This window comes from Oceanobacillus sp. FSL K6-0251 (assembly GCF_038004725.1).
GTDB classification, from domain to species: Bacteria; Bacillota; Bacilli; order Bacillales; family Amphibacillaceae; genus Oceanobacillus; species Oceanobacillus oncorhynchi.
This window is the reverse complement of sequence record NZ_JBBORS010000001.1, coordinates 1,064,730-1,122,400: the sequence shown is the minus strand read 5'-3', so window position 1 is coordinate 1,122,400 and position 57,671 is coordinate 1,064,730. Positions and strand designations below refer to the sequence as shown.

The following is a 57,671-nucleotide window of genomic DNA, read 5'->3' as shown; positions in this document are numbered from 1 at the left end:
TGATAAGTTAAAACAATCTTTTCCTGTAATTCTTCATTTGTTGGATCTTCCTGAAGTGTACTTATCCATTGGTAAACCTCATCTCCCCCTCTATTGAATGGTTGAGATTTGGTCGTCATCCATGTCCACCTCTTCTTCTCTATTGTATTTAGTCATAATAACCATTACGCCATATTTATTGTTGATTTTTACTTCGTCCATGAGTGCTTCAATCAGGAATAGGCCAAACCCTCCTTCCCGGATTTTTTCAACAGGTTCATCGGATTGATATGGCCCTGTACCGTTCTTTACTTCTTCTAAATCAAAGCTTCCTCCGCGATCAGCTACCATAATTTCCATCCGGTCTTCATACAGGCCGAAGCCAACTGTAATTTCACCAGATTCTTTTTCTTCATAAGCATGCTCTACAGCATTTGTAACTGCTTCAGAGATAGCTACTTTTAAATCTTCAATCGCATCATAGGAAAAGCCCATCCGGTTGGCAACCCCCGATAGAGTCAGACGCATTACTCCAATATACTCCGCTTTCGCCGGTACTTTCATCTCTATATAATCAAATGCTTCCATCACTCATTGCCACCTCGAATCGCTGCTTTGATCTCTATAATCTCACTAAGTCCGGTAATCTCAAAAATACGAAAAACCCGATCCTGCACATTTTTCAACGTATAATGGCTTCCGCTTTCCTTAGAGGCTTTCAAAGCGCTGACAAACACTCCTAAACCGGTACTGTCCATATACTGCACATTTTCTAAATCTACTTCGATTTCATTGCCGCTCTCTCTCATCAGCGGCATTAATGTTTCTTTCAGCTCCGGAGCTGTGTATGCATCAATCTCTCCGCTCACTTCTAAAACTTTTACATTGCTGTCTTCTTGTACGTTTACTGATAAATTCATAATAACCCCCTCTGCCATCCAGATATAAGATTAGATGACTATACATTATAAATTCATTTTCTCTATAACATTTGAAACGAAATTTATTTAACTAGAATAAACTATTATATTGTATTCCCTGCATTTATTTCTTTAAACCTCTTTACGAAGAACAATTAATGTAAAATCATCCCTCAATTGAAAATCCTGCAGTTTTTCAAAATACTGATACACATTTTCTACCAGCTCCTGTGCCGGTAAATCAATATATTTTCGGATGACTTCCAACAATTCTTCTGTTTCAATAAACCGGTCGCCGTCTCTGCACTCGGAAACACCATCTGTCAGAAAGATAATCAGGTCATCCTTCTGAATTGCTAATTCATATTCCCGATAAGTAGCATCCGGCATCACGCCGAGTACAATCCCTTTCGCACGAACCTCTTCAAATTCTTCCGTTTCTGCACGGAAAATATATCCCGGCTCATGCCCTGCGGAAGATAATCTTAATTTACTTTCCGCCGGCAAATAATGTGCATAACACATCGTAATAAACATACTGGGATCAATATTTCTTTCTACTACACGATTCAGGTTTTCTAATACTTTATTTGGTGACATTGTCGCTTCTGGATAACTGTCCATTGCATATTTGATCATCGACATACACAGTGCTGCCGGTATTCCTTTTCCAACGACATCCGCAATGGCAATCCCGATTGTCCCATTGCTTCCTTTGGTGAAATGATGATAATCTCCGTTCATCTGATGAGCAGGAACACTAATCACGCCGATATCTAATCCGCTTACTTCCGGCCTTTGCGTTCCAAGCAAGGTCTTTTGCATATTCGCCGCAACAGAAATTTCAGAAGTCAGCACATCTTTTTCCTGTCTTAAATAATCAACTTCCTGCAATGCCAATCCATAGAAAACCGTAGCTTCTAATAAAAATTCCATCGACAGCTTATATTCCTCCAATAATTGAGGATAAATCCGCTCCATTGCCTGAATATGCAAATTGATTAATTCTTCCGGCAAGATATTCTTTTTAATAAAAGCTTTGCTGATTAATTCAAGGTCATACAATGATTTCTCATCTTGTGTTTCAATATATTTTTGTAATAATTTCTGGTATTTTACAGTATTTTTTCTGATCGTTTCTTCCACTGTGGTTACTCCCCCCTTATTTCAAAGAACCTTTTATTCTTTTTTAAGGCTTTCCCCGAGCTGGTAAACCGGTGTTTCGTGATTTTTAAACACAACTGTTTTCTCTTTCTTTTTTTCTCACCTGGATTACCAATGGCATGTACTGGATAAAATAAGGAAGGGTGCTAAAATAAAAGGATTATATTATCTGATCCATTTAATCGCTTTGATTTTAGTTCCTTCCCCCGCTGCGGATTCTATATCAAATTCATCCATCAAGCGTTTTACCCCGGGCAGTCCAGCACCAAGCCCTCCAGAGGTCGTATAGCCATCTTGCATGACACGGCTTATATCTTTTATTCCTGGACCAGTGTCCACAGCTGTCATTAAGATTCCTTTTTGACTGTTCGTATAAATGTACTCAAAACAAACCTGTCCATTTTTAGCATATAAATAAATATTGCGAGCTAATTCAGATACTGCGGTAGCAATCCTTGCCTGATCAACGGTTCCAAAGCCAATTTCTTTTGCCATTTCCCGTCCGAGCTGTCTTGCTCCAACAATATCCCACTCTTTATGAATGTTGACACAGGATCTTGGGTTCATATATTAACCTCCCAATTCCTGATGTAACTTCACTAAACCTTGTTCTAAATCTAATGCTGTCGGGACATTTTGCAAGTGTATTCCCAAGTCAATTAATGTCATTGCAACAGCTGGCTGAATTCCAGTTAATACAACACGCGCCCCCATTAAATCCGACATGGACACAACATCACCAAGTACTTTTGCAATAAAAGAATCAATGATATCAACAGATGTCAAATCAATCACAACACCTGTTGCACCTGTTTTATGAATTTTTGCTAATAAATCTTCCTGAAATTTAATAGCCGTTTGATCATCAATCTCCGTCTGAATAGAAATCAGCAAATAATTGTGCAACTTTAAAATAGGTATCCGCATTTTCTCTATTCCCCCTTAAGAGCATTCATTATTTCATCAATGCCTTGGTTTTTAGAAGGCAAATCCACAACAGTTCTTCCAGTTATTTCAAGCGCTCTGGTAAAACCTTTTTTCAAAGAGCTTCTGGTAGGGAATTTACTTAAATCAATCCCTATATTTATAATCGTTTGAGCAATTTCCGGACGGATGCCTACAAGAATACATGTAGATCCAATCAGTCTGACCGCTTCCGCTGCCTGAATAATATGATGTGCTACCATGGTGTCCACAACAGGAACACCCGTAATATCTATTAAGACAACTTCGGAGTTATGCTTGATTGCCCCCTCCAGTAAATTCTCCATAATCAATTTCGCTCTGTCCGTATCAATGGTTCCAATCAACGGCATGACGGTTATCCCTTCCATAACAGGGATCAACGGTGCGGATAGTTCCTGTAAAGCTACCCGCTGTAAAGATAAAATATTTTCCCAGCTTCCTGAATACTCATTGACGAGCTGTCGAATCAATGGTTCTATCCATTCATCTACGCTTGTTAAGACATTTGAAAAATGACTGGAATCTACTTGGTCTGCTTGCTTCAGTAAAAATTCAATGGTAACACGACGAAAAACCTGCAGCCCATCGGTTATATAACTGAGCGGCCAGCCAAGGTTGATCATTTTCTCCGAAAACTCTTCTACTACTTTCGAAGACCCCTGATTTTGGATACTTGTAAAAATAACATTCACAAATTCGCGGTTGGTATTCTCATAGAGTTCATCAGATATACTCGCTGTATAATTCCCTGATTTTATTCTCCCTACTTCATCCATCCAACTATCAACAATAGAATCACTATTACTGATCATTAATTCTTTCAGATTTGCATCCATCCCCTGATACCTCCAAATTCTAAACATTTTTCCATATTAATACAAACTTCTACAAAACTCCAGTCAAAATACTTTTGTATCAGCCTCTTCTAAGTATGCAGAAACTACTATTCCCATTTTACCTCAATTGTACCATATATCAAATAAACACAGCATTTTTTCAAGTTACACTATCCACTCCCCCGCATACACGCTTCTATTAATTTCTCATTTTATTGACAAAAGCTCCCTCATTAAAAAAAGGCCTGCTTAGCTGCAGACCCTTTTATGTATTGAAAAAAGAACCAGTTAAACAAATTCTTTTCGTTTTAAATTCCCCAGGAAATAATCCAATTGTTTATGTGTCCGAGTAATCATGGCTTCATCCAGGATTGGATTATCCTTGGTTTTATCAACTTCACTATCCTGAAAATATTACCCTTTTAAGGGTTGGCTTTTTAACGTAGCAAGCAGCGGCTTTAAGGCATAATCCAATGCTAATAAATGCGAGAGGCTTCCCCCTGTCATAACAGGCAGTGAAACCGTCCCCCGTAAAACATCCTGGGGCATTAAATCAAATAATGACTTTAGGATGCCTGAATAGGAGGCTTTATAGACAGGACTCCCGACGATGACCCCGTCTGCCGCTTCCAAATCCCCGGCAATCTCTTTGATTTTCGGACTTTGGAAGTTCGCATACAGCAAAGCTTCTGCTTCTACATCTCTGACGGATATATGCTTTACACGAAACCCTTGCTGCTCCGCCAATTCACCTAAATAATAAAGAACGCGTTCTGATCTGGATAATGTTGAAGGACTTCCTGATATAACAACAATTGTACTCACAAATATTCTCCTTCCTTTATACAGCATAACCCTACAAAACCAATATACTTCTAATCAGCCTTCCCGATTTGCCGTTTCTTTTTTATTACGATTGGAAGAAATATTAACGCCAAATTTCTACTGAGCACATCATATGCATATTCACGACGAAAAAATCCTTCCCTCGTAATTTTTAAGCTTTCTTAGATCTCTCTTTCCTTCTATCCATCACCTAACAGATATTTTGAGATTTTTAAATTTTCATTTTAGAAAAACCTATTTTTTTGCTGAATAGTGTACTATTTTCCATAGTTGCAGCGTTCTTTTCTCACTTATATTTGAGTATCCCGAGTATTTTACAAAGATTTATAAATTGAATATTAGTATATCATCCTATTCCTCTCACTACAATAGGTATTATTATAAATAATTTATGTAAGGACTTATTCTTCGTGTCCAAAAAGACCGATAATCAAAATCAAGAAGTTTGGCATATCATTATATAGAAAATTTCAATATTCACTTTGAAGCAGTATCCTTTACCGGAATACTTCCCTTGAGTTTACACAAAAAGAGCCTTGAGGAATCCCTCAAGGCTCTATATGATGAAATTACTTTCATTAACCTAATCCATTATGTGCTTAGCGTCTCTTCCCGAAAAAATGTATATAGCTCTGCTGCACTGGTTACTGTTTTATCTGCTTTTATTCTTCCTTCCGGTTCTTCCCTCTGTCGATGGTTCATCCAGACGGCATGCCAGCCTGCCTGTTTGGCACCGACAATATCATTAGCAAAGGAGTCGCCGACATACACTGTATTTTCTTTCTTTAAACCCAGCTTGTCCTCCATGAATTGAAACGCTGCTGTGGATGGTTTCGCATGCCCTATTGTTTCAGAAATAAATAAACGCTCTTCCGGAATCCACTTGTTCAGCTTTAACTGTTTGATTTTCATTGCCTGATGTCCTTCCGCACCATTTGTCATTACAGCTAATTGCTTCTGACTCGCTGAAAGATAATCCAGGAGCTCCACCACTTCATCAAATAACTCTATTTTTCCTTGTTCTTGGACGTAACTGTCCTGAAATTCTAAAGCCTGCTCTGCTGTTATCTGTATTCCTATTTCTGCGCAAGCATCTTTGATTCGCCGGATATGCATTTCTTCCATTGTAATTTTACCTGCTACCTGATCATCAAATAGCGCATCGCTATGTTTGCGACTTAATAGATAAAGATGATTTAACTCCGCTTCCGACAAAGCCACGTTCAACATTTTTTTACATGTTTTTCGAAATGTCGCAGCCTGGTCATATAATGTATCATCCATATCAAAAATGATTGTATCCATCGTTATCAACCTCCACCTTCATTCCTTTTCATTTTACTATATCTTTTAACGAAGGAGAATAATTTCTTAAAACATCGGTATTCTTGCCAAGGAGAGGTCTGTTACAACGGTCTTATTACTATCTGCTTTTATCAAATAAATCCCTGCAGAAAAAACGAACTTCTATTTTATCCTCTGGGCATAAGTGCGACTTTAGCTCTGTCTGCGCCTGTCGGCTTGCCAATCGCTAAGTCTTCTTTTCACCCTCTGGGCATAAGTGCGACTTTAGCTCTGTCTGCGCCTGTCGGCTTGCCAATCGCTAAGTCTTCTTTAAAGGAGAGGAGCTCGGGATCTATGGAAAACGGAGTATTTTTTTGAGACTTGAGATTATTCACCCTATGGAACCCGTTAGAGCTTCCTCCTCCACTTTTTATATGCTTTCCTTTCTTTCTCCAATGAAACTTCATTAAAAAAGACCGCCCTAATATAAGGACAGTCTTTTTACGCATCAGAAAAGTATTAATTATTACTGTAGACATCTCGTAAGCCAAGGCTTATTTCTAATGATTGATTGATTTTTTCCATCATTTCTTTATCTAATTTTGTAATTTTATCCGTTAACCGCTGCTTATCTAACGTGCGAATTTGTTCCAGCAGAATAACTGAATTCCGGTCAAACCCATAACGTTTTGCATCAATCTCTACATGCGTTGGCAACTTAGCCTTCTGAATTTGCGCGGTAATGGCCGCCACAATCACAGTCGGACTAAATCGGTTACCTATATCATTCTGGAGAATAAGAACCGGTCTCACACCGCCCTGCTCTGAGCCAACCACAGGGGATAAGTCAGCAAAATAAACCTCGCCTCTTTGAACGATCACAAGTGTTACACCCCGATCACAGAGCGCTCTAGAGTAATTTCAGCCTCTTCTTCAGCTTGAAAAGCCTCTGAAGCAATCGTTAGATTAATTCTTGCCATTTCCTCATATCCGCGCTGCATCGTTTCATGAAAACGCTGGAGGTGTTCTTCTTTTTTATGGTTTAAATAAATTTGAGTTGCTTCACAAATGAAATCACTTAAGTCAGAGCTATTCTCATATTTCATTAATCCATCCACCTCACTCAGCAAATTTTTCGGTATTTTCACTAAAATTTCTTCTTTATTTTCAGCCAAAACCAAGCACCCCCGCCAACAATTAACGTTCGTTATTCAATTTAATATTATGATAGCATTGTGAACATACTTTTGCAAAGGGGTTATGGCGAATTTGTAAAAAAATCATGTAAATTTGTCGTTTTAAACCTTAAATTTTGTGGTATCTATATTATTTGAAGTGTTAAAAATGAGCGTTTTTCCCTTACGCTGCTTTTCTCCCGGCTTCCTGACTGCCGCTGAGGAAAATACTCCGTTAAACAATATTTTTCTTCATTAAATTTTCATTTTATGTTCAAAAATGAAAGAACGTTCACCAAGCCTTGAATTTTTCATTCGATTTTTATCCTTTAGCTGATTTATGCAACGAAATAAATACCTGTCTATTAATTATATGCCAATATGTTAAAATCATACCTCTAAACTGGAAATGGGACATACAAAAGCAGACTCCGTTTTCAGAGAGCCTGCTTTTGTATTAACCGTATCATTTTGTTAACTGTCCTTGGACAGATTGTGCTACTTCAATCATTTCTTCCTTCGTCAGCTCTGTACTTGCCAATTGATAATCAACACCCTGATAACTCCATTTTAAAACATTATCTTCCAACCCAGCAACAGTAGCTCCCAGATTCACAATATCTCCATTGACTACTTCTGGAGCTGAGCTCACTGGAGCTGTTTCTCTGATTTCCTGAACAAGTGTAAAGTTTTTCTCTCCCTCAAAGGTTGTAATAATTCGCTCTCCATCCTCCAGGGGAACCTCTTGCTTATCCGCCATTTCTGCTCCAGCTGTAAACGTAGGATACAACTCCCGTACTTCCTGCGCAGCTGTTTCTACAGCTGCTCCCTCTTCTGCACCAGCACTTTCCTCATCTGTTTCCTGCTCCATGTTCTTCTCCATCGTAAAATCATCTTCTGCAAATGTTGCATCTAAATCAAAACCATGAAAAGTGACATTAACCAGCGGTTCCCCATCTTGATTTAACACATTGACCATTGCTGGTGTATAACTGGATTTGTCAAAGTAAATTTCTTGAGCCGGTAAATTATTGTTGCTTTGATAATTTGTTTTCGTCCGGAAAATATAATGGTCTTCCGTTGTTTCAAATTGCGCTTCTGGATCGTTTAATACATCATTGACCAGTGATTGAAGCAAATATGGCTGACTGCTATTCTCTGGCCAATCCGATTGGAATTTGAAACTTTTTTCCAAAGCTGGCGTTAATACAAAAACACCATCCATATTTTTCAAAATGACTTGACTTTCATTCTGCTCAGCTTCATTTTCCAGCTTCACACGATATTGATCATCAGCCTGATACCATATATCAATCAAAAATGTTTGTTCCTGCTCTCCTGTATTCATCGTCATATCCGCAGTGGCTTTATACCCCTCTAGATCGGCAACTGTCTCCTGCAATTCCTCCACAACATCTTCCTGCGTTTTTTCTCCACATGCTGCCAGCACCAGACTCAATGCACCTAATAGTAAAACGACACTGAAAAAACGTCTATTTATCATCAGCATATCTCCCTTGTCTCATTTAACAAAGGGAACGATTTGTTAACAGTACGTCACACCGTTTTATGAAGAAAATGTACGGATTGCCTTTGGAATGCCTTGAATCACATCCCCCGCCAGCAAATCCTGTTCCGAGTGTTCTTCTTGGACTAATAAGTCTGCAGATTTTCCGTGCAAGAAGCAAGCGTTATTTATTCCTGCAAAAATCGATTTGCTCTGCATCACCGTTGCTAAAATCATACCGGTCAGCACATCCCCGCTGCCTCCTTTAGCAAGTCCAGGGTTCCCGCTTGATTCTACGGTCTGGTTACCATCCGGATCGGTAATGATGGTATGCTTTCCTTTTAACACAAGGTAGCAGTTCAACCGCTTGGCAAAATCAGAACTATGCCGGAAAGGCTCCATAAGTAAGTCCGAGACAGATATATCCATTAAAGCAGCAAGTTCACCTGGGTGAGGTGTTAAAATCAGCGGAGCCTGTCTTAACTTAAAATCTGCTGCATAGGCTCTCAGATGAAAAAGACCATCTGCATCGATAACGATTGGTCCTTTATACCTGAGCAATGCCGGAAAAATGCCTTTGGCCGTTTCTTCTTTTCTGCCCAGACCAACGCCAACAGCAATCGCATCAAAACCAGACAAGTCAATGTTATCGATTCCCGTGATACAGCCATCTGTTTCGGATGCGCCAATATACATAGCCTCCGGATTATTTCCAGCAATCATGGAAATTACATTTTTCACAGAAGCCGTTGTTAATAACCCTGCTCCAGTCCGCAAGGCTGCTTTTGTTGTCATCAGAACGGATCCCGGCATCGGCTCACTTCCACCAATAATCAGCCCTTTTCCATGATCTCCTTTATGAGAATTGACGCCCCGCTTTGGAAAAGCTTCCTGAAAATCTGCTGTTGTCCACAAGCGTTTTTTTGTGTGCGCTTGGAATAATTTTTCAGGAAAACCAATATCCGCTACAATCCATTCACCATAATAGGAAGACGTTTGCTGACAGACAGCCGATTGTTTTACTGCTCCTATCATAATCGTTGCATCTGCTTCAATAGCCTGAAAATCCGCGAAGCCTTCCTCTGCCGGCAGCCCAGTTGGTATATCGATGGAAATCACATACGCATCTTGTTTATTCACCTGTCTCGTTACAGTTAAGATATCGCCTCTTAATCCGCCGCGCACACCGATTCCAAGCATCGCATCAATAATCACATCAGCCTCTGAAAGAACTGTATCTGCCGTCCCTTCATTATAATCCGCCACCTGGCCGCCAAATTGACGATAAATCTTCTTATGGCGAGCTGCATCACCTGTAATTTTCTCGTCCGGCGCAACCTGGATCACCTTGATAGCGTAACCTGCTTCTTCAAGCACACGGGCAATGACAAAACCGTCTCCGCCATTATTTCCGCCGCCAATTAAAATAACTGTCTTATCTTCTTTAGTTATCCGCTTTTTTATTTCTCTGCTCGCTTCTCTCCCTGCATTCTCCATGAGTATCTTTCCATCAAGGCCCATCGTTTGAATAGTTTCTCGGTCAATCTTGTACATTTCTTCCGCGGTAACAATATACAAATTCGTTCCCTCCTACCGCAATAAAATATATGAGACAAACTATGCGATTATGCATTTTTAGAATGCTGTCATTTTACTTTATCCTATCTCTCTTCTAATAAAACCTGTGCTACTGCATACTCTCTGCTGTGAGATATAGACACGTGGATAGATATATCCTCCATCCCCTCTGCCTGCATTTCCGGCGCTCCATTGGCATGATTTCTAATTTCGATTTGTTGAAAGCTCAGTTTTCCAATCCCAGTTCCATTTGCTTTAGCCAGAGCTTCCTTTGCAGCAAAACGCCCTGCTGCATACTCCACGCGCCGATGAAGAGCTAACTGCCCTGCTTGTTCCATCTCTGTGCTGGTTAATACACGTTCTAAAAAACGATTATTTTTTTCAAGTAATCGTTTGATTCTTGCTAATTCAACGATATCCACACCGATTCCAAGTATCATGGTCACTGCTCCTAAAATTTTTCTATTTATAGTAACACCTTTATAATGGTCATAATCTGTATTATTTCTTATTATTATAGTATATAGGACAACTTATTTCATTTAAAAGCATTGGCTATGGGAGGCACAATATGTTTATTAGGACAGAACGGAGCATCAGAGAATTCTTTGAATTATATCCCGTGGTAACCATCATTGTCGGGATCAATATATTTCTGTGGTTTATTATTGATTTTTTAAATTTACAAATTGGCACTTACATAAGAGATTATGGGGTGGGAATCAACTATTGGATTGGAGAAGGAGAATGGTGGAGATTATTCACCCCTATTTTTCTTCATGCCGGGGCCATGCACATGCTGTTTAATTCCTTTTCCCTCGTGCTGTTCGGTCCTGCACTTGAACAAATGCTCGGTAAATTCAAGTTTATTTTAGCCTATATCGGCACTGCTGTGACAGCAAATATTGTTATTTACTTTATTGAATCTCCTGCCTATGCTCATTTAGGCGCATCCGGAGCAATCTTCGGTTTGTTCGGAATCTATGTTTATATGGTCTTTTTCCGAAAAGATTTAATCGATCAATCCAGCAGTCAAATCATTGGTGTCATTGTAGCCATTGCGTTGGCCATGACATTTTTACGAAGCGGCATTAGCATATTGGGACATTTATTTGGTTTTTTCAGCGGTTTTACCTACGCTCCGCTTCTCTTAGCCGGCGTAAAGAGTTATTCCCCCTGGTCGCGCAACCGACCGCGAAAAAGAAAGTATGCAGATGATGACGACGGCCCGCAATTTGATCCGGATCGATGGAATAAAAAACGGAAAATGCCAGAGGCTATCCGGAAAAATATGCTATGGATTATTGTCGGTATCATTGCTGTTCTATGGCTATTAGGACAGGCAAATATTTTATAAGAATAATGAGCTGGTTGTGAATTTTTCATAACCAGCTTTTTATTTCGTGAAAAATGAATACAATATAAAACGGGCCCGGCTTTATGCTATAATAAGAACACTTCGCAATTATCCTCAAAATTAAATAAGGAGGTTTCTTATGGAAATCTATACTTCATTCATCTTTTTCCTGTTTGGCACCATTTTTGGTTCATTTTTTATGGTTGTCGGCATTCGTCTCCCGCAAAAAATTTCTTTTTCCAATGAACGTTCCAAATGTCCCGCCTGCCATTATCAGCTCGCATGGTACGATAATATCCCCATCCTGTCTTATCTTCTTCTGAAAGGCCACTGCAGAAAATGCCGCTATTCCATTTCTTATTTATACCCGCTGACAGAAGCTACCACAGGCTTTCTCTTTACCCTTTGTTACTGGCATGCAGCCACTCCTACAGAAGTGCTTCTCTCTCTTTTATTTATATCCCTATTAATTCTTATCATCATCACTGACCTCTATTATATGGTCATTCCAAATAAGCTATTAGCTCTTTTCCTTTTTGCTTTTATTCTCGTACGGCTGATAGAACCGCTAAACCCTTGGTGGGACTCTGTAGCAGGAGCTCTTACTGGTTTTTTGATTATTTTTATCGTCATCTTATGGAATAAAGAAGCAATGGGAGCAGGAGATATGAAATTAATGGCCGTACTCGGTGTTGTATTGGGTTTCTCTCATATTATTACAACCTTTCTGCTGGCTTGTATTTCTGGAGCAGTAATTGGAATTGTTTTACTTCGTTTCAGTATCATTCAGCGGAATAAGCCATTTCCTTTTGGCCCTTTTATCGCTTTGGGCGCGCTGCTCTCTTATTTTTCAGGCGATATTCTGATTCACTGGTATTTGAATTTATTTACCTGATGTAAAAAAACTGCTGGTTTTGAATAAATATAAAACGAATCATTATTTCATACAAATACACAATCGTATTCCCGCTCAACCTGGACAAATCTAAATACTTTCATAACAAATAAAACAAATTCAATCATTGATATTCAAATTCAGTTATTAATTTTATATCGCCCTTTAAATAACTGATAATACACACAATTCTTCATAATATTTGTAATTACAAATATTAAAAATTATACTTTCAAGGTGTTTTATTATAAGTATTTCATTTTTCTATCTCAAAAATGTATGTACAATTTGTATTCTTTTCGTCTATAATTGTATTAAATATTATTATAGGAGGATACAAATTATGATGAAATATTTACAGAACCTTGGTAAATCACTGATGTTACCAGTTGCTGTATTACCTGCAGCGGCGGTTCTTATGGGAATTGGTCATTGGATAGACAGTTTCTTTGAAGCTGACAGCCGTTTTGCTGCTTTTCTAATCAGCGGCGGGGATGCTATCCTTTCCTCCCTGGCTATTCTTTTCGCAGTCGGGGTCGCAATAGGAATGACAAAAGCAAAGGACGGAGCCGCAGCGCTCAGCGGGTTGGTTGGCTATCTCGTTATTACGAAGGTATTGGAATCAGAAAGCGTCGCTAGTTTACTGCAGATTGATTTAAGTCAGGTAGACATGGCTTTTGATAATATCGAAAATGTTTTTATTGGAATTTTAGCCGGGCTTATTTCTGCAGCGCTTTACAATCGCTTCAGTCATGTTTCATTGCCAGACGCATTTGCTTTCTTCAGCGGGAAACGTCTTGTACCTATTTTAACAGCGGCAACTATGCTGCTCGTTTCCATCGCTGTTCTTTTTGTTTGGCCGGTTGTTTATGGCTGGCTGGTGAGCTTCGGAACAATGATTAGTAATTTAGGCGCTGCCGGCGCAGGTCTATACGGATTCTTTAACCGTTTATTAATACCGACGGGATTGCACCACGCATTGAACAATGTATTTTGGTTTGATGTAGCAGGTATTAATGATATCGGTAATTTTTGGGATGGCAATGGCGAACCTGGTGTTACAGGCAGATACATGGCTGGATTTTTCCCGATTATGATGTTTGGTCTTCCAGCAGCTGCGCTTGCAATGTATCATACAGCAAGAACAAAACAGCGTAAGCAAGCAGCATCACTATTGATGGCAGTTGGCTTTGCCTCATTCTTTACAGGAGTAACAGAGCCGCTAGAATTTTCCTTTATGTTCTTAGCCCCTGTATTGTACTTTGTTCACGCTGTACTTACCGGACTGTCCTTATTCATTGCAGCAGCCTTCCAATGGACTGCAGGGTTTACGTTTAGCGCAGGATTTGTAGACTACTTCCTGAGCTTCCGGCTGCCATTGGCAAATCAGCCTTATATGCTCATCCTGCAAGGACTTGCATTTGCTGTTGTTTACTATTTCTTGTTCCGTTTTTTAATCGTAAAATTAGACTTGAAAACGCCTGGTCGTCAGGATGATAATGAATTAGCTGAAGAACCCACTACAAATCCTGAATCAGCCAATGAAGCTAAAGACAAACATACATTAATGGCTGAAACAATCTATACACATCTCGGTAAAAAAGAAAATATTGATTCTATCGATAATTGCGCAACCAGACTGCGCCTGGAAATCCAGGACATGGATAAAGTAAACCAGGATGGCATTAAGAAAACAGGAGTTCCCGGTGTTCAGCAAGTAAGTAAAAATAATTTGCAAATTATTGTCGGAACTCAGGTACAAGCAGTGGCAGATGCATTGCAAAAACTATATAATGAGGATAAATCATAATTTATATTTATCTTATAGGGGGAGCATAATGAATATTATCAGAGCAGAAAATTATAGTGAGATGAGCCAGCTGGCAGCAAAAAAACTGATAGAGCAAGTAAACGAGAAATCAAACAGTGTGCTGGGTTTAGCAACTGGATCTACACCAGAAGGATTGTACGAAGAAATTATCAAAGAACACAAAGCAGGCAATGTTTCTTTCAAAGATGTGACGTCCTTCAATTTAGATGAGTATGTCGGACTTAACAAAGAAAATGATCAAAGTTATTACTATTATATGCATCATCTTCTGTTCAATCATATTGATATTGATAGCGGACAGGTTAACCTGCCAAATGGAGATGCAAATGATTTACAGGAAGAATGCAACAGCTATGAAAAGGCCATTAAACAAGCTGACGGCATTGATATTCAAATTTTAGGGATTGGTTTAAACGGACATATCGGTTTTAATGAACCAGGAACACCATTTTCTATGCAAACCCATGTAATTGACTTGGATGAATCCACCCGTCAAGCAAATGCTCGCTTCTTTGATTCCATCGATGATGTACCAACACAAGCTATTACCATGGGTATCGATACGATTATGCAGTCCAAACAAATTATTCTCTTAGTTTCTGGTTCACAAAAAGCAGAAGCGTTAGATAAATTAGTGAATGGACCTGTTACAGAAGATTTCCCTGCTTCTATTTTACAAAAGCATGCAAATGTAACGATTATCGCTGATCAGGATGCATTATCCGAGCTATCTGAATAAAAAACATCTTATTTAAAAAGAAGCATTCACTAAAAGACAAGTGAATGCTTCTTTTTACGCTTGTTTACTGACGTTGCGATACTCTTTCAAGACTGGAATCACGCGTTCCTTTATAACACATTAAGGCTGCGGTTATTCCGTCTTAAGAGCTAAAGTTTATCACCAAAGTTAAAAACATGAGGCATTGTTCTTGTAAGAACGTTGCCTCATGTTTTTTTATACAGATATTAAATTAACGGTCGTCTCTTCTTTTACGCTGGAAATTCCCTTTATTATTTTTGCGGTTTCTGCCGCCCTGGTTTCTTCCGCCTTGATTGCGTCCACCTTGGCCACGTCCGCCATAATAACGTTTTTTATTATTTCCACGACGGTTATCCTCTTTCGCTTTTTTCACACTGATTGGTGCAGCAGAGGAAATGCGTACAGGTGTATCTCTTCTTTCTTTTGTCATCATGCTGATTGCAGCAGCAATAACCGTAACGGAATCATGATCATCAAGTAATTCTTTCGCCGCTTCATAATAAGGGTTCAAATCTTTTTGATCGATCGCCTTTTTCATTTTATCAATGGTTACTTGCTGTTGTCCGCGTCGCGCATCCTGGTTAGTAGGAGGCGTCAGACGCTTCATTTTACTTTTTGTTGTTTTTTCAATCAGGCTGAGATGAGCCATTTCTCTTGGTGTGATGAAGGAGATAGCTTCCCCTGTTTTACCAGCTCGCCCAGTTCTTCCAATACGGTGAACATAGCTTTCCGGATCTTGTGGGATATCAAAATTGTACACATGTGTTACACCGGAAATATCCAGTCCGCGGGCTGCTACGTCTGTTGCCACAAGAACGTCTACCCGTCCCTGTTTAAATTTATTCAATACAGACATACGCTTACCCTGTGTTAAGTCTCCATGGATTCCTTCCGCGCGATAACCTCTTGCTTGAAGCCCTTCAGTGATTTCATCTACACGTTTTTTCGTTCTTGCAAAAACGATAGCCAATTCAGGAGAATTGATATCCAAATGGTTATTTAGTGTTTCAAACTTAAACTTCTCTGGAATCTCAATAAAATATTGATCAATGTTCTCTACTGTCATTTCTTTCGCTTTTACTTTAACTTCCTTTGGCTCTTTCATAAGCGTTGTCGCAATATCACGAATTTCCTTCGGCATAGTTGCAGAGAAAAGCAATGTTTGTCTATCTTCTGGAATACCTTTTAAAATTTCGCGAATATCATCAATAAAGCCCATGTTCAGCATTTCATCTGCTTCATCGAGAACTGCTGTATGCACTTCATCAATACGAATCGTTTTGCGGCGCATATGATCCATTAATCGTCCTGGTGTTGCTACAACGATTTGAGGGCCGTCTTTTAATGCTCGAATTTGGCGGTCCATTGGAGAACCACCGAAAATAGCAAGTGCCCGTATCCGCTTGAATTTAGATAGACGGTTAATTTCTTCCGCTACCTGAATTGCCAGCTCACGTGTCGGTGCAACGATCAAACCCTGAACCTTTTTCAGTTTTGGATCGATTTTATTAATCAATGGGATACCGAATGCTGCGGTTTTCCCTGTACCTGTTTGCGCTTGTCCAATCACATCGTGTCCTTCCAGCGCGTATGGAATCGTTTCTGCTTGAATCGGGGTAGCTTCTTCAAACCCCATTTCTTCTAAAGCTTTCATTATTGGCGCAGAAACGCCTAGTTCGTTAAATTTAGTCACGTAATCGTCGACTCCTTTTTGTTTTTTATTGCAAAAGAGGCCTTATAAAGAGTTTCTCATACTTTTCATTTTATTATACAAATCAGTAAAAATCATCAATACTCCGGTGAAAGAAGCAAAGTCTTTTGAAATCAAGTCCGCTTCAAATATTTTATACAATTACTGATTTACTACCTAAAAATTGCTGATTGAATGAACATTTCACTCCACATCAGCAATTAAACGAATAACGTATTTTAGCGCTTATTCATTATCAACGTTTAAAGTACAAAAAAGGCATAACCAATTCAATAAGGTAAGAGGCCCCTAAAAAATGCTTTCTTAATCATACCATACTTATATACCATATATCCAGTACACAGATTAAAATGATTTTTTTTTCGTATCATGATAAAATGTAATTAGTTATGTATGCGTATGCACTAAGAATTCCCAGTTTCTTTTCATTAAAGATTCCTCACTTCTCCAATGAAGGTTCTAAAAAATTATCATGCGCTTGCATTCAGTTTTCACATTGCACTTATATAACACCAAAGAAGAAAAAATACATCGTATTGAACATGTAAAAAGGGAGTTATCACCATGCGTCAGTCCGCCTTCAACCCTAAAGCAGCAGTTGTCATTGGGGTTTTTTCTATATCTACATCAGCAATTCTTGTCCGGCTTGCAACAGAAGCGCCTGCTTCTATTATCGCCAACTATCGTCTTTTATTTGCCGTTTTACTCTTATTGCCTTTTATTTTATTTCATTACAAGCATGAGTTTAAACGAATTTCTACAAAAAATTGGTGGCTTTCCATTCTTGCCGGCATTTTTCTAGCGCTATATTTTATTTTGTGGTTTGAATCACTCAATTACACTTCTGTCGCCAGCAGCGTTGTACTTATATCACTTCAGCCGATTTTTGCTTTTATCGGGACCTACTTTATCTTCGGCGAGCGTTTCTCATCTGGTGCAATCATCAGCATCTTCATTGTTTTACTCGGCGGATTGATTATCGGTTCAGGGGATTTTCAATTATCTGGAGAAGTCATTTACGGGGACATGCTTGCATTACTCGGAGCAATCGCTGTCACCATTTATTTTCTATCCGGTCAGCATGTACGAAAAAATGTTTCTTTAATTACCTATACATTTATTGTCTATGGTATCAGTACGGTTATACTAACACTGTTTAATCTCATCCGGCAGGAGAGTTTCTTCTCTTATCCTGCCAATCATTGGTGGATTTTTATTGCCCTGGCAATCATACCGACCTTTTTGGGACATTCTCTTTTTAATTGGTCACTGAAATGGTTGAGTACATCTACCATTTCCATGGCAATCGTGTTTGAACCCATTGGCGCCAGCATCCTTGCTTTTTTTATCTTGAATGAGACGCCGACTTGGGCCCAATTTCTCGGAGGAACCATTATTGTATTTGGATTATTTTTATTTATCCTTAGTACATCACGAAAAAATAAAGTTACTATTTCAACAAAGAATCACAAATAATACGCATTAAAGCAGGTGAATCAATGACAATTCAATTCATGACAGACAGCTCTGCTGATCTGCCTCTATTCTTACAAAACAAACTTCATGTAGAAATCGTTCCGTTATATCTTCATTTTAGTGACGGACAGTACAAAAGCGGACAAACAATGGATATTGAATTATTTCATCAGAAAGTAAAGGGATTAGGAGAGGTTCCGCGTTCAGCAGCTCCGAGTCCTTCCGATTTTTATGAAGCATATAAAAAAATCCCGTCGGAAAAGCAGATTCTGATGTTAAGTATATCTAATGAAATAAGCAGCACCTACGCAAATGCTGTGACAGGAAAAAATATGCTCTTAGAAGAAGAGCCTGAGCGTGTTATTGAGGTGCTTAATACAAAGACGGCTTCCTGCGGTATCTGCCTGCTGATGCATGAAGCAAATAAGAAAATCGAGGAAGGATACGCATTTGAAGAGCTCGTCCATCATTTAACAGAACGCATTGAACAAACTGCGACTTTATTTGTATTAAAAAGTTTAGATAATCTTGTTCTTGGCGGCCGTTTAGAAAAAATAAAGGGAAAAATCGCAAAGACATTAAATATAAAAGTATTGATGAAAGCAACAGAGGAAGGCGCTATTGATGTTGCAGAAAAAGTACGCGGTGAGAAGAAATCTTTAAAACGATTCGTTGATCAAATCGGTGAATACACACAAAATACCGAGAATAAAATCATTACGATGACCTATTGCCGGGATAAAGAAAGAGCGATAAATGTACTTGAGAAAATCCGCAGCAAATACGCTTTTTACGATGCTATTATAGAAGAATCAGGACCGCTTATTTCCACATACGGCGGTGAAGGTGCGCTAGTTATTTCTTTCTTCAAAAATTAATTATTAAAAACACTAAAAAAATGCTGGGAGTTTGTCCCAGCATTTTTTATGCAGATGATTCCATCAGAAAATCATAGACCATATTGTTTAATGTGTCTTTATCAGTCCCCAGGCAAATTAAATGTTTGGATCTTTCAAAAAAGACTACTTCCTTTTTTTCAGAGTGAATTTCTTTATCAAGATAATATGCTGTTTTATAAGGAACCATGCCATCAAGCTGTCCTTGGGCAATTAGCACTGGAGAATTCACCTTATCCAGATATTTTCTGGTAAACCGGATCAGCTTCATAAATTCAAAGTGCGCTTTTAGCGGCACAACGCCCATTTTCCTTTTATAGTGATTGAATAATTGATTTTCTTTTAATGTTCCGCGTATTCCATCGCCAACTACTGCAGCAACATCTAAGCTTATTTGTTTTAAGGATAGATATTTACCGGATGTAGCGAGCAGGACAAGCTTAGCAATATCATATTTAGCTGCTAAATAGGAAGCAATCATCCCGCCCATAGAAAATCCGATAACATAAATGGTATCAAACTGGTCAATCAGTTTCTGAAGTTCTTCTTCCGCTGCTTGAATCCATCTTTTATACGAAGCATCTTTCAAATTTAATTCTGTACCGTGACCAGGCAAAGTCGGCACTTCAATATGCCAATCTGTGCTGTCTCTTAAATAATTTGCCAATGGTTCCACTTCATAGGGCCCTCCAGTATACCCATGAATAATTAAACATCCTATCATGATTTTCTACTCCCTTTATAAAATTAAACTTAATGGAATCTCCTCCTGTGATACACAGAGCAGGAGGTTAACCTTATCATTTCTAAATCGGGCTGATATATACCTACATGAACCCTTTTACAAACGTACCAAATTGCTTCACAATCGGGGAAACTTGATGATAAGTACTTGCTAACTGACTTACTTTGCTAATCATTGTATCAAAATTAAACGGGTTATTTTCATTTGTTCCGCCGGCGCCTGCACCTGGCTGTGACTGGATTTGCTGCTGCGACATTAAATACTGTGTCGGTAATTCTGGTTTTGAAAATAATTCATATGGAGTAAGCTCTTGTCTTTCATTGTGCTGGTTAATAGTTGAAGAAACTGGTGCATAAGGATTATTTCTACTAAATCCATTAGGGGGGAAATTTCGATATTGCACATTTCTCACCTTCTTTTGCCTTTTTATAATGACGTTTCGGGAAAAGGAATTTCTATTATAAAATATACTGTATGGTAGTTGTTTTTTTCGAGGCATTCCCTGAACGTCTAAGACCATGGTAGATTCGGCTCTTTTCATCACCATTGAACCTTTACATTTACGTTTTAGATTACTACCATTTTATGCAAATGAAAGCTGATACGTGCATAGCCCTTAACCATCTTTGGACACATTTTCAAAAAAATAAGCATCCTCACTCAAATTATTAGCTAATCCTAATTCATAAAGAATTTTATTCTCTTGATTTCCCTCTATTTTCTTACCATCAATAAACAGAGTCGGTGTCCCAAAAATCTTCATTTCCTGTAATTCCTTTAAATACATTTTATTTTCTGTCACGTTTTTTAGTTCATAAGTAACATCATTCTTATCTAGAAATGCTTTTACCTTTTCCGATGCTTGACTACCTTCGCTGATAAATAATGTAACCTTCTTCATACAAATCCTCCTAATCAATCCCTTCTTAATTATTTATCAATTTTTTATTACCCTTTTTCCTCATATATGAAACTCTTTTACGTTAGAAAACTTGGTTGTTACCAAGCCCTTAGGCGACGACCTTAGTTACACTTATGTAGTAAGAAAGTTTATACTTTTTTAACTGCCAAAAAAGAGGACTAAAATCGCCCTCCTTTTTATCACCTGTATTTTAAATTTATTTTTTATCAATCATCTTCATAATCGATTTCTAAAGATAGAATATCTCCTGTTTCAGCATGAATGTCAAAATCTGCTTCTTGCTGTCCATTAACAAGTTCCAGTTCATAAACATATCTGCCATCATCATAATCTAATTCCATTTCTGTAACGTCTCCATCAAATTCCTGCTTTGCAATCTGAATTGCTTCTTCTTGTGCTATGATATTCTCTTTATTATCATTGTTTTCATTTGCTGCCGCTGTGTCCTGCTGGTTCTCTTCCAGATTTACATCATCATCATTTCTGTCATCATCATGTCTATCCTTATCGTCTATTTCTTCATAAACCACTTCACCTGACTCAGCATCCATCTTCACATCGTATTCTTGGTTTTCGACAATAATTTCTGCTTCATAAAAGGACTTATCTCCTTCTCGATCCAGTTCCATTTCTTTAACCTTACCTTGATATTCCTCTTCCAATTTCTTCGTTGCGTCCTCCATGTTTAAGCTGCCTGCTTCAACAATTTGGGGTTCTCCTTCGTTTGAACTTGCTGCTTCTGCATGGTAAATTCCTGTTCCGACAACTCCTGCTAATACAACCGCTCCTGCAAACATTCCAATTTTTTTATTCATTTATTTTTTCCTCCTTATTTCTTATTAACTACATCTTACCCGTTAATAATGACAACACCCTTTGAGTAAGATTAGAATTTCATGAGAAATAAGTTATTTGGAAAATACCCTCAAATAGAAATTGCAGTTATTTGGATATGAGCTTTGTTGTTATCAAATCAACTGCTTATTTACTGATTACTTCATCAAACTGCTCCGCATAGCTTGCTGCTGATTCTCCTGCTAGTTTCCCAAAAACAGCCCCAGACATTAAACCTGAACCACCAGGGTAATTCCCATAAAATAGACCGCCTATCATTTCCCCTGCAGCAAATAATCCCGGAATTGGATTTTGATTTTCGTCTAATACCTTGCTATGCTTATTGGCTTGAATGCCTCCAAAAGTAAAGGTAATTCCACAAGTAACTGGATAAGCATAGAATGGTGCTTGTTGAAAAGACAAAGCCCAGTTGCTTTTCGGAGGTGTAATTCCTTTTGTCCCCTTACCATCTTTGATTGCCGGGTTATAATCTCCATCCTGTACAGCGTCATTATAATCTCTTATAGTCTCTAAAAATTTATTTTTGTCTACACCTATTTTTTCAGCCAATTCTTCTATCGAGTCAGCTTTTAAACAGGTTGCTTCTTCTAGATTATATTCCGTTCTTAACAATGGACGTACCTGATTATCAAATACTTGAAACGCCTTTTGTTTTGGTTGACGAAGTGTTTCTTTTCCATATTTTGCATAAGTATAATTTCTAAAATCTGCTCCTTCGTCAACAAAACGTTCTCCATTTGCGTTTACAATTAAGCCAAGAGGATACGAGGATTTCTTATAAATATCACCAGGTTTTTTATAATCACCAACTTTTGGAGCTTGAAAATCTGTGGTATGTGCATGACAGCTTGACCAATCACCATAAGGTTGTGCGCCCGCTTCTATTGCCATGTCCAGCCCATCACCTGTATTGAATTCACTTCCACGGACAATCGCTGCCCCCCATTCTTCGCCCAGATACTTCATGCGTTTTTCCTTGTTTGCTTCAAAGCCGCCGCATGCCAAGACCACAGCCTTTGCAGGAATTTTCTTTCTTAACCCATTTTCTTCAACAATGATACCGCTTACTTTATTATTTTCAATTTCTAGTTGAAGAGCTCTTGAATCATATTGAATCTCTACTTCAAGCATTTCCAGCTTTTGAAATAAAGCCTCAACTAATCCGATACCTTTACGATATGTTTTTACTGGCAATCCTCCCCAAAAATGACGGACGCCATTGTTATCAAATGACTGGTTTTCATTCAGTTCGAATCCTACACCTTGCTGCTTCATCCATTCAATTGTCTCATAAGATTTTTCAACTAACTGTTTAGATAGCTCGGGATCACTTTTTCCTTCTGTTACTGCTATAATGTCTTGAAGAAAATCAGTTTCTTGATATTCTGGTATACTTATTTTTTCGAATTCTTCTGGTGTTAGTTGTGTTAAAATTGATTTCAACGCATGTTTGTCTTGATAAGCAAAACGTATTGCTCCATCTGTAAAAAAAGAATTCCCACCACGTTTCTCCTTGGGTCCGCGCTCCAAAACAAGAACATTAACTCCATTTTCCTTCGCAGCAATAGCTGAGCAAAGTGCCGCATTTCCAGTGCCTACAACAACTACATCGAATTTCTGGTTATCTTTTCTATTCATATTGTCCTCCCATAAATTATTTATAATTTACACTGAGTATAATACTTCTTAAAAGATAAATAAAATACTGTTTTTTTAGTATAGTTGATAAATTTTTTTTATGACTTGAGTCTTGTCAATAGTTCATTTGTGAAAGCTCCGGTTCCTTTATTTCCTCCTAGATCTTTTGTTTTTACACCATCAGCTAATGTTTGATATAAACTTTTTTCTATTATTACTCCTGCCTTTTTTAATCTGGAATCAGCAAATCTTTTGCTCATCCATTCTAATAAAAGAGCAGTAGAAAGCATCATCCCGATTGGATTAGCAAGATCTTTCCCTGCTATATCCGGCGCAGATCCATGAGCTGCTTGCGCCATGGCAACATCCTTATTAGCATTAATAGAAGGTGCAAGCCCTAAACTTCCAATTAATTCACCAGTTAAGTCAGATAGAATATCTCCAAACATATTTTCCGCCACAATGATATCAAAGTCTGACATTCGCCGAACAATATGGGCACACATTGCATCTATATGATAATCATCTACTTGCACCTCTGGATAATTCTTCGCAACCTCTTTACATACTTCCAAAAACATGCCTGACCCCATACGAATTACATTTGCTTTGTGAACAATGCTCACCTTTTTTTTTCGTTGCATCGCTTTTTGAAAAGCAGCATGAGCAATTCTTTCAATAGCTTGCCTGGTGAAGACCCCTGTAGTAAGTACAACATCCCGGGTAACCTGAAACTCTCCTACCCCTTGAAACATATTCCGATCCACGTAAAAACCTTCTGTATTTTCTCTGTAAATAATCAGGTCCGCTTCCTTCACTACTCCATGAATGCCAGGGAACGTTTTTGTCGGACGAATATTCGCAAATAAATCAAATCGATGCCGTAATTCACCGCTAGGATTACGCATTGCTTTAAACCTCTCAGGATAAGATGCAGAATCGTGTGGTCCTAAAATCCATCCATGACATTGCTTTAAAGCTGCAATCGTCTCATCGGGGAGCGGGTGTCCTGCTTCCCGGATTCCTTTCCAACCAACTAGAAGCTGGACCCATTTGATCTCAACTTTCTGCTTTTTAATAGCTGCATTTACTACACGAGCAGTTGCATGGACAATTTCTGGACCAATTCCATCTCCTTCTAATAAACCAAGTTTATATAATGTCATTCTTTTCCTCCTTTTCACGCTTTGGCTTTTAACATAATTTATCTTTTAATAAACGTCTAATACTTTTTTCTTTAATAAGACGATAAATAAATTTAATCTTCTTCATTCCATTGTTTTAAATAGTTTACAAAATGCTTAACTACTGACAAATTTTCAAATAATTGGTTATAAACAAGCCAAGTTTCTCTTGTAACCAATGTTCCATCTTTAAAATAAATTGCCTGCTGGTATAAATCATCATCTTGTTTCAAACATATCCCGGGAACAATAGCAAAACCCAAATTATTTTTCACCATTTCTTTACATGTTTCAAGCCGATCTACTTCCATTTCAATATTCGCAGGTTCTGAAAACTGATCTGCCCACCAGGTTGTAATGCTCTCTTTCAATGAGCTGTCAGTATTATAATTAATCAAGCGATATTCTGGTAAAAAATCCATATTTATTTTTTCTTTAGAAATAAGATATAGCGCTTCTCTCTTTAAAAGTATTTTTTCTCCATGCCATCCTCGTATATTTCTTAAGATGCCTACATGAACACTGGAATTATTAAGAAATTCAATAACCTGTGTACTCCAGCCAGTTTTAACATTAAACCGAACATTCGGAAAATTATTAGAAAAATCCTTCAATACTCTTGGCAGCAAGTACTGGGCAAAATTACTGGATACGCCTATTCGCAGGGTTCCAGACACCTCATCTTTCATATTACTCATTGTATCTTTCACAAACTGAAACTGTTTAAGCATTTCTCGAGAATAATTCACTAAATACTCTCCTTCAGAAGTAAATTCTATTCCATTTTTTGTTTTAAAAAAAATTCTTACCCCTAAATTCCCTTCTAAATTTTTGAGTCTATAACTTAAAGATGGTTGAGATACAAATAATTTTTCTGCTGTACGAGTCATATTTTTTTCCTCATGAAGCGTTTTCAATAAAATCCAATCTTTTTGTTCCATCTTATTCCTCCTCTGGATTTATTTAAATCCCATTATGTAGAAAACATCATAGGTTATCAAGTTTTTTTATGAAGATAAATAAAATATCATTATTTTACTTATTCTCTGAAAGCGTTTACTATAAAAACAATTATTATTTGGAAAGGGATGAATCTTTTGAAAATAAATCTTTTTTATATCTTATTACTCTTGATGAGTGCCATGCTAATAGGCTGTAACACCATGGAAGCAACAGGAACAGAGAATGATAAAAATGCAAGTACTTCTTATGATGGAGAAACAATTTCGTTTGTTGTTCCTTTTCAGGCTGGAGGAGGAACAGATGTTTTTGCTAGATTTATGACACCTTACTTTGCCAAACATATTGAAGGGGAGCCCCGAGTCCAGGTAGAAAATATTCCTGGAGGTGCAAGTATTACCGGAACGAATGAATATGCTAATTCTCGTTCGCCAAATGGATTCAATATTCTTACCTCCAGTGCCTCGTCACACGTTCCGTTTATATTGGAGCAGTCTTCTGTAGATTATGATTTAGATGATTTCACCCCATTAATAGGTGCTCCATCAGGGGGGATCGTTTATACAAAACCGGAACTTGCAAAGGACGGAATGGAAAACTTGCTTTCTTTAGAGAATGAACTATATTATGCAGGCATTTCGCCAACTGGACTGGACTTGGTAACCCTGCTGTCTTTTGAAGTTTTAGAGATGGATGTCAAAGCTGTATTAGGTTATGAAGGCCGTGGTCCATCACGCGTTGCTTTTGAACAAGGAGAAAGCAATATTGATTACCAAACCACTTCTGCCTATAAAAGTAATGTAGAAAATTTAGTAGAAGAAGGAAATGCTGTTCCTTTATATAGTTTAGGTCAAGTGGATCAAGATGGGAATCTTATTAGAGATCCGCAATTTCCCGAGCTTCCTACTATTGAAGAAATTTATATCGATATCTATGGAACAGAACCCAGCGGAGAAGCATGGGAAGCTTATAAGCAAACCGTGGCTGCTTCCTATAGCTTAAACAAAGTTATTTGGGTACACAAAGACGCACCAAACCATTCCCAAAAAATACTGCAGCAAGGAATGGAAAATTTAATTGAAGATACGAGCTTTGAAGAAGAATCACAGGATATTCTTGAAGGGTATGATGCCTTTGTGGGAGAGGAATTAAATAATCAAATTGAACAGTCCTTCTCCATTTCACCAGATACCAAAAAATGGATCATTGAATATTTACAACTCCATTATGATATTGACATTAATAAGCTATAGAAAGGAGTAATTTCATGATTGAAAGTGCAATCGAAGCTTTAATGATCGTATTAGATCCTTCAAGACTAATCTATATGTTTTTAGGTATTGGAATTGGAGTCATTGTTGGATTACTGCCAGGTTTAAGCGGAACAGTTGGTATGTCTTTACTGCTTCCATTCGTTTTCGGACTGGAACCATATGTTGGAATGGCTCTTTTAATTGGAATGATTGCTGTAATTCATACAGGAGATACCTTCCCTTCCATACTATTTGGTATACCAGGGACTTCCGGTTCTCAAGCAACCATTATGGATGGATACCCATTAACAAAAAAAGGTGAAGCTTCTAGAGCAATGGGCGCATCCTTTTTCTCCTCCATGATTGGAGGTGTTATTGGCGGAATTGCGCTTTATTTAACAATTCCTTTTGCCAGACCATTAATTACCTCATTCAGCTCACCCGAATTATTCATGCTGACAATGTTAGGCCTTAGTATGGCAGGATTATTAGCAGGAAAATCACCAATAAAAGGAATCATCTCCGGGATTCTTGGTTTGCTTATTGGCGCTGTAGGAAGCGCACCGGCAGTTCCTGAGTACAGATATACATTGGATACACTTTATTTAACACAAGGGATTTCTTTACCCGTTGTTGCAATGGCTATCTTTGCATTCCCGATTCTTATTACAATGCTAACAGACAAAGGAAGTGTATCAAGTCACGCTAAATTGCAAAGCGGCATTCTAAAGGGAGTTATGGATGCGCTGAAAAATAAATTTTTAGTATTTCGCAGTGCAGTTATTGGTGCTCTAATCGGATTTATCCCAGGACTCGGCGGTAGCGTTGTCGACTGGATTGCTTATGGTGCGGGGCAAAAAACTGTTAAAAATAATTATTTTGGCAGCGGTGATATCCGAGGCGTAATTGCTCCAGAAAGTGCCAATAATGCTAAAGAAGGAGGCTCTCTTGTCCCAACATTACTTTTCGGAATACCAGGCAGTGGAACTACCGCAATCCTGCTGGGGGGGCTTACACTCATGGGTCTGGAAGCAGGACCGAAAATGTTGTCTGACGATCTTCCTGTAACCTTATCTATTGTATGGACGCTCGTATTTGCAAATATTTTCGGTGCATTATTATGTATGTTGTTAGTTCGACCTATCTCCAAAATCAGTTTAGTTCCAGGAGAAAAAATTGTTCCCTTTCTTTTAGTTTTATTAGTGGTAGGTGCCTACCAAAGTACGATGTCATGGGGAGATTTGATTGTATTTGTTGTTATCGGCTTACTTGGTTACGTTATGACAATCTTAGATTGGCCGCGTCCTCCATTACTTATTGGTTTTGTGCTCGCCCTCCCTGCTGAAAGATATTACTGGATATCCATTGAAAGGTACGGATGGGAATGGCTTACAAATCCACTAGTCATTGCACTTGCCATTATTATCGTGCTTCTTCTTGCAGGAGGAACAATCATGAAACGTTTTAGTAAAAAATTTGAAAGTAAAGGGGGAATATAAAATGAACAAAGATTATCTTAATCTTATTTTTAGCGGATTTCTTTTTTCCTTATTTACATTTACTTTAATTGAAGCATTGACCTTTAGTAAATTAGCACAATTTTTCCCTCTCTATATTTCTGTTGCTGGTGTAATATTAACGTTTGTTTATTTCATAGCTCAGGTATTTACAATCTATAAACAACAGAGAAAAGAGGAAAATCAAACAATTCTTCCTTTATTACAACCGCTTAAATATATCGGATGGGTGATTGGTTACTTATTGCTTATTTTTATCGGAGGATTATTGTTAGCAACAGTTATATTCTTATTTACATTCCTAATTTTCGAATCAAAAATGAAACTGCTATCAGCCGGGATTTCTGTAGTTTTTGTTCTTATTTGCGTCTCCCTGTTGAGTTCAGCTCTTGATATTTATTGGCCGACAAATTTAATTGGATTTTAAGCAAAGGAGAATGATTTATGAGAGATTATGAAAAAATACGTTCAGTAATTATACGTGGTGGAACAAGCAAAGGTGTTTTTATCTTAAAAAACGATTTGCCTGATGACCCAGAAGTTAGAGACAGAGTAATTCTTTCCATCTATGGCGGGACAGATGAAAGACAAATTGATGGATTAGGAGGAGCAGATTCACTAACTAGTAAGCTGGCTATTATAAGTGTCTCTACTAGACCTGATGCAGATATCGAATTTACATTTGGACAGGTTGGCATTGGAACAGGGAAAATTGACTATAATTCAAACTGTGGAAATATTTTAAGCGGTGTTGGGCCTTTCGCCGTCGATGAAGGTTTGGTTGCTGTACAAAAACCATACACAAAGGTAAGGATTTTTAATACAAATACAAATACGATAATTGAAGCTCGTGTTCCAGTCAGCTCTGGAAAATCAGTATCTGAAGGAGACTATACTATCGATGGTGTACCAGGAAAAGGAGCAAAAATAGATTTAAATTTTCTTCATGCTGATGGTGCAAAAACTGGGAAGCTTTTTCCTACAGGTAATCGAAAAGAAATCCTTCATACAAAAGCGGGAGATTTTAATGTCAGTATAGTTGATATAGCTGCACCAGCAGTATTTATTCAAGCGGAGCAATTAGGCCTTACTGGAACAGAGATGCATACTGATTTAACAGCAAAGCAGCTGAATACTTTGGAAATAATCCGTTCATCCGCTGCTAAAAAAATAGGTTTTGTAGAAAGTGTGGAAGATGCGACAAAGGTAACCCCATCAAGTCCTAAAATTATTATGGTTTCTCCGTCACAGACATACACAAATATACATGGAGATATCATAGAGCATCAAACAATTCATTTAACAGCTCGCGCAATGTCTATGCAAAAAATGCATAAAACATTTCCCGTTACTGGCGGAATCTGTACAGCAGCTGCTGCAAAATTGACGGGAACCATAGTTTATGAATGCAGTACTAATCCTTATTATAATGAAGTTATTATTGGCCATCCATCAGGGTCTATGGAATTTTCTATCGACTGTAAAGACAATGGTCAACTGGTTCAATTTAACAAAACAGCTGTAGCTAGAACCTCCCGTCGTTTGATGGAAGGCTACGCTTATGTGCCAAAAGAATTATTTTGGAATGAGACAGAATCTATTTATTAGTCATATTACCAACTAAAATTCTTCATTCATTAAAAATCCAAACGTTTACCTCTCACATTTCTTTCAAGGAGAATACGTTTGGATTTCTTTATAATACTTTTAATCATCTAAATCAATTTCCAATGAAACAACATTCCCCGTATAAGCATTAATTTCAATCGTAGCTTCATCTTCTCCATTGATAATTTCGATTTCATAAACTAAAATGTCGTCATCCGAATCCATTTCCAAATCTGTGACTTCTCCCGGGAATTCTTTTTTGGCAATTTCCATTGCTTCTTCATGTGATATCACAGCATCATTTTCTGCCGCTTGATTATCAGCATTACTGTCTGTTTTTTCTTCGGCAGTTTCTGTGTCCTCATTTGATTCTGGATTTTCATTTTCACCTTCTTTTGCAGGCTCTGTATCGTTTTCTGTTTCTTTCTCTTGATGATGTTCAGCTGTTTTTTCCGTAGCTGTCAAATCAATTACCTGCCCTGTATCTCCATTTAATTTTAAGGAATAGACACCTTGATTCTGCGTGATTTCCATCTGATAAACCGGTTCCCCATTCTCCACACTCAATTCAGGTTCTGTGTGTTGACCGGGATATTGGGCAGTGACAAGGTTACTGATTTCCTCTCTGCTTAGATCCGGATTAGAAGATGTAGCATTAGTCTGATATACGGTTAAACCAATAATACCAAGCACCATCAGACCGCCAATCACCCAGATTATATTTTTACGCATGCTCTATCCCCCCTTTCTCTCTAGTATAAACAGCAGTTTTTATGAAAGCATGATAACTAGATTAGAAATTGATGAGAAAAATGTTATTTGGAAAGAATCCAAGTAAATGTTGATCCCTGACCAATTTCACTCTCCACGGTGATTTCTCCATCATGTCTTTCAATGATTTCTTTAGCAATAGCTAATCCAAGGCCCGTTCCGCCAGTTTCTCGATTTCTGGCACGATCCACGCGGTAGAAACGGTCGAAAATCTTCTCCTGTTCTTCAAGAGCAATACCTTCCCCATCATCTTTAAATTGAATCACAGTTTTCTCCGTATCTGTATGCATTGTTACCAGAACTGCTTCTTCACTATATTTTAATGCATTTTCAATTAATATATATGGGATTTGTTTTAGCTGATCGATATTACCAAAGCTTTCATAATTTCCAGCTTCGGCTTCCAGCTGAATGCTCCGTTCAGGGTATGCCTTTTGGAACGTCTGAATAACCTGCTTTACTATCGTTTGTATATTTACTGCCTGCTTCTGTTCCTCATTTTTATGCTTTGCTAATAATAGCAGCTGCTCTACAAGCTTCTGCATCCGGTCAGCCTCTGAATCAATGGCTCCTACAGATTCATCCAGTAATTCCGGACGCTTCTTTCCTTGACGTTCAATAAGCTGGGCGTAGCTTTTGATAATCTGAATAGGTGTTTTCAGTTCATGAGATGCATTGGATACAAAGGCTTCCTGTTTCTCAAAGTTTTCTTTTAAGGAGTCAATCATTTCATTAAATGTGGTTTCCATTTCGTAAAGCTCATCCTTAGAACGCTCATCCACATCAATCTTCTGCCAATTTTTATTAAGTATATTCCGTCGCATCGTATCCTTTAGCTTTTGAATTGGTGTTAATAAAAAGCGGCTTAAAACGATACTCGCTATAACAGTTGGAATCAGTATCACTGCACTGGAGAATAAAAGCACGTATGTTAATGTCCCCATTGTTTCATCTAAATAAACCAGTTCATTCGCTACCTGAACTGTAACAATTTCGCCACTTTCCCAAATGATTGGTTTTTCGATAACCGCAAAATTGCTTCCTGTGTTGTCGTCTTGGACAATACGGCTTGTTTCTGATGTTGTATAACTTACACTCAAGTCTGTATAACGATTTGATTTTGTCTGCACAGGAAGAACATCATTCTCTGTTTCATTTATAATTCGAATAATTCCGTTCGCTGGCAAATAAGCCTTTAACAGTTCTCCCATTGCTTCTTCCGATAAGGAATTATTTTCGGCAATGGTAGACACTAACGCGTCTGCCTGGATATGAAGCTGATCGATTTCTCCATTGGAAGCCGTCCGGTAAAATAGAAAATAAATTGCCGTATGTGAAATAGCAATCACCAAAAACATAAAAACAGATGAAAATAAAATGATTTTTTTACGTAATGTCATTGGCTTCCTTCCTTAATCGAATAGCCTACGCCACGTATCGTTTGAATATATGCTTTATCATATCCTTTATCTATCTTTTGACGCAGGTAGCGGATATAGACATCTACCACATTTGTTTCACCAATATAGTCAAAGCCCCAGACCTTTTCAATTAATTGTTCGCGTGTCAATACTCTATTTTTATTTTCCAATAGACAGACTAATAAATTATATTCTCTAGGTGTTAATTCAATCATATTACCTGACCGGATAACTTCGTGCGCCGCCGTGTCAATTTGTAAATCGCCTACTTGCAATGTTTCATTACTGCTCCCGCTCTGAACGGTTTTCCGTAAATTCGCACGGATACGGGCTAGCAATTCTTCAATTTGAAAAGGTTTAGTTATATAATCATTTGCACCAAGGTCAAGGCCGTTCACTTTATCATACACTTCATCACGGGCAGTCAGTAAAATAACCGGGGTGTCGTTCTCCTGTCTGCGGACTCTCCTTAATACTTCCAGACCGCTTAATTCAGGTATCATAATATCTAATAAAATAAGACTCCATTCTTCCGCTTCTATATATTCCAGCGCTTGTTTGCCATCTGCTGCAACGATTGTTTCGTAGCCTTCATATTCTAATTCTAATTGCAAAACACGGCTGATTTTTTGTTCGTCCTCAACAATAAGTATTCGTTCCTGCATGGCCTGTGCTCCTTTCTAAAGAAAACATGACACTTCCTCTAACCGGGGTGTCCAACGTACGTTATTTTTTCACTTTTTTATATTTAAAGCATACGAATTAATTATACAAAAAAACTGTCCCCAAAACAGCTGAATGAATAATTACCTACGTAAATCACTCTGCTTTATCAAGCAGAATTGTCTATTCGTTCAATCCTTTTGGGAAACAGTTTAATTCAAGCATGGTCTAAGCCTGCTGTCAAAGCCTTTTAGCCTAGATGTTGTTTCAAGAAATCTGTAACAGAATCCGGCGTTTTGGTATACGCGCTATGCTGATGAGCGATCTTCTCACCGTTTTGGAATAAAAGAATGCTTGGAATGCCCATTACTTCATACTTCTCGGCTAATCCAGACACTTCATCACTATTCACCTCATACCAGTCATAGCCGTTGAATTCTTCCATTACCTCGCCGATGAACATGTCCATACGTTTACAGTCGGGACACCAGTCTGCAAAGAATTTTATAATTACCGGTTTTTCACTTTGAATAATTTCTTGAAATGCTGCTTCTGTTTTAATTGCTTCCATCATCATCTCTCCCATTCCATTTTATTTATATTCTAATCTGCCCAATGCCAATGCTGCAATTAATCCGCCTATAAATAAAAGGATACACACAATAATACTTCCAGCGCCTGCCGGGATACCCGGAAAAACAATGGTAACGGCACCGATAACAAGCCCGATGATAATCGCGTAGGTACTTGTAAAATAATTTCTTAAAAAATAAGCAATAATTTTACTCATAATAATAAAACCAAGTGCAATCCCCGCACCTGCCACAATGATAACAGAAAACTGAAAATTACTGATGGCAGCCATTATCGTTGGATATACACCAAGCAGCATCATTATCATAGATCCGCTAATTCCCGGCACCATCATCACACTGCTGCCGATAAATCCCGCAATAAATAATAAGATATACGTATCTGTATTAATATCTTGAATAACCTGTCCCTCATTCGGATTTAAAATTCCCAATCCGCTAACAACAATGAACCCAATAATCAGCAATATATACTGTTTTGCCTGGAACTTTGTTTTCCCTTCTGCCTTTTGATATAAGAACGGAATTACTCCAATAACCAGTCCTAAAAAGAAAAATTGTGTTTGCGTTGGGTAATGTGTAAACAGCCAATCAATCACTCTGGCAAATAAGAAGATGGCTGTAACCATGCCAACCCCTAACGGAATTAAAAAGCTAAGATGCTTCTTCCAATCCTTACTGAAAAAACCGCTTATTGATGCAATTAACTGTTCATAAATGCCTAATAATACAGCGATTGTTCCCCCGCTTATTCCTGGAACAACCTCTACGGAACCCATAATTAAACCACGATATACATTTTTCCATTCCATGTATGCTTGTTCTCCTTCATATTTCATTACTACCAGGTTATTTTATCAAAAGTGGTCAGAAAAATATACTTTAGAAAAGGTTTTATTCATTAATTTACAAATTGTTCAAATATCATTTACAGAAATAAAGCAGCATACATATATTAAAAAGGCTTTTATCATGACGATGATTGACATATCCTTTATACTGTTGGTATAGATTAAAATAGAAAAGAAAAACTAGATAATAACCATCATTATATATATCGTTGTGTTCAGATTTTTAGGGGGAAGGAAGATGAAACGGTATTTAACATTAATTCTTTTTTTAGTAAGTATTCTTATCATCTATATTGGAGCTAAATTGCAGCTGTATTGGAGCGGCGTTGTTGCATGGGGGCTTGCATTAGTATGCCTTATTTTTGCCGTACACTTTTCAAAATACATTCCGAATGAAAAAGTCTCTAAAAAGAAAAAGAAGGAAATCTAAAAAAATCTCCCCGTTATCCACTGTACTGTAGTGACGAGGAGATTTTCATATTTTATATTACTCAATTTCCTTTAATATCTGTACCCTTCTATCTATTTCTTCATCATCGATTTCACTGTCATTCAGTTGGGTATAATCGATTGTGTAAATATCTTCGCCGTCAAGATATACCTTGCTGACCTGAAATTGCTCTGCAAATTCCGGGGTAGCCTCTGTCATACCAGAAGGAAAGATAGCATAATCTTCCTCTTGTTCTAAAATATTTATTTCAACGGAGCCTAATTCCTCTGCCGTGCTCATCCATTGATCTATATATTCTTCAATCGTCAAATAATCCTTCATATCTGCTAATACTTCGACAGTTAATTGCTGGAGCGGATTATTTCCAATCATGATATCAGCAATGGCATAACCCACTTCTTCCGTATAGTACGCTACGGTTAATGTATCATCAACCGAGCTGAAATCTAATTTTTTTATAGCATCGGCATACTCTCCGTCCAGCTGTTCGATATCCTGACCGCTGTATTCCATCCCAGTATAAGCATCGCTAATCTCATTGCCTTCCTCATCAACAAAGGTTGTATCGATTGTTTCTGTGCCGTATATCTTCCAACCATTATCCTCTTTCCGATACAAATTTATCATTTTCATCATAACATACGATAGATGGATTTTTTTAGCAATCTGCGCCATAATAAGATAAAGCGATATTTTATTCAGTCTAACGTTTTTCTGCCTCATCAGCTTAAAAGTTAGTACCCTAAGGATATCTGCTTAAAGGTATGATTTCTTAAAGATTCTTGAAACATATCAATGAAGTTTTTACTGCTAGTTAAGCCGCGGATAATGTATGAATGACCAATTTTGTTTTTAAGCATTGGTGTTGGTATGGGACTGCGATTACCAATGTTGTCAGGTTAATGAGTTTATTGAATATTATATTTGTTACAAATGGGTAGTAAAAAACTATCTAGCGAAGGAAAAATACAGAGGCTCGAATGGGAAAGCGTAGGGTGAAGACCCGTAGAAAAAAAGCGAACTTCTTTTTTTGAGGAGGCTGAGCACAAGCCCATGGAAAGCGTAGTGTTTTTTCGCAGCGGCGTATTACTCTGACATCATTGCTGCGATTACTCGCCCCACCAAGTTCGTTGCATCCTCATCATTTAATACATATAATAAATTTACGGAAACAAGTTACCTTAAGGAAAAATTGGGGGCACAGTCTATATGGATAATAAGGAAAATGAAAAATATATCATTCACTGTCAAAATGAATTTGACCCATTACAGCAAGTCATCGTTGTCCCGCCAGATTATATGAAAATTACAACGGTTATTAATGAAACACAGGCTTATTATGCAACCGAGAATATTGATATAAAAAAAGCAACCGAACAACATGATTTCTTTGTAAAAACGCTGGAGGATAACGATGTCGAAGTCATTTCCCTCCCGGCAAAGCCAAATTTAAATGAGCAAGTTTTTACCCGGGACATTGGTTTTACACTTCATGATACATTATTCGCGGCTAATATGGACCGGGATATTCGCAAGGAAGAAACCATTCTTTTAAAAAAGTGGCTTCGGGACAAACAACTGGACTATATTTCTTTTTCCAACACAAGTATAGAGGGCGGAGATGTGATTCTTGACAACAATCGTATTTGGATTGGCTTAAGCCAGCGCACAAATCAGGCAGCAATCGATTATCTCTGTGAGCAATTCCCTCATCTGGAGGTTACCGCTGTTCCATTGCAGGAGGATATTCTTCATTTGGATTGTGTATTTAATATCCTGGAGGGCGCACAGGCGTTAATTTACCGGGATGGAATGAGTGAAGCTGCCTATCAAATGATGAAGGAGCATTATACATTAATCGAAGTAACCAAAGAGGAACAATTCAGTATGGCGCCAAACATCCTGTCTATCGGAGATAAAAAAGTAATCAGCCTTCCTGAAAATAAACGGGTGAATCATCTATTGAAAGAGCTTGGCTATCATATTATAGAAGTTCCTTTTTCTGAAATTATTAAATCCGGAGGATCCTTCCGATGCTGTACGCTTCCCCTTTATCGGAAGAAGTCATCTTAAACTGCGGGCGCTGATGCAAATAGATCAGCTTTCGCAGTTTTTTTGCAGTCATCTTCCCCCTTTAGCAGGACCTTTTCACCCTTTATTTGTACTTATAATCATTCGATTACGTGAAACATCTTTTTTCTTTTATCAAAAAGGAGTATAATAGATTAATATGGGTAACTGTTTATTTAAATAACAGCTGGACCGTTATTTTTAGAGAATTCTATTTTGTAAGAGTATACATGCAAGAATTTTAGTTTAGGAAGGTTTGTGACGATGATGAGGAAAGATACGAATCAAACAGATGTCATTTTAATCGGTGGTGGAATCATGAGTGCCACGATTGGCTCCTTATTAAAAACACTGCAACCGGAATGGCAGATTAATGTTTTTGAAAAACTTGACCAGACTGCGCGGGAAAGTTCGGATGCATGGAATAATGCCGGCACAGGACACTCGGCTCTATGCGAAATGAACTATACACCGGAACAGGCAGATGGCACGCTTGATATTACGAAAGCAATAAAAATAAATGAACAATTTCAACTTTCGAAACAATATTGGTCTTACCTGGTGAAACAGGGTATATTAGAAAACCCTGGTGATTTTATTCAAAACGTACCGCATTTAAGCTTTGTAGAAGGCGAAAAAAATGTGGAATTTCTAAAGAAACGTGTAGAAGCTCTAAAGGATAATCCATTATTTGAAGGCATGGAGATTACGGATGATGAAGAAAAGTTAAAAGAATGGATTCCGCTTATGATGGATGGACGTAATGATAATGAGGCTATTGCCGCTTCCAAAATTGAGTCAGGTACCGATATCAATTTTGGAAGCTTAACGCGAAAACTGTTTGATCAACTGGAGGAACAAGGCGGGACACGGCTCTACTTTAAGCATGAGGTAGAATCGATTACTCGTACGAAAGATCAATTATGGAAAGTGAAAGTTAAGAATCTATTCAACGGCAAAGTTTCTTATCATAAAGCACGATTTGTATTTATTGGTGCTGGAGGCGGCAGTCTGCCTTTATTACAAAAAACAAATATCCCGGAATCAAAGCATATTGGCGGATTCCCGGTGAGCGGATTATTTATGGTTTGTAATAATCCGGAAGTTGTTGAACAGCATCACGCGAAGGTTTATGGAAAAGCAAAAGTCGGTGCTCCGCCAATGTCTGTCCCGCATTTAGATACTCGGTTTATTAACGGAAAACGCTCCTTATTATTTGGTCCTTTCGCTGGATTTTCACCGAAGTTTTTAAAAACCGGTTCAAACCTGGATTTATTTGGATCTATCAAGCCAAATAATTTAACCACTATGCTGGCAGCCGGGGCGAAGGAAATGGCCCTGACAAAATATCTTATTCAGCAGGTGCTCCTGTCAGATGAAAAAAGAATGGAAGACTTACGCGAATTCATTCCTAATGCCAAGAGCGGAGAATGGGATATTGTAGTTGCTGGTCAGCGGGTACAGGTTATTAAGGATACCGATACAGGCGGAAAAGGGACCCTTCAATTCGGGACCGAGGTAATCACTGCAGAAGATGGTTCGATTGCGGCTTTACTCGGCGCTTCCCCTGGAGCATCTGTCTCTGTTGATGTCATGCTTGATGTACTTCAGCGCTGCTTCCCGCATCATTTCACAAAATGGGAGCCGAAAATCAAGGAAATGATTCCATCATACGGTGTTTCGTTATCCGATCACCCTGATTTATTTGCTGATTTAAACAAGGAAATGAATGACACATTGCAATTAGAAGCAGAAAAGGAAGTATTATTAAGCTAAGAAGGTTCATACGAATGAATAATAAAAGGACTTCGCTTCTATAAAAATACTAGAATCGAAGTCTTTTTAATTTAAATTACTTTTATCGGAGTCCAAGACACAGCATTCAATATAAAGGATGACAGTTCTTCTTTATATTTTTCCACTTCCTCCGGAGAATGCTGAAATAAAATCAAGCCTCTTGCCGTAGATTCAATTAAAGATATTACAAATTCACTATAATAATCCGGATGGATATCTTCCCGGATTTCTCCATTTGCTTTTGCAGCCTTCAGATAGCCAGCAATCAGATCATATAATGGACGATAAATGACCTTCCACTTATCGATATCCCCGCTTCTGGTAATCCCTGCGTAAACAATCGAAGGGATTGTTCTATCTTCCTGGTTCACTTCAAAAATACGATCTATTGCCAGGCGTAAATTAGCATCCAGCCCAGCTTCTATATCTCCATGCTCTGTAAGGTATTGCGTATAATTGGAGATGATTTGCTGTGCTAAATCCGGGAGAACATCCATTTTGCTGTTATAGTATAAATAAAATGTTCCTTGAGCAATCCCGGCTTTTTTCACAATCTGGGAGACACGCGTATCTTCCAGCCCTTTTTCTTTAAAAATCTGATAGGCACTCTCTAAAATAAGCTCTTTTTTATTTGATATTCTAGCCACTACTATGCCCCCTTTTGAAAATTTTAAAACTGACTGATTGTCATTCATTTATTTTTATGATACCATACTTCTAGTAAAAGATGAACATTAAAAAATTAAAAGTACTGATTCTGGCAGCCATTGGATACTTCAATTTGTATGTATAAAGCATAAAATAAGACACATAACCAAAATCTATAGGTGAGAAACTACATTGAATTTATTATGTGCAACCGCCAGAGGAAAACAACATATTTATTCTTTTATATCAACTATAGATGTTAGCATTGATTCTGAAATAATAACACATTTTATAATTTTTTATTTACCCGATCGAGAAAAGAGGAGAATTTTTTTGAAAAAAGCTTTTAAAATTACTAAACAAGATATGAAAAACATCATTCGGGTTCCTTCTGTTCTTATTTTAATTATTGGGTTAGCCATCCTCCCTTCTTTTTATGCCTGGTTTAATATAAAAGCATCCTGGGACCCTTACTCCAATACAGAGGGAATCAAAATTGGCGTAGTCAGTGATGATACCGGGACGGAAGTGGAAGACCAATCCATTAATATGGGAGACGAACTGATAGAAAACTTAAAGGAAAATGATTCGTTAGGCTGGCAGTTCGATGATTCCATTGAAGAAGCAGATGAAAAGGTATATACAGGAGAATACTTTGCCACAATTCATATTCCTGAAAGCTTTTCGGAGGATGTAGCCAGTATACTTAATGAAGAACCAAGGAGCGCCATCGTCCAATATAAAGTGAATGAAAAGGTCAATGCCATTGCTCCTAAAATGACCAGCACCGGAGCTACACAAATCACAGAAACCATTAATGATGAATTTGTGCAGACAACGGCAAAAACATTGCTGGAAGAATTTAATAACGCAGGGATAGAGCTTGAAGAAAATCTGCCTACCATGCAAAAAATAAGAGATGCTGTTTATAATCTGCATGATCACATTGATGATATTGATGAAGCAGGCGACCTTATTGTTCAGTTAGACGAAGATCAAGATACGATTCAGAACTATGCAGATACATTAGACAGCTTACAGGAGTACGAGTCGAACATTCGGGAAGGCGGAGATCAGATTCTGACTGCCCAGTCTCATCTGGATGATATCAATCGGCTTGGAAATGCAGTGGTTGAATTAAATCAATCCATGCCTGACATCGAAAATGCTTTAACTCGAATCAGCTCTATCCAGCAATATTTCCCTGCGATTAATCAGGGACTGGAGGATGCTTATGCAGCAAGTATTACTGCCGGCGATACGCTAGCAGATGTACAAGAACGTATTCCAGAGATCAATAATCAAATTCAGGACTATCAAAATCAGGTTGATAATGCACAGGACACGTTAGAAGAGGCCGAACAAGCAACCGATGAAGTATCAGAGCTTGTCAACAGCCGAATCAATGAAGCGGAGGAAATTATCAATGGACTGCCTTCCTTTGATTTTAATACAGAAGAATCCGTAACACCTGATTTTGTGAATAACGTAAAGGATTCAGTTGGTGATTCTCAAGGTAAGCTGGAAGAAATGCTAGAAGAGCTTCGTAATTCAGACAGTCTGGAATCAAATGAGTCCTTAGATAAATTAAGCAGTACTGCTGACGGAACAAAAGAGCAAGGAAATGAACTTTCTGCTGAATTAGAGGATATGCTTACTAAAATAGAAGCGGATAATTTTACGGAAGAAGATATAACTACGTTAAATGAGGCAATAGCTGATTACCAATCCTCTTTCGATGAGGTCAAAGAAGATTTAGCAAATGCTGAATTTGTTCGAGATACCTCACAAAATGAAGAGAACGAAGAAACCGATGAGAATAGTGACAATGCCGAAGAAGGTACCGAAGAGAATAACGAAGAAAGCAGCAATGACGCGGAAGAAAACACAGAACAAGAAAGCGAAGAAAATAATGATAATGCTGCAGAAGAAACAGAGCAATCCGAAGATACACCGGAAACGCAGCAGCGTGATGAAGAAATCGACCAAGTCATTAATGAACTTCATGACGATACGATGCAGGCTTTTGATGAAATTTCCAATGTATTGGATCAAAATATAGACCTTGCTAAAAGCAATATACAGCAACTGCCTGAATTGATTGCCATGAAGGAAAATCCTGACCGGGCAGAGTATGCAGAAGAGCAACTTCAAGCGATTCAGGACAGTATTGAAGGGCTTCAATCCTCTATTACAAGCACGGAGAACTCACTTGCTTTATTAGAAACTCCGGAGAATAAAGAGGAGTTGGATAACATTCAAGAGGCTCTTGAAAGCGGCGATTTTAATTTAAATAATGTCATTGATTTTCTGGAAAACGGAAATTTAGACCTTAGCCAGTTAGAAGACGTGAAGGATAACGCCATAAATGATTTGAATACGTTACAAACCTTTAACGAGGACACATTAGAACCATTTGTGAATAATGCTTTCACTACGTTAGAAAATAGGTTAAATGATGCAGATTCCAAGTTAAGTGCCGCATTGGAATATACTGATTTAGCTTCTAATTATTTATCGGAAGCAGCAACAGTTGTTAATGATTCCCAATATTATTTAAACCTTTTAAATGAGAACTTACCATATTATGAAGAACAATTCAGTGATGTCTCTGATACTGTAAATCAACACTTCCCTGAATTTAAAAATGGTGTGGATATGGCAAGCGGCTTTTTCCAGAATGATATGCCGCATTTAGAAGATGAAATAAATAATTTAGCCGGCTTTGTTACAAACGATATGGATGATTTAATTGCCCAATATGAGAATTTGAATTCCCTTGTGCAGGATAATTTACCGGAAGCGCAGGAAGCTATTGGAGAAATGGCCGACTTTATCCGTGATGATTGGCCAGGATACAAAGAGGATATTCAAAATGCCTATGACCGGATAAAACAGATGGAAGACGATCAAATTATCGAGGAATTAATTGCTGCATTGCAGAATGACTTGAGTGATGAAACAGAGTATTTCTCCCGTCCGGTACAACTGGATGAAGAAAAATTATTCCCTATCCCGAACTACGGTTCAGCCAACACACCATTCTACACTGTGCTGGCAATATGGGTTGGTGCATTACTGCTTTGTAATTTGATTACAACGGATCTAAAAGATAAAAATAGAGAAGAATTCAGCTTAAGAGATATTTATCTTGGCCGAATGACCTTGTTCTTGATTGTAGCTATTTTACAAGCGGTCATTGTTTCGCTCGGCAATATCTTTATACTCGATGCTTATATGGCACACCCTGTTTACTTTACACTCTTTAGCGTCTTGATTGCGTTAGCGTTTATGATTATCGTATACACGTTAGTTTCCTTATTTGGAAACGTCGGAAAGGCGATTGCGATTATCTTTATGATTCTGCAATTATCAGGCGGCGGCGGAATGTTTCCAATCCAAGTAGCGCCGGAATTTTTCCAGGCTATTCACCCATTCCTGCCGTTCACGTATGCTATTGATATTCTAAGAGAAGCGACCGGCGGTATTGTATGGTCTGTTGTTTACAACCGATTCCTTATACTGGCGATTTTCCCGGCTATCTTTATTCTGTTAGGATATACTTTCCGGCCATGGATTGCACCGCGTGTTCATAAAGCCTATCTTAAGAGCAAGAAAAGTAATATGATTGATTAACAAAATGATGATCATGTAATAATATTAAGATTACAAACAGCCTGGCCAGCGCTTTGCCGGGCTGTTTTTTTATGCAATCCTACTTTTTCTATTTAGAAGGGACAGACAACAAAAATCTTTTTTCATCAACGGGTCGCGTTCCAGATTATCAAGATTTTCAAGAAAGTAAATATGCTTTCAAAACGCCCTTTAACGAATGACACGTTTTCTGATAAAATGATTAGTATCTTTTCTTTTTTAGAGGCTGTTCAAAATGGAGAATAACAACGGAGGTTTATGGTGAAGTATTTCATAATGATTTTACAAATTGGTATCTTATTTCTTTTTAATTTTATTGGCCAGCTTATTCAAGGCTTCTTCTCCCTGAGTATTCCCGGCAGTCTTATTGGGATGCTGCTTCTTTTCAGCCTGTTATTTTTCAAAATAATTCCTTTAACGTGGATGCAGGCTGGTGTTGATTTTCTTTTAAAAGATATCCCATTTTTCTTTATCCCGGTTACCATTGGAATTATCCAGTACTTAACCTTTTTTTATGGCAAAGGCAGCTTGACCATTCTATTGGTTATTGTAAGTACCTTTATTGTTATCGGTGTCAGTGGGATTGTAACAAATTTCATCTTAAAAAAAGAGGTGAAATCCTATGAGTAATTTCTTTATTGGGATAATGGCAATTGCAGGAACGTTTATCCTGTATCGATTATCCAAGAGGATATATCGAAGGAAACCAAACCCATTCACCATGCCTATTTTCCTATGTACGGCAAGTATGGTTATTTTCTTATCCTTAACAGGAATCTCTTATGAAACCTATATGATTGGCGGGCAGTGGATTGATCTTTTTCTCGGTCCTATCGTTGTCTCTCTGGCTGTTCCTTTATACAGAGAAATTCACTTAATCAAAAAATATGCAGGAGCGATAGGTATCGGTATATTTGCCGGTTCTCTGACCGGTGTTTTTACTGGAATAGCAGGAGCAAAGCTATTAGGTTTTGATGACTGGCTGATTCAGACTGTTGCTGCTAAATCTGTGACTGCTCCTATTGCGATCAGTATTACGGACACAGCAGGCGGGAATATTTCCCTAATCGCTGTATTCGTTATGTTAGCTGGTGTCAGCGGAGCAATGTTTGGGCCTGTTATTTTAAAAATTTGCCGGATTGAGCATCCCATTGCTAAAGGACTCAGTATTGGAACGGCTTCTCATGCAATAGGGACGGCAAAAGTATTAGAGGACAGTGAAATGGAAGGCGCCATCAGTGCTTTATCTATGACACTCAGTGCTGTGGTTGTTTCTTTTCTTGTTCCGATATTCTTATTATTATTTATTACATCATGAAAACATTCGTTATTTTTGTACATAAAAGGTACGCTGTATCTTGTTTCTGTATTGCGCTGTTATTACTTAGCAATGCAAGGAGGTGGCTTTGTTGAAAAGGGTTTGGCTATTCTTTGGATTGGCTGGCATACTGCTTCTTTCCGGCTGTTTTAATAAAAGTCAAAAAGGCGATGAACTGATTGCCTTTTATAATCATTGGATGGAGAACTGGGAGATAGATAGTTCTACATACTCCTCTCTTAATTGGGCAGAGGATGCCGAAGAAATGTTACTTATTATCGAAAACGATATATTGCCTGTTTTAACAAAAAGTGTTGACTATCTGGAGCAGACAGATTTGGAATATCGTGCTGTTAATGATTTAAACGAATTACTATTAGACAGAGAGTCTTATTTATTAGCATTATTCCAAGAGCTTGCTGATGAGTTAAACCCTGACAGTACGGAATCAGAAACAGAAATTGCTTTGGAGAAATTCAATGAAAACAGCATGCCAATTGCTGATAAAAATAAAGAATTTGCAGAGAGCTTAGATACGTTAATGGATAAATATCATGTCTATTGGATTACCGAGTATGACTCAAATGGAGAAGAATTAGAAAGATTAGGAAAGGACAGATAAGGAAGGCAGAAAGGAAGGAACGCTTTGCGAAATATTTTTGGGTCTGTGCTATATTTATGTATCTTTATTATATTATCTGGCTGCGTTGATCCTCATGACAAGGCAGAAGTGGGAAGCCTGGACGTACTGGAAGACTTTATTCATGAATTAAATCACGGCGACCTTATTATTGATTCAGATGATCCGGAAGAGGTCATCGAAACAGTTGACGATCAGCTGGGCGAATATTTTTCAGGTGATTTTTCCAGAAAAGTTGCCTATCAAATCCGAAACAGCATGGAAGGAAATCCGGATTATGAAGAAACTCCTGAAAATATCACTTTTTTTCTAACAAATACGGGTGACGGATTCCGCTATTCTCAAATTGAAGCTTCCAGAAGAAAAGGCGTATCATCCTGGCTGACACAGGACGATAAAATCGTAGGCACAGAGATTCGTATCACCTTGCCATCCGATATTCCTGATCAGGATTCCAAATACGAGCTGTACGACAATATTACGATGATGAAAATAGATAATAAATGGTACATCGATGATATTGAATATTTTGATGAGAGATATGTTCAATGAATCCAGCAAAATGATTCAAAGCGCCGTAATCTTTAAAGTGATTAGGCGCTTTTGGCAGCTTCAATCGTTCTACAAACTCATCTTCCTATTTCAGAATCCAGCAAATCTGTAATAAACATATGTCCTGGAGCATGTGTGATCATTATTTCAATTTTTGCTTGAAGTGCTACAAGCTGCGGTGTTACACCACACGCCCAAAACACTGGAATTTCATCTTCCTTTATTTCTACAGGATCACCATATTCAGGGGCCTGCAGGTTTTTGATTCCCAGCTTCTCTGGATAACCAACCTGTACCGGTGCGCCATGCATCGTTGGGAAGGCCGATGTGATTTGAACAGCTGCGGGCACATGATCTGCGCGAATCGGACGCATGGAAACCACCAGATTCCCTTGAAAGTCCCCTGCCCCATGACAGGGCACATTGGTTTCATACATCGTAACATTTTGTTTGTTTTCTATATGCCTCAAAGGAATTCCAGCCGCCCTTAAAGCATTTTCAAAGGTAAAGCTGCATCCAATCAAAAAGCTGATAAAATCCTCACGCCATTCTTCTGTAATATCCATCACTTCATCTGCCAGCTTCCCGTGTCTAAAAATTCGATATCTCGGAATATCCGTTCTGATATCTGCATCCGGCGCAGAGCTTACAGGTGTATAGGAGCCAGCATCCGTCACTTCAATCAATGGGCAAGACTTCGGATTTCGCATACAAAATAAGAGAAAGTCATACGCATGCTTCTTTGGAACAATGACCAGGTTTGCCTGTACATGAGTTGGAGCCAGCCCTGCTGTGGGTTTAGTCCACTCTCCTTTTCGAATAGCCATTCTTTCCTTTAACACTGCTATCACCTCTGCAAAAATATTTTATTTGAAGTAAAAACTGTTCTCTTTCCCTATAAAGTTTTTGTGCCTCTTCGACATCTACCTCCCGGAAACAAATTTTGCCGCCCGGAACAAGCTGAGCTACTTTGGGAAGGTCAACAGAAATAACTGTAGCAATTCTCGTATATCCTCCAGTCGTTTGCCGGTCAGCCATCAATATGATTGGCTGGCCATTCACCGGCACTTGCACACCTCCAAACGGAATGGCATCCGACCAAATATCTGCTCCATTTTTATGAGCAATAGCCTTGGATTGAAGCCGATACCCCATCCGGTCTGCCTGCGGACTAACAAGATGTACGTTATTGAAAAAGTTATCTATTCCTTCCTTTGTAAATCGCTCCATATGTGGACCTTTCACGACACGAAGCTCTACCTCCTTGCGGTACCTGGGGATTTCTGTATGCATTAATCCAACTCCTGCTTTTCCATTCACCGCATAACCGAAAATCGTATCTTTCTTTTCAACGTGCTTCCCAATTCCAGCTTTTTGGTAAGTTGATTTACTACCCATAACTACTGGTGAGTCAAACCCGCCCGAAACAGATAAATAAGTCCGCACCCCCGATTGAGGAGCGCCAAACGTCACATAATCATCCTTTTTAAGCTGGATTGATTTCCACATCGGTGCGGCTTTGCCATTTATCATAGGACTTAAATCTGCGCCACAAATAGCTATCGTTGCTTCCGATAATACAACCAGCTCCGGACCCATCATGGTTATTTCCAGACAGGCCTCATCTCTTCTATTTCCCACTAAGAGATTGGCTGTCTGCAAAGCGAATGGATCCATTGCTCCCGAGACAACAACCCCGTATTTTTGAAAGCCGGTTCTTCCCAAGTCTTGGATGGTTGTTAACAGTCCCGGTTTAATTACTTTAAAAAGCGGCTGCTGCTCCGCTTTATTCTCCAACACGTTTCATCCGAATCCCTTCTTGTTCCAAACGCTGCCGCAATTCCTTTGCAAACAGAAGGGCATGCTGTCCATCTCCATGGACGCAGATGGTGTCGGCTTCCACCTGGACTTCCTCTCCATCAACGGAGGTGACTTTCCCTTCAAAAACCATACTGCGTACTTGTTCAATTGCTTTTTCTACCTCTGTAATCATTGCATTTTTTTCTGTTCGAGCTGTCAACGAGCCATCCGATTGATACGTTCTGTCAGCAAATACTTCTGAGGCTGTTTTTAATCCGTATTTTTTTCCCGCACGAATCAATTCACTTCCTGATGACCCAAAGAGAATTAATTGTTCATCTACTTGAGCTGTCGCCTTCGCAATTGCTTCAGCAATCTCCCGGTCTTTCGCTGCCATATTGAACAAAGCTCCATGCGGTTTCACATGCTGCATAGGCACCTCATGAATATTACAAAAGGCCTTTAAAGCACCAATTTGGTAAGCTGTTAAATGAAAAACTTCATCTGGATCCACTTGAATGGCTCTTCTGCCAAAACCAATCAAATCTGGAAAGCCTGGATGGGCTCCAACCCCTACCTGCTTTTCTTTAGCCATTTTAACGGTTTTTCCCATAACATTATAATCTCCGGCATGAAAGCCGCAAGCAATGTTTGCAGAGGTGACTACCTCCAAAATTTCGTTATCAAGACCTATCGTATAAGCTCCAAAACTCTCCCCCAAGTCACTGTTTAAATCAATGCTTCTTTGTTTCATCATGGAACACTTCCTTTCTCACTTTATAGCTGCCGTCCTTTACCGCTTGTTCTATTGCTTCATACTCCTCTTCCGTAATCGAAACAAAGCGGATTTTATCTCCTGCCTGAAATAAAAATGGATTCTCTTGGGAAGAATCAAACAAGGTGACAGGTGTACGTCCTATAATATTTGCACCGCCCGGGGACTGTAATGAGTATATCACCGTTTGCTCCCCGGCGATTCCTACCGATCCTGCCGGCACATGTAATCTCGGGCTTTCCAGCCGCGGTGTGCAAATGGATTTAGACAGTCCGCCCATATAAGGAAAGCCCGGCAGAAATCCCATCATATAAATAAGATAATCTGTACCTGAATGATTCTCAATCACTTCTTCTTTTGTTAATTGATTAGAAACGGCGACATGGTCTAAATCAGAACCAGCTTCCCCGCCGTACAAAGTTGGAATAAATATCCGATTCCTCTGCTCCACTTTATCCCGTGATGCATAACTGGATAAAGTGGATAATTCTTCACAGATTGCATGATACGTAAGCTGGTCCGGCAAATAATAGACAGAAACGGAATCATAGGCAGGAACCCATTCTACAATACCTTTAATACGCTCTTTTTTTAGCAGAAGGCAAAAGCTCCTGATCTTTTTATTTAGCCGGGAGGAAACCTGTTCGCAAAACTGTACCCGTATCCCTGTATCTCCTAACGGCTGAAAGATGATATTTTGCATAGCGATTCCTCCAGCTAACCTATTATATTAAATGATAATAAAGCCAAAAGTACCGTAATGGCAAATACAACCCAGCCTGCAATATTTATCCATAGCTTGTTGACGTTCTCGGCCAGCATTCGGCGGTTGTTCATGACAAACAACAAAAATAGAACGATAACAGGCAAAATTAAGCCATTTGCATATTGAGAAAACACAATAATTTCAATCGGACTGTATCCCAAACCTGAAAAAATGATTCCAATTAAAATAATAACCATCCAAATGGCTCTGAATTTCATGGATTTTAAATTCCTGTCCCAGCCAAAAACGCCTGAAATAGCATAGGCTGCTCCTAGTGGCGCCGTCATCGTTGATGTAACACCTGCAGCAAAAATACCAATCGAGAATACATATTTTGCCCAAGAACCAAGCAGCGGCTCTAATTGAATAGCCATTTCAGCTGGATTATCAATTGTTGTGCCAAGAGGAAAAGCCATTGCGGCAGTGATTACAATCGAGGCCGTAACAATACTGACCACAATCAGCGATGTAACAATGTCGAACCGGCTTTCCCCTATCCCGCTTTTATCCTTCCACCGCTCCTGAACCGTTGCTGACTGCAAAAAAAGCGTATACGGAACAATCGTTGTACCGATTAAGGAAATCACTAGGATAATAGAGCCATCCGGAATTGTCGGTATAAATGCACCTTCAAAAATAGCCGATAAATCAGGTTTAACTACAATTGCCGTAATAAAAAAACTGAGTACCATTAAACCAATTAATACAATGAAAACTTTTTCAAGTATTTTGTATGTGCCAAACCAGAGCAGCAACCCGGCTGAAATACCGATAATTACGCCCCATGTCTGGATAGGGAAACCTGTTAAGGTGGTCAGACCGATGGCACCGCCGACGATATTTCCTGTCTCATAAGCTGCGTTGCCGACTCCAATAGCAGCGACAACTAATATGATTGTCAACACCCTTAATAAAGGATTTTCAAACTGTTCTCTAAAAGCTGTGCCCAAATCTTTTCTTGTAACAATTCCTAAGCGGGTGGTCATTTCCTGCAAGACCATGGTAGCAATAACGGAGAACAGCAAGGACCAAATCAAGATAAAACCGAATTGGGCACCAACCTGACTGGCTGTTGTTATCGTTCCCGGCCCGATAATAGCAGCTGCTACAATAGCGCCTGGACCGACATTCTTTAACCTTAATAAAATCTTTTTCATGGTAACTCCCCCATTGTTTATGATGTTTAAACAAACTTTCAGATTTTAAAAAAGGCTGATTTTGGCAGTATTTCATCGTTAGCTTTGCTACAATCCGAAGAAGCGTACGATGGATGACTGAAATAAGTGTAAGCAAGTCTAGTTTTGTTTTTCAACCTTTTCTGCTTCGATGTCATCCACCCGTCATCATTTCATTTAACCTCGTTAATTAAAGCGTTTTCATTTTTGACTTTAAATGTAACTCGATAAAGGAGATTTCATCAAGTTACATTCATTTTTTAGCTTGCTCTAATTAACAATTCCAGTATATTCTTTATAAGCTCACTCCAGCAACCAATTGAATTTCAACAGGTGCATTTCCCGGTAACGAGGATACACCAATTGCTGCCCTGCTGCCTATCCCCGCCTCCCCCAATTGTTCAGATAAATATTCGGAAGCAGCATTTGCCAGACTTGAATGGGATTGAAATGTTTCCTCTGCATTCACATAAACGGTGAGTGATAATATCTGCATGAGTTGTTCTCCCTCCATAAGTGTGTTTACAGCAGCAGTTAAGGCATTTGCAGCTGCTTGTCTGACTGCTGGATAATAGGTTGATACAGGCTCTGCTGCAATAACTTTTCCGCTCTGAAGCAGCACACCATTCTTTCTTGGTGTCATCCCGGCTGTATAAATAATATTTCCAAACCGGGATGCAGGAAGGTATTTCCCCTGTGGAATCAGATTATTCCCTTCATTTGATGGATGCATTTCGATACGCCTCCACTACTTGGATAACACGTTCCATTGCTTCTACCGCCGCTTGATGATCCTGTGAAAAATTTATCCGAAAGCTGTCACCGAATTGTGGACCGAATTCCGTTCCTGGTGTTACGGTCACACCAGCCTGAAGACGAAGTGCTTTCACAAACTCATTGATTGAAATACCCAGTTCCGGAATTCTCGGGAATAAATAACTGCCCGCTTCTGTCGCTCTTACCTGAAACCCCTCAGCTGCACGTATTTTGGCGACCAGGTCATCACGGATTGCCTGATGCGCTTTAATTCGCTCCTCCATCCAGCCTGCCGGTTCAGAAAACCATGTTTTCAAGACGGCCTGATTATATCCGCCAGCGCGCAATGATACAATAGCCTGCAGTTTTTCCATTCGGTTAATCATTTTTGCCGATCCAAAAGCGACCCCTAACCTGTATCCGCTAAGTGATTCTGTTTTAGAAGGTCCCATGATCGTAATGACATTTTCTCGATCAATCCGGTTCTCCGCACATAAATGAGTATACGTCCGTCCTTCAAAAATTTGCCGCGAGTAGAGTTGATCAACAATCACGGTTGCCCCGTATTGCTCTGCTAAACCGGCAATCTCCTGAATTTCATCCCAGGAATAAATAACACCCGTCGGATTATTTGGATTAGAGAACAAAAAGAGTTTTACTCCTGATTGAAAAGCATCCTCCAGCTGCGTTAGCTCTAAACCGGCTGATGTGTCTGTTTTGTAATAATCCAGCTGGACAGGAACGACTTCCCCATCAAAAAATTCAACAAGCTTCCGGTTGGCAAAATAGTCCGGTTCTACAATAGCAACCTTATCTCCTCTGGCCACCGTTGATCCCATTGCTAGAAATAACGCTCCTTGGGTTCCAGGTGTTAGGATAACATGTTGATCCGGGTCAATGCTTGTGTTCGTAAAATCAGCAAGCTTTTCAGCTAGCTTCTCCCGGATATCCATCCCCCCGCGATATTCTGTGTAGGCCTGCTTCCCTCCAAGATGAACTCCTTCCACAAAGGCATCTAAAGAGCCCGGAATTGGTTGAAAAGCATCCACATCCCCATGTGAAAAGTCCACCGGCCTACCGGGAATTTTCTCAAAAGGAACATCGATTTCATTCGTTTTCTGGCGTCCTTCTTGACCAGGAGCATATTCCGCACCAAGCTTTAAAAACTTTTCTTTTATCAAATCCATGATTAACCCTCTTTTCTATAATTGAAAAATAGTATACCTTTACAAAATATCTGCAAATTCATTATAGTTATAATAGTATCCCATCTTAGATACGAACTCCAATACGAAATAATTTATAACACTATAGGTATTTCTCTATACATAATTTGAGGAGGAATGAGATGCTGAAAAATATGGAATATGTATATGCAGTATATTTAAATAAGAGCTTTTCGAAAGCTGCCGGCGAATTATATATTTCTCAGCCGGCACTCAGTGCAACGATTAAAAAAGTGGAAGAAGAGATAGGTCTTCTTATTTTCGATAGAAGCAGCAATCCCATCCAATTAACAAAGGCTGGAGAATATTATATTGAATCCATCGAGACTATTATGAACATTGAAAAAGAAATGAGGAGTTATTTTAATCACTTAGCAGAGGATAATCAAGGTACCATCAGTGTTGGAGGCGCATCTTTCTTTTGCACACATATCCTGCCGAAAATCGCTCAAGAGTTTAAGGAAGAATATCCCGATTATAAGGTAAATCTTCTGGAAGCCAATGCGGATGATCTGATAAAATGTCTGCGCACAGGGATTGTTGATATGATGATCGATGTCGAGAAAAAGGACATTTCTAAAATGTTTGATTCCTTTGTCTGGGCGGAAGAACATATTTTACTGGCAGTGCCTTCAAGCTATGAAATAAATAATAAGCTTCGTAACTATCAAATCACCTTTCAAAATATAGCTAATGGAAACTATTTAAGTGAACGGTATCCTAAGATAAACCTGAAAGAATTTCAGAATGAAGATTTCCTGCTATTAAAAAAAGGGAATGACCTTAACCAGCGAAGTTTAAAAATGTGTAGAAATGCCGGTTTCACACCAACCATATCCATGTACCTTGACCAGATGCTGACTTCCTATTACATTGCCAGTAATGAAAAGGGAATCGCTTTCGTTCGGGCCAGCGTCACGCATTACTTAGAAGCAACCAATAAATTATGCTTTTACAAAATTGATGATGACAACGCCCGTCAAAATATTATGCTGTATTATAAAAAAACACAGCCGCTTCCGAAAGTCGGCACAGATTTTATTTCATTTATCAAGGAGAAAAAAAATCGATCATCTGTGAGTTTTAATACGCTGTAAAAAATGATTTTGCAGAGCGCTGGGAAGCAAGTATTTCAGATTTACATGAAGCAGGAAAAGGAGTGACCGTTTTTCTTTTCTGCTCAGCAGAGGAAATGACGGACACTCATACTGCCATAAATAAAGAATCACTTACTTGAATGAGGAGCACCAAGCAAAAATTTAATTGTTAACTTACTGTTTTAACTCTTTCCGCTATTTTTTGTGTAACACGCAGAAATGCTTCTATTTCCTCCACACTATTGCAGTGTAGGGGGGATACCCTTACAACACCGTCGAGATCAAAAGACTCTAACATTCTTTTAGAATAAATACTGGAAGCAGCACGCTCATAAACCACAATATGCTCCGCTTCATATTGCCGATCAGCCTCTTGATAATCTAAGTGATCAATTGTTATTCCGATAATCAGATCCCTCTTAGATAAATCTTCATCATCTAAATGGACGGTAACGCCAGGGATATTTCTTAATCCTTTTACTTTATCTGTGCCATGAAGTATCGCTTCCAGCAATGCTCTTTCATGTAAAGCGATCCGTGTCATTCCTTCCTCATACAGCCTTCTTCTATCCTGTTTCTCCGAAAATTTACTCCCTATCCAGCAGACATAATCGACAATTTCGCTAAGAGAAGCAAAATGACCCGGTGTGGAGCTTCCCAGCTGCAGATCACTGTCATCCTTTCCAGCTAAACGTTGATGCGGAAGCGCTGCTGCCCTTTGGGAAATATATGCAAAACCGCTTCCTCTTACCCCGAAAAATTTATATGGTGCAAAGTTAATCGCATCTACAGGGGTTTTTTCGATATCAATGATACCGTGCGGAGCATGCTGCACAGCGTCGACGATAATGTATAAATCTGGCTTGATTTTCCTGGCTTCCTTTACAATCATTTCAATATCTAAAATCGTACCTGAAATATTAGATGCATAAATCACACTTAAAAAGCTTGTATTCTCATCAATCAGTCTGGTGATTTCCGCAACATCCACACCTCCAGTTACCCGGTTTGTTTTAGCTACACGAAATTCTTTTCCCAGCTTATTTGCATAAAACTTGGCAGCATCATAAGCAGACGGATGCTCTAATTCCGTTGTCACAATATTGCTTCCCTCTATATTTTCCGCAATGACACCGGTTGCTGCAAACATTGCTTGAGACGCAGTAAAGTAAGTGGCAATACTCCCCTGCTTTGCATTAAATATCGTTCTTGCATCTTCTATGCCTCTCTGCTCCACTTCGAATAAAAATTTCGCTGTGTCATGATTGCGCAAAGGGTGGTCAGGCATCAAGTCGTACTGAGCAAATTTCTGATTGGCAGTTTTTAACCGAAAAGAACCGCCGGCATTGTCTAAAAACACCCGCTTTTTCTGTGTCAACGGATCCATATCAATATAGGCGAACCTGTCTCTAATTTCTTCTAATAATTCATTGCTAAATAATCTGCCCTTCGTTAATTCCGCCATTTTATCCCTCCAATAATTTTTAGTGGTGATACAAGCCTGCTTCAAATGAAATTTTTCGATACAAATCAGGAAGACTTTAACTTATATAATATGCTATCAGCTGTTTCTCTATAATTTACATATTTTTTCTATAATTATAATAGTAGTACTTCTTATACGTTTACTCCAATACAAAATAAATTATAATCATATATATTTTCTTCTATGCTGACTGACTATTTAGATGGCATAAAACGAAACTTCACTCCGTGGGAGTTTTATGGACGGTTCTTCATCAAAATCCATGGGGATAAACTACATTCAATTTGGTGTTAGCTTCGGAATTCTTCTGCGTTAAAAATTATATACTTCTCTAATATAAAAAAGCCGGTTCAATTCTTACTATTTCTAGTAAAAATCGAACCGGCTTTTCTGTCAGCTTATGCTTCCACTTCATTACTTACTTTTTTTCGCTGCCTTTTCACGTTCGTTTTTATTTAAGATTTTCTTACGAAGACGGATTGTTTCTGGTGTTACTTCACAATACTCATCCTCACTTAAATATTGCAGGGCTTCCTCCAGAGACATATCTCTTGTCTTACGGATAGTGGATGTCTGGTCTTTTGTAGCTGAACGCACGTTAGTTAAGTGCTTTTCTTTTGTGATATTAACCGTTAAGTCATTCTCACGATTATGCTCTCCGACAATCATCCCTTCATAAACTTCCGTTCCGGGAGTAATAAAGATAACTCCGCGATCCTCCAAGTTCATGATTCCATAGGTAGATGCTTTCCCTTTTTCCAATGCAACTAGCACACCTTCACGGCGGCCGCCGACCTGTCCTTTAATAACAGGCTCGTATGCCTCAAAGGTATGGTTAATAATACCATAACCGCGTGTCTGCGACATAAATTCTGTAGTATATCCTAAAAGACCGCGGGATGGCACTTTAAACTCAATACGAACTTGTCCGTTTCCTTGATTAGCCATATCAAGCATTTCGCCTTTACGTTCTCCTAAGGATTCCATAATTGCTCCTGTGTGTTCTTCCGGAACATCTACTTGGACCCGCTCCATCGGTTCACATTTTACACCGTCAATATCTTTGATGATTACTTCCGGCTTAGACAATTGAAGCTCATAGCCTTCACGGCGCATGTTCTCAATAAGAATAGACAAATGCAGCTCTCCGCGTCCGGAAACAGTCCAGGCATCTGGTGAACTGGTCGGTTCCACACGTAAGCTTACATCGGTTTCTAATTCTTTTAATAAACGCTCTTCAATACGGCGGGACGTAATATACTTCCCTTCTTTTCCGGCAAATGGACTGTTGTTTACAACAAAGGTCATCTGCAGGGTCGGCTCATCAATACGCAGCCATGGAAGCGGATCAGGATGCTCAGCCGGACATACCGTTTCACCGACATTTAAGTCTTCCATTCCAGCCAGAGCTACGATGTCACCAGAAACAGCTTCTTGGATTTCAACCCGTTTTAAACCAATGAAACCAAATAATTTGGAAACACGGAAGGATTTTTGTGATCCATCTTCTTTTAATACAACAACCTGCTGTCCTACCTTGATAGAACCGCGGACCACACGTCCAACTCCGATTCGGCCGACATAGTCATTATAATCCAGTAAAGTTACTTGAAACTGTAACGGCTCTTCTCTTGTATCAGCTGGAGCCGGAATATGCTCCATAATGGTATTAAAGACTGGATCCATTGTTTCCTGCTGATCTTCCGGCTCTAATCCGGAGGTTCCATTTAACGCAGATGCATAAACAACAGGGAATTCTAATTGGTTATCGTCCGCTCCTAATTCAATAAATAAATCTAATACTTCGTCAACGACCTCTGCCGGTCTGGCATTTGGACGGTCAACTTTATTTAATACCACAATTGGTGTCAGTTTTTGTTCTAAAGCTTTTTTTAATACGAAACGTGTTTGCGGCATGGTTCCTTCGTAGGCGTCCACGACTAAGGCAACACCATCAACCATTTTCATAATACGTTCCACTTCACCGCCAAAGTCGGCGTGACCTGGTGTATCAAGGATATTAATTGTTGAATCTTTATATTTTACAGCTGTATTTTTCGCTAAGATTGTAATCCCGCGTTCACGTTCTATATCTCCAGAGTCCATCGCACGTTCGTCTACGTGCTCGTTTTCCCGAAAAGTCCCAGAATATCTTAATAGCTGATCCACTAACGTTGTTTTCCCGTGGTCAACGTGTGCAATAATTGCGATATTACGAATATCATTTCTTAATTGCATAAATAGTACGCTCCTCTAACATATCGAATGTAAAACCAATTTATTATATCATATAATGAGGAAATTTGTAAAATTGTTTTTCTTTCCTTTAGGATGTGTTGATTGCTCATGTATTATTATAACAATGCATTTTATATTATCATTTCATGAAGGATTTTCACCAAAATAGCTGGATGACTTAGCAGATATAATTTTACTGTAAGCAGCGGCTATAGAAATATACTGCGTTTCCAGAGACTTGTCTTTAGCTCCCTTTAAAGAAGCCTTGCTAATTGCGGGACCACAGGCGCAGACCAAAGTATAGTCATATTTATGCCTGCGGCGGAAAAAGAAAATCGCTTTTTCTGCGGAGCTTTACACTGGGGCTGCGATAAAAAAGACCTCTTCCACGCCCAATCAGGCAAAGAAAGAAGTCTTTTTATCATTCATTAAGATTTTATTTTTTTATTTCCTTTCGGCTTACTAGAAACAGGCAGGCACATGGTAAACTTCGCTCCACCTAATTTTTTCGACTGCCCGGCATATATCTTCCCGTTTGACTGTTCAATAATTGCACGTGCAATCGCCAGTCCCAGTCCCGTTTCTCCGCCTTTTCCTTTGATAAACCGGTGGAATATTTTATCCATATCTTCCTCGGTAATCCCTTTTCCGTCATCCTCTATATCAAAGAAAATCATATTCTTTTTCTTATATACATGGATAGATATCTCTTTATTGGCATACCTGATTGCATTAAATACCACATTGGAAACAGCTCGCAGGAGCTTTTCTTCATCTGCATGTATCGTTATGCAGCCGTCCACCTTCTGATGAAGGTCCAGTTTATTTTCATTGACGATTGGCAATGCTTTGCTCACAATCCCGTCCACAAAAGCCTGCACATCGATTTCTGTCTCCTCGTACACATCCGGCTGAGAGTCCAATTTGGCAAGTAAAATCATTTCATTGATGATTTTCTTGAGTCTGTTTACTTCTGTCACCATGACATCCAGCCCTTTCTCGGTATCTTTTTCATCAAAAATACCATCACGGATTCCTTCTGCGTAGCCTTGGATTGTCA

58 protein-coding genes (2 of these 58 cut by a window edge) are annotated in these 57,671 nt (G+C 38.7%); 19 read left to right on the top strand and 39 right to left on the bottom strand.

Going from position 1 to position 57,671, the window contains the following annotated elements; all coding sequences use genetic code 11:
• The 14 genes from sigB to acpS all read right to left on the bottom strand — a co-directional run.
• Positions 1-119 carry the 5' end (the start) of an RNA polymerase sigma factor SigB gene (sigB, locus tag MKY45_RS05635; protein WP_042532438.1) on the bottom strand. 673 nt of this gene lie to the left of the window's left edge, so 119 of the gene's 792 nt are visible here — the first part of the coding sequence; the start codon lies at positions 117-119; its stop codon lies beyond the left edge, outside the window.
• Entirely contained in the window at positions 91-567 is a 477-nt protein-coding gene (gene rsbW, locus MKY45_RS05630; protein ID WP_042532436.1) for an anti-sigma B factor RsbW, read from the bottom strand. The genes sigB and rsbW overlap by 29 nt, the downstream gene beginning before the upstream one ends.
• Entirely contained in the window at positions 567-899 is a 333-nt protein-coding gene (locus MKY45_RS05625) for an STAS domain-containing protein (RefSeq protein WP_042532434.1), read from the bottom strand. Before MKY45_RS05625 ends, rsbW begins: the two co-directional genes overlap by 1 nt.
• Positions 900-1,031: 132 nt before the next feature.
• Positions 1,032-2,045 (bottom strand): PP2C family protein-serine/threonine phosphatase, encoded by a 1,014-nt coding sequence (locus MKY45_RS05620; RefSeq protein ID WP_193065074.1) that lies wholly within the window; start codon positions 2,043-2,045, stop codon positions 1,032-1,034.
• Between the two features lie 183 nt (positions 2,046-2,228).
• Positions 2,229-2,630: an anti-sigma regulatory factor gene (locus MKY45_RS05615; protein ID WP_042532430.1), complete on the bottom strand. Its 402-nt coding sequence runs from the start codon at positions 2,628-2,630 to the stop codon at positions 2,229-2,231.
• Positions 2,631-2,633: 3 nt separating this feature from the next.
• On the bottom strand, positions 2,634-2,990 hold the full coding sequence (locus tag MKY45_RS05610) for an STAS domain-containing protein (RefSeq protein WP_042532428.1): 357 nt from the start codon (positions 2,988-2,990) through the stop codon (positions 2,634-2,636).
• Between the two features lie 5 nt (positions 2,991-2,995).
• Positions 2,996-3,865 carry an RsbT co-antagonist protein RsbRA gene (locus tag MKY45_RS05605; protein ID WP_042532426.1) on the bottom strand — a complete coding sequence of 290 codons (870 nt, stop codon included), beginning with the start codon at positions 3,863-3,865 and terminating at the stop codon, positions 2,996-2,998.
• Between the two features lie 414 nt (positions 3,866-4,279).
• Entirely contained in the window at positions 4,280-4,690 is a 411-nt protein-coding gene (ssuE, locus tag MKY45_RS05600; RefSeq protein ID WP_256705801.1) for an NADPH-dependent FMN reductase, read from the bottom strand.
• A 612-nt stretch (positions 4,691-5,302) separates the two neighbouring features.
• Positions 5,303-6,016 (bottom strand): HAD family hydrolase, encoded by a 714-nt coding sequence (locus MKY45_RS05595; RefSeq protein WP_042532423.1) that lies wholly within the window; start codon positions 6,014-6,016, stop codon positions 5,303-5,305.
• Between the two features lie 498 nt (positions 6,017-6,514).
• Positions 6,515-6,877 carry a type II toxin-antitoxin system PemK/MazF family toxin gene (locus MKY45_RS05590; RefSeq protein WP_042532419.1) on the bottom strand — a complete coding sequence of 121 codons (363 nt, stop codon included), beginning with the start codon at positions 6,875-6,877 and terminating at the stop codon, positions 6,515-6,517.
• Positions 6,878-6,882: 5 nt separating this feature from the next.
• On the bottom strand, positions 6,883-7,101 hold the full coding sequence (locus MKY45_RS05585) for an antitoxin (RefSeq protein WP_374705761.1): 219 nt from the start codon (positions 7,099-7,101) through the stop codon (positions 6,883-6,885).
• Positions 7,102-7,636: 535 nt separating this feature from the next.
• Positions 7,637-8,674, bottom strand: a complete 1,038-nt coding sequence (locus MKY45_RS05580; protein WP_042532414.1) for a LolA family protein — start codon at positions 8,672-8,674, stop codon at positions 7,637-7,639.
• Between the two features lie 63 nt (positions 8,675-8,737).
• On the bottom strand, positions 8,738-10,255 hold the full coding sequence (locus MKY45_RS05575; RefSeq protein ID WP_193064388.1) for an NAD(P)H-hydrate dehydratase: 1,518 nt from the start codon (positions 10,253-10,255) through the stop codon (positions 8,738-8,740).
• Between the two features lie 83 nt (positions 10,256-10,338).
• Complete coding sequence (gene acpS, locus MKY45_RS05570; RefSeq protein ID WP_193064389.1) at positions 10,339-10,695, bottom strand: holo-ACP synthase; 357 nt, start codon at positions 10,693-10,695, stop codon at positions 10,339-10,341.
• 131 nt (positions 10,696-10,826) lie between these two features.
• Here acpS and MKY45_RS05565 point away from each other — a divergent pair, with 131 nt between their 5' ends.
• The 4 genes from MKY45_RS05565 to nagB all read left to right on the top strand — a co-directional run bounded on the left by MKY45_RS05565 (position 10,827) and on the right by nagB (position 15,077).
• Positions 10,827-11,612, top strand: coding sequence for a rhomboid family intramembrane serine protease (locus tag MKY45_RS05565; protein ID WP_042532408.1), 786 nt, complete (start codon positions 10,827-10,829; stop codon positions 11,610-11,612).
• Between the two features lie 139 nt (positions 11,613-11,751).
• Positions 11,752-12,507 (top strand): prepilin peptidase, encoded by a 756-nt coding sequence (locus tag MKY45_RS05560; protein WP_193064390.1) that lies wholly within the window; start codon positions 11,752-11,754, stop codon positions 12,505-12,507.
• 343 nt (positions 12,508-12,850) lie between these two features.
• Positions 12,851-14,317 (top strand): N-acetylglucosamine-specific PTS transporter subunit IIBC, encoded by a 1,467-nt coding sequence (nagE, locus tag MKY45_RS05555; RefSeq protein WP_042532404.1) that lies wholly within the window; start codon positions 12,851-12,853, stop codon positions 14,315-14,317.
• Between the two features lie 28 nt (positions 14,318-14,345).
• Complete coding sequence (gene nagB / locus MKY45_RS05550) at positions 14,346-15,077, top strand: glucosamine-6-phosphate deaminase (protein ID WP_042532402.1); 732 nt, start codon at positions 14,346-14,348, stop codon at positions 15,075-15,077.
• A 232-nt stretch (positions 15,078-15,309) separates the two neighbouring features.
• Here the strand turns inward: nagB and MKY45_RS05545 are convergent, their stop codons facing one another.
• Positions 15,310-16,791, bottom strand: coding sequence for a DEAD/DEAH box helicase (locus tag MKY45_RS05545; RefSeq protein WP_042532400.1), 1,482 nt, complete (start codon positions 16,789-16,791; stop codon positions 15,310-15,312).
• 582 nt (positions 16,792-17,373) lie between these two features.
• Between MKY45_RS05545 and MKY45_RS05540 the strand changes: the two genes are divergently transcribed.
• Both MKY45_RS05540 and MKY45_RS05535 read left to right on the top strand, forming a co-directional pair.
• Positions 17,374-18,285, top strand: a complete 912-nt coding sequence (locus MKY45_RS05540) for a DMT family transporter (RefSeq protein WP_341172645.1) — start codon at positions 17,374-17,376, stop codon at positions 18,283-18,285.
• A 23-nt stretch (positions 18,286-18,308) separates the two neighbouring features.
• Entirely contained in the window at positions 18,309-19,163 is an 855-nt protein-coding gene (locus MKY45_RS05535; protein WP_341172644.1) for a DegV family protein, read from the top strand.
• A 46-nt stretch (positions 19,164-19,209) separates the two neighbouring features.
• On the opposite strand, the gene MKY45_RS05530 is transcribed toward MKY45_RS05535, so the two are convergent.
• The 7 genes from MKY45_RS05530 to MKY45_RS05500 all read right to left on the bottom strand — a co-directional run bounded on the left by MKY45_RS05530 (position 19,210) and on the right by MKY45_RS05500 (position 25,466).
• Complete coding sequence (locus tag MKY45_RS05530) at positions 19,210-19,905, bottom strand: alpha/beta hydrolase (protein WP_042532394.1); 696 nt, start codon at positions 19,903-19,905, stop codon at positions 19,210-19,212.
• A 103-nt stretch (positions 19,906-20,008) separates the two neighbouring features.
• Positions 20,009-20,329, bottom strand: coding sequence for a hypothetical protein (locus tag MKY45_RS05525; protein ID WP_042532392.1), 321 nt, complete (start codon positions 20,327-20,329; stop codon positions 20,009-20,011).
• A gap of 213 nt (positions 20,330-20,542) precedes the next feature.
• Positions 20,543-20,827, bottom strand: coding sequence for a glutaredoxin family protein (locus MKY45_RS05520; protein WP_042532390.1), 285 nt, complete (start codon positions 20,825-20,827; stop codon positions 20,543-20,545).
• Between the two features lie 227 nt (positions 20,828-21,054).
• On the bottom strand, positions 21,055-21,663 hold the full coding sequence (locus MKY45_RS05515; protein WP_289584744.1) for a PepSY domain-containing protein: 609 nt from the start codon (positions 21,661-21,663) through the stop codon (positions 21,055-21,057).
• Positions 21,664-21,829: 166 nt separating this feature from the next.
• On the bottom strand, positions 21,830-23,341 hold the full coding sequence (gene tcuA / locus MKY45_RS05510) for an FAD-dependent tricarballylate dehydrogenase TcuA (protein ID WP_256705792.1): 1,512 nt from the start codon (positions 23,339-23,341) through the stop codon (positions 21,830-21,832).
• Between the two features lie 98 nt (positions 23,342-23,439).
• Positions 23,440-24,507 (bottom strand): isocitrate/isopropylmalate dehydrogenase family protein, encoded by a 1,068-nt coding sequence (locus MKY45_RS05505; protein WP_341172643.1) that lies wholly within the window; start codon positions 24,505-24,507, stop codon positions 23,440-23,442.
• A gap of 92 nt (positions 24,508-24,599) precedes the next feature.
• Positions 24,600-25,466 (bottom strand): LysR family transcriptional regulator, encoded by an 867-nt coding sequence (locus MKY45_RS05500; protein WP_289584746.1) that lies wholly within the window; start codon positions 25,464-25,466, stop codon positions 24,600-24,602.
• A 156-nt stretch (positions 25,467-25,622) separates the two neighbouring features.
• On the opposite strand from MKY45_RS05500, the gene MKY45_RS05495 reads away from it, so the two are divergent.
• From MKY45_RS05495 to MKY45_RS05480, 4 genes are read left to right on the top strand one after another with little or no spacing between them, the layout of a single operon-like run.
• Positions 25,623-26,738 carry a hypothetical protein gene (locus MKY45_RS05495; protein ID WP_341172642.1) on the top strand — a complete coding sequence of 372 codons (1,116 nt, stop codon included), beginning with the start codon at positions 25,623-25,625 and terminating at the stop codon, positions 26,736-26,738.
• A gap of 14 nt (positions 26,739-26,752) precedes the next feature.
• Positions 26,753-28,237: a tripartite tricarboxylate transporter permease gene (locus MKY45_RS05490; protein ID WP_193064400.1), complete on the top strand. Its 1,485-nt coding sequence runs from the start codon at positions 26,753-26,755 to the stop codon at positions 28,235-28,237.
• Position 28,238: 1 nt separating this feature from the next.
• Complete coding sequence (locus MKY45_RS05485; protein ID WP_256705790.1) at positions 28,239-28,682, top strand: tripartite tricarboxylate transporter TctB family protein; 444 nt, start codon at positions 28,239-28,241, stop codon at positions 28,680-28,682.
• Between the two features lie 17 nt (positions 28,683-28,699).
• A complete protein-coding gene (locus tag MKY45_RS05480; RefSeq protein ID WP_193064402.1) occupies positions 28,700-29,863 on the top strand; it encodes a 2-methylaconitate cis-trans isomerase PrpF family protein in 1,164 nt (387 codons plus the stop codon).
• Positions 29,864-29,962: 99 nt separating this feature from the next.
• Here MKY45_RS05480 and MKY45_RS05475 read toward each other — a convergent pair whose 3' ends face one another.
• From MKY45_RS05475 to MKY45_RS05455, 5 genes are all read right to left on the bottom strand, one after another.
• Positions 29,963-30,595 carry a PepSY domain-containing protein gene (locus MKY45_RS05475; protein ID WP_256705789.1) on the bottom strand — a complete coding sequence of 211 codons (633 nt, stop codon included), beginning with the start codon at positions 30,593-30,595 and terminating at the stop codon, positions 29,963-29,965.
• Positions 30,596-30,678: 83 nt separating this feature from the next.
• Positions 30,679-32,034 carry a sensor histidine kinase gene (locus MKY45_RS05470; RefSeq protein ID WP_042532370.1) on the bottom strand — a complete coding sequence of 452 codons (1,356 nt, stop codon included), beginning with the start codon at positions 32,032-32,034 and terminating at the stop codon, positions 30,679-30,681.
• Positions 32,031-32,720, bottom strand: a complete 690-nt coding sequence (locus MKY45_RS05465) for a response regulator transcription factor (RefSeq protein WP_042532368.1) — start codon at positions 32,718-32,720, stop codon at positions 32,031-32,033. Before MKY45_RS05465 ends, MKY45_RS05470 begins: the two co-directional genes overlap by 4 nt.
• A gap of 248 nt (positions 32,721-32,968) precedes the next feature.
• Positions 32,969-33,289 (bottom strand): thioredoxin family protein, encoded by a 321-nt coding sequence (locus MKY45_RS05460; RefSeq protein ID WP_042532366.1) that lies wholly within the window; start codon positions 33,287-33,289, stop codon positions 32,969-32,971.
• 21 nt (positions 33,290-33,310) lie between these two features.
• Positions 33,311-34,123 carry a DUF368 domain-containing protein gene (locus MKY45_RS05455; protein WP_042532364.1) on the bottom strand — a complete coding sequence of 271 codons (813 nt, stop codon included), beginning with the start codon at positions 34,121-34,123 and terminating at the stop codon, positions 33,311-33,313.
• Between the two features lie 277 nt (positions 34,124-34,400).
• Between MKY45_RS05455 and MKY45_RS05450 the strand changes: the two genes are divergently transcribed.
• Positions 34,401-34,592 carry a hypothetical protein gene (locus MKY45_RS05450; protein ID WP_042532362.1) on the top strand — a complete coding sequence of 64 codons (192 nt, stop codon included), beginning with the start codon at positions 34,401-34,403 and terminating at the stop codon, positions 34,590-34,592.
• Between the two features lie 57 nt (positions 34,593-34,649).
• Here the strand turns inward: MKY45_RS05450 and MKY45_RS05445 are convergent, their stop codons facing one another.
• The gene (locus MKY45_RS05445) at positions 34,650-35,240 is read right to left on the bottom strand and encodes a hypothetical protein (RefSeq protein ID WP_193064404.1); all 591 of its coding nucleotides are present in this window, start codon (positions 35,238-35,240) and stop codon (positions 34,650-34,652) included.
• 582 nt (positions 35,241-35,822) lie between these two features.
• Between MKY45_RS05445 and MKY45_RS05440 the strand changes: the two genes are divergently transcribed.
• Together MKY45_RS05440 and mqo are read left to right on the top strand one after the other, a co-directional pair.
• A complete protein-coding gene (locus MKY45_RS05440; protein WP_042532358.1) occupies positions 35,823-36,686 on the top strand; it encodes a dimethylarginine dimethylaminohydrolase family protein in 864 nt (287 codons plus the stop codon).
• A 264-nt stretch (positions 36,687-36,950) separates the two neighbouring features.
• Positions 36,951-38,459 (top strand): malate dehydrogenase (quinone), encoded by a 1,509-nt coding sequence (mqo, locus tag MKY45_RS05435; RefSeq protein ID WP_193064441.1) that lies wholly within the window; start codon positions 36,951-36,953, stop codon positions 38,457-38,459.
• Positions 38,460-38,530: 71 nt separating this feature from the next.
• Here mqo and MKY45_RS05430 read toward each other — a convergent pair whose 3' ends face one another.
• Positions 38,531-39,127, bottom strand: coding sequence for a TetR family transcriptional regulator (locus tag MKY45_RS05430; protein ID WP_193064406.1), 597 nt, complete (start codon positions 39,125-39,127; stop codon positions 38,531-38,533).
• A gap of 334 nt (positions 39,128-39,461) precedes the next feature.
• Here MKY45_RS05430 and MKY45_RS05425 point away from each other — a divergent pair, with 334 nt between their 5' ends.
• From MKY45_RS05425 to MKY45_RS05405, 5 genes are all read left to right on the top strand, one after another.
• Positions 39,462-42,764, top strand: coding sequence for a YhgE/Pip domain-containing protein (locus MKY45_RS05425; protein WP_341172641.1), 3,303 nt, complete (start codon positions 39,462-39,464; stop codon positions 42,762-42,764).
• Positions 42,765-43,058: 294 nt separating this feature from the next.
• Positions 43,059-43,412 (top strand): CidA/LrgA family protein, encoded by a 354-nt coding sequence (locus MKY45_RS05420; RefSeq protein WP_226895018.1) that lies wholly within the window; start codon positions 43,059-43,061, stop codon positions 43,410-43,412.
• Positions 43,405-44,100: an LrgB family protein gene (locus tag MKY45_RS05415; RefSeq protein WP_193064407.1), complete on the top strand. Its 696-nt coding sequence runs from the start codon at positions 43,405-43,407 to the stop codon at positions 44,098-44,100. The genes MKY45_RS05420 and MKY45_RS05415 overlap by 8 nt, the downstream gene beginning before the upstream one ends.
• A 91-nt stretch (positions 44,101-44,191) precedes the next feature.
• The gene (locus MKY45_RS05410) at positions 44,192-44,722 is read left to right on the top strand and encodes a hypothetical protein (protein WP_042532349.1); all 531 of its coding nucleotides are present in this window, start codon (positions 44,192-44,194) and stop codon (positions 44,720-44,722) included.
• A 24-nt stretch (positions 44,723-44,746) separates the two neighbouring features.
• Complete coding sequence (locus MKY45_RS05405; RefSeq protein WP_193064408.1) at positions 44,747-45,292, top strand: hypothetical protein; 546 nt, start codon at positions 44,747-44,749, stop codon at positions 45,290-45,292.
• Positions 45,293-45,369: 77 nt separating this feature from the next.
• On the opposite strand, the gene MKY45_RS05400 is transcribed toward MKY45_RS05405, so the two are convergent.
• The 7 genes from MKY45_RS05400 to MKY45_RS05370 all read right to left on the bottom strand — a co-directional run bounded on the left by MKY45_RS05400 (position 45,370) and on the right by MKY45_RS05370 (position 51,751).
• Entirely contained in the window at positions 45,370-46,119 is a 750-nt protein-coding gene (locus MKY45_RS05400) for a putative hydro-lyase (RefSeq protein WP_042536030.1), read from the bottom strand.
• On the bottom strand, positions 46,091-47,089 hold the full coding sequence (locus tag MKY45_RS05395) for a 5-oxoprolinase subunit C family protein (RefSeq protein ID WP_193064409.1): 999 nt from the start codon (positions 47,087-47,089) through the stop codon (positions 46,091-46,093). The genes MKY45_RS05400 and MKY45_RS05395 overlap by 29 nt, the downstream gene beginning before the upstream one ends.
• Positions 47,079-47,846 (bottom strand): 5-oxoprolinase subunit PxpA, encoded by a 768-nt coding sequence (locus MKY45_RS05390; protein ID WP_374705744.1) that lies wholly within the window; start codon positions 47,844-47,846, stop codon positions 47,079-47,081. The genes MKY45_RS05395 and MKY45_RS05390 overlap by 11 nt, the downstream gene beginning before the upstream one ends.
• Positions 47,827-48,570 (bottom strand): 5-oxoprolinase subunit PxpB, encoded by a 744-nt coding sequence (gene pxpB / locus MKY45_RS05385; protein WP_193064410.1) that lies wholly within the window; start codon positions 48,568-48,570, stop codon positions 47,827-47,829. Before pxpB ends, MKY45_RS05390 begins: the two co-directional genes overlap by 20 nt.
• Before the next feature lie 14 nt (positions 48,571-48,584).
• Positions 48,585-49,790: an Nramp family divalent metal transporter gene (locus MKY45_RS05380; protein WP_193064411.1), complete on the bottom strand. Its 1,206-nt coding sequence runs from the start codon at positions 49,788-49,790 to the stop codon at positions 48,585-48,587.
• A gap of 313 nt (positions 49,791-50,103) precedes the next feature.
• Positions 50,104-50,541 (bottom strand): RidA family protein, encoded by a 438-nt coding sequence (locus MKY45_RS05375; protein WP_193064412.1) that lies wholly within the window; start codon positions 50,539-50,541, stop codon positions 50,104-50,106.
• Positions 50,525-51,751, bottom strand: coding sequence for a pyridoxal phosphate-dependent aminotransferase (locus tag MKY45_RS05370; RefSeq protein WP_341172640.1), 1,227 nt, complete (start codon positions 51,749-51,751; stop codon positions 50,525-50,527). Before MKY45_RS05370 ends, MKY45_RS05375 begins: the two co-directional genes overlap by 17 nt.
• Positions 51,752-51,912: 161 nt before the next feature.
• On the opposite strand from MKY45_RS05370, the gene MKY45_RS05365 reads away from it, so the two are divergent.
• Positions 51,913-52,887 carry a LysR family transcriptional regulator gene (locus MKY45_RS05365; RefSeq protein ID WP_341172639.1) on the top strand — a complete coding sequence of 325 codons (975 nt, stop codon included), beginning with the start codon at positions 51,913-51,915 and terminating at the stop codon, positions 52,885-52,887.
• A gap of 169 nt (positions 52,888-53,056) precedes the next feature.
• On the opposite strand, the gene MKY45_RS05360 is transcribed toward MKY45_RS05365, so the two are convergent.
• The 3 genes from MKY45_RS05360 to MKY45_RS05350 form a co-directional block, all read right to left on the bottom strand.
• Positions 53,057-54,352, bottom strand: a complete 1,296-nt coding sequence (locus MKY45_RS05360; protein ID WP_341172638.1) for an aminotransferase class V-fold PLP-dependent enzyme — start codon at positions 54,350-54,352, stop codon at positions 53,057-53,059.
• Positions 54,353-54,787: 435 nt separating this feature from the next.
• Positions 54,788-56,611, bottom strand: a complete 1,824-nt coding sequence (gene typA / locus MKY45_RS05355; protein WP_193064416.1) for a translational GTPase TypA — start codon at positions 56,609-56,611, stop codon at positions 54,788-54,790.
• A gap of 428 nt (positions 56,612-57,039) precedes the next feature.
• A protein-coding gene (locus MKY45_RS05350; protein WP_256705785.1) for a sensor histidine kinase crosses the window boundary here: on the bottom strand, positions 57,040-57,671 show its 3' end. The gene runs 739 nt beyond the window's last position; the window shows 632 of its 1,371 coding nt (coding positions 740-1,371); the start codon falls outside the window, past its right edge; it ends in the stop codon at positions 57,040-57,042.

Coding starts and splice junctions, on each gene's coding strand:
- MKY45_RS05520 (WP_042532390.1), bottom strand. CDS start 20,827: ATGAAGAAGGTTACATTATTTATCAGCGAAGGTAGTCAAGCATCGGAA.
- MKY45_RS05445 (WP_193064404.1), bottom strand. CDS start 35,240: ATGATAAATTTGTATCGGAAAGAGGATAATGGTTGGAAGATATACGGC.
- MKY45_RS05485 (WP_256705790.1), top strand. CDS start 28,239: ATGAACAAAGATTATCTTAATCTTATTTTTAGCGGATTTCTTTTTTCC.
- MKY45_RS05375 (WP_193064412.1), bottom strand. CDS start 50,541: ATGCATCCATCAAATGAAGGGAATAATCTGATTCCACAGGGGAAATAC.
- MKY45_RS05380 (WP_193064411.1), bottom strand. CDS start 49,790: ATGAAAAAGATTTTATTAAGGTTAAAGAATGTCGGTCCAGGCGCTATT.
- MKY45_RS05440 (WP_042532358.1), top strand. CDS start 35,823: ATGGATAATAAGGAAAATGAAAAATATATCATTCACTGTCAAAATGAA.
- MKY45_RS05450 (WP_042532362.1), top strand. CDS start 34,401: ATGAAACGGTATTTAACATTAATTCTTTTTTTAGTAAGTATTCTTATC.
- MKY45_RS05580 (WP_042532414.1), bottom strand. CDS start 8,674: ATGATAAATAGACGTTTTTTCAGTGTCGTTTTACTATTAGGTGCATTG.
- MKY45_RS05615 (WP_042532430.1), bottom strand. CDS start 2,630: ATGAACCCAAGATCCTGTGTCAACATTCATAAAGAGTGGGATATTGTT.
- MKY45_RS05420 (WP_226895018.1), top strand. CDS start 43,059: ATGATTTTACAAATTGGTATCTTATTTCTTTTTAATTTTATTGGCCAG.
- MKY45_RS05455 (WP_042532364.1), bottom strand. CDS start 34,123: ATGGAATGGAAAAATGTATATCGTGGTTTAATTATGGGTTCCGTAGAG.
- MKY45_RS05470 (WP_042532370.1), bottom strand. CDS start 32,034: ATGACATTACGTAAAAAAATCATTTTATTTTCATCTGTTTTTATGTTT.
- MKY45_RS05585 (WP_374705761.1), bottom strand. CDS start 7,101: ATGAAATATGAGAATAGCTCTGACTTAAGTGATTTCATTTGTGAAGCA.
- MKY45_RS05605 (WP_042532426.1), bottom strand. CDS start 3,865: ATGGATGCAAATCTGAAAGAATTAATGATCAGTAATAGTGATTCTATT.
- nagB (WP_042532402.1), top strand. CDS start 14,346: ATGAATATTATCAGAGCAGAAAATTATAGTGAGATGAGCCAGCTGGCA.
- MKY45_RS05505 (WP_341172643.1), bottom strand. CDS start 24,507: ATGACATTATATAAACTTGGTTTATTAGAAGGAGATGGAATTGGTCCA.
- nagE (WP_042532404.1), top strand. CDS start 12,851: ATGATGAAATATTTACAGAACCTTGGTAAATCACTGATGTTACCAGTT.
- MKY45_RS05490 (WP_193064400.1), top strand. CDS start 26,753: ATGATTGAAAGTGCAATCGAAGCTTTAATGATCGTATTAGATCCTTCA.
- MKY45_RS05390 (WP_374705744.1), bottom strand. CDS start 47,846: ATGAAACAAAGAAGCATTGATTTAAACAGTGACTTGGGGGAGAGTTTT.
- MKY45_RS05370 (WP_341172640.1), bottom strand. CDS start 51,751: ATGGATTTGATAAAAGAAAAGTTTTTAAAGCTTGGTGCGGAATATGCT.
- mqo (WP_193064441.1), top strand. CDS start 36,951: ATGAGGAAAGATACGAATCAAACAGATGTCATTTTAATCGGTGGTGGA.
- MKY45_RS05560 (WP_193064390.1), top strand. CDS start 11,752: ATGGAAATCTATACTTCATTCATCTTTTTCCTGTTTGGCACCATTTTT.
- MKY45_RS05610 (WP_042532428.1), bottom strand. CDS start 2,990: ATGCGGATACCTATTTTAAAGTTGCACAATTATTTGCTGATTTCTATT.
- MKY45_RS05415 (WP_193064407.1), top strand. CDS start 43,405: ATGAGTAATTTCTTTATTGGGATAATGGCAATTGCAGGAACGTTTATC.
- acpS (WP_193064389.1), bottom strand. CDS start 10,695: ATGATACTTGGAATCGGTGTGGATATCGTTGAATTAGCAAGAATCAAA.
- MKY45_RS05400 (WP_042536030.1), bottom strand. CDS start 46,119: ATGGCTATTCGAAAAGGAGAGTGGACTAAACCCACAGCAGGGCTGGCT.
- MKY45_RS05365 (WP_341172639.1), top strand. CDS start 51,913: ATGCTGAAAAATATGGAATATGTATATGCAGTATATTTAAATAAGAGC.
- MKY45_RS05530 (WP_042532394.1), bottom strand. CDS start 19,905: ATGATAGGATGTTTAATTATTCATGGGTATACTGGAGGGCCCTATGAA.
- pxpB (WP_193064410.1), bottom strand. CDS start 48,570: ATGCAAAATATCATCTTTCAGCCGTTAGGAGATACAGGGATACGGGTA.
- MKY45_RS05535 (WP_341172644.1), top strand. CDS start 18,309: ATGACAATTCAATTCATGACAGACAGCTCTGCTGATCTGCCTCTATTC.
- MKY45_RS05595 (WP_042532423.1), bottom strand. CDS start 6,016: ATGGATACAATCATTTTTGATATGGATGATACATTATATGACCAGGCT.
- tcuA (WP_256705792.1), bottom strand. CDS start 23,341: ATGAATAGAAAAGATAACCAGAAATTCGATGTAGTTGTTGTAGGCACT.
- MKY45_RS05625 (WP_042532434.1), bottom strand. CDS start 899: ATGAATTTATCAGTAAACGTACAAGAAGACAGCAATGTAAAAGTTTTA.
- MKY45_RS05460 (WP_042532366.1), bottom strand. CDS start 33,289: ATGGAAGCAATTAAAACAGAAGCAGCATTTCAAGAAATTATTCAAAGT.
- typA (WP_193064416.1), bottom strand. CDS start 56,611: ATGCAATTAAGAAATGATATTCGTAATATCGCAATTATTGCACACGTT.
- MKY45_RS05565 (WP_042532408.1), top strand. CDS start 10,827: ATGTTTATTAGGACAGAACGGAGCATCAGAGAATTCTTTGAATTATAT.
- MKY45_RS05360 (WP_341172638.1), bottom strand. CDS start 54,352: ATGGCGGAATTAACGAAGGGCAGATTATTTAGCAATGAATTATTAGAA.
- MKY45_RS05480 (WP_193064402.1), top strand. CDS start 28,700: ATGAGAGATTATGAAAAAATACGTTCAGTAATTATACGTGGTGGAACA.
- MKY45_RS05515 (WP_289584744.1), bottom strand. CDS start 21,663: ATGAATAAAAAAATTGGAATGTTTGCAGGAGCGGTTGTATTAGCAGGA.
- MKY45_RS05540 (WP_341172645.1), top strand. CDS start 17,374: ATGCGTCAGTCCGCCTTCAACCCTAAAGCAGCAGTTGTCATTGGGGTT.
- MKY45_RS05465 (WP_042532368.1), bottom strand. CDS start 32,720: ATGCAGGAACGAATACTTATTGTTGAGGACGAACAAAAAATCAGCCGT.
- MKY45_RS05475 (WP_256705789.1), bottom strand. CDS start 30,595: ATGCGTAAAAATATAATCTGGGTGATTGGCGGTCTGATGGTGCTTGGT.
- MKY45_RS05500 (WP_289584746.1), bottom strand. CDS start 25,466: ATGGAACAAAAAGATTGGATTTTATTGAAAACGCTTCATGAGGAAAAA.
- rsbW (WP_042532436.1), bottom strand. CDS start 567: ATGGAAGCATTTGATTATATAGAGATGAAAGTACCGGCGAAAGCGGAG.